General features: G+C 65.3%; 48 protein-coding genes and 2 pseudogenes. 12 read left to right on the top strand and 38 right to left on the bottom strand.

Going from position 1 to position 46,288, the window contains the following annotated elements:
* Positions 1-7: 7 nt before the first annotated feature.
* Positions 8-97 (top strand): annotated as a pseudogene (locus A5625_RS30530) (alpha/beta hydrolase fold domain-containing protein); the annotation flags it as partial.
* Positions 98-139: 42 nt separating this feature from the next.
* Here the strand turns inward: A5625_RS30530 and A5625_RS06060 are convergent.
* The 10 genes and pseudogenes from A5625_RS06060 to A5625_RS06015 form a co-directional block, all read right to left on the bottom strand.
* Positions 140-553, bottom strand: a pseudogene (locus A5625_RS06060) (alpha/beta hydrolase fold domain-containing protein); the annotation flags it as partial.
* The gene (locus A5625_RS06055) at positions 550-1,278 is read right to left on the bottom strand and encodes an SDR family NAD(P)-dependent oxidoreductase (RefSeq protein WP_066990174.1); all 729 of its coding nucleotides are present in this window, start codon (positions 1,276-1,278) and stop codon (positions 550-552) included. The gene A5625_RS06055 and the pseudogene A5625_RS06060, both read right to left, overlap by 4 nt.
* Positions 1,275-1,676 (bottom strand): nuclear transport factor 2 family protein, encoded by a 402-nt coding sequence (locus A5625_RS06050; RefSeq protein ID WP_066990171.1) that lies wholly within the window; start codon positions 1,674-1,676, stop codon positions 1,275-1,277. The genes A5625_RS06055 and A5625_RS06050 overlap by 4 nt, the downstream gene beginning before the upstream one ends.
* Complete coding sequence (locus A5625_RS06045; protein ID WP_066990168.1) at positions 1,673-2,431, bottom strand: HpcH/HpaI aldolase/citrate lyase family protein; 759 nt, start codon at positions 2,429-2,431, stop codon at positions 1,673-1,675. The genes A5625_RS06050 and A5625_RS06045 overlap by 4 nt, the downstream gene beginning before the upstream one ends.
* A gap of 7 nt (positions 2,432-2,438) precedes the next feature.
* Positions 2,439-3,407, bottom strand: a complete 969-nt coding sequence (locus A5625_RS06040; protein ID WP_066990165.1) for a zinc-binding dehydrogenase — start codon at positions 3,405-3,407, stop codon at positions 2,439-2,441.
* Position 3,408: 1 nt separating this feature from the next.
* On the bottom strand, positions 3,409-4,647 hold the full coding sequence (locus A5625_RS06035) for a cytochrome P450 (protein WP_066990162.1): 1,239 nt from the start codon (positions 4,645-4,647) through the stop codon (positions 3,409-3,411).
* On the bottom strand, positions 4,647-5,351 hold the full coding sequence (locus A5625_RS06030) for an NIPSNAP family protein (RefSeq protein ID WP_066990159.1): 705 nt from the start codon (positions 5,349-5,351) through the stop codon (positions 4,647-4,649). Before A5625_RS06030 ends, A5625_RS06035 begins: the two co-directional genes overlap by 1 nt.
* Positions 5,352-5,355: 4 nt before the next feature.
* Positions 5,356-5,919 (bottom strand): hypothetical protein, encoded by a 564-nt coding sequence (locus A5625_RS06025; protein ID WP_066990190.1) that lies wholly within the window; start codon positions 5,917-5,919, stop codon positions 5,356-5,358.
* A 160-nt stretch (positions 5,920-6,079) separates the two neighbouring features.
* Positions 6,080-7,249, bottom strand: coding sequence for a CaiB/BaiF CoA-transferase family protein (locus tag A5625_RS06020; protein WP_066990155.1), 1,170 nt, complete (start codon positions 7,247-7,249; stop codon positions 6,080-6,082).
* A gap of 54 nt (positions 7,250-7,303) precedes the next feature.
* Positions 7,304-8,224 (bottom strand): NAD(P)H-binding protein, encoded by a 921-nt coding sequence (locus A5625_RS06015; RefSeq protein ID WP_066990152.1) that lies wholly within the window; start codon positions 8,222-8,224, stop codon positions 7,304-7,306.
* Positions 8,225-8,313: 89 nt separating this feature from the next.
* On the opposite strand from A5625_RS06015, the gene A5625_RS06010 reads away from it, so the two are divergent.
* Together A5625_RS06010 and A5625_RS06005 are read left to right on the top strand one after the other, a co-directional pair.
* Positions 8,314-8,802, top strand: a complete 489-nt coding sequence (locus A5625_RS06010; RefSeq protein WP_066990149.1) for a helix-turn-helix domain-containing protein — start codon at positions 8,314-8,316, stop codon at positions 8,800-8,802.
* Between the two features lie 34 nt (positions 8,803-8,836).
* Positions 8,837-9,523, top strand: a complete 687-nt coding sequence (locus A5625_RS06005) for a DUF427 domain-containing protein (protein WP_066990146.1) — start codon at positions 8,837-8,839, stop codon at positions 9,521-9,523.
* Here the strand turns inward: A5625_RS06005 and A5625_RS06000 are convergent.
* Genes A5625_RS06000 through A5625_RS05990 form a run of 3 tightly spaced genes read right to left on the bottom strand, consistent with a single transcriptional unit; the run spans position 9,507 to position 12,481 of the window.
* Positions 9,507-10,664 carry an acyl-CoA dehydrogenase family protein gene (locus A5625_RS06000; RefSeq protein WP_066990143.1) on the bottom strand — a complete coding sequence of 386 codons (1,158 nt, stop codon included), beginning with the start codon at positions 10,662-10,664 and terminating at the stop codon, positions 9,507-9,509. The two genes, A5625_RS06005 and A5625_RS06000, sit on opposite strands and share 17 nt — an antisense overlap.
* A complete protein-coding gene (locus tag A5625_RS05995; protein ID WP_066990140.1) occupies positions 10,664-11,584 on the bottom strand; it encodes an LLM class F420-dependent oxidoreductase in 921 nt (306 codons plus the stop codon). Before A5625_RS05995 ends, A5625_RS06000 begins: the two co-directional genes overlap by 1 nt.
* Before the next feature lie 15 nt (positions 11,585-11,599).
* Positions 11,600-12,481 (bottom strand): acyl-CoA thioesterase II, encoded by an 882-nt coding sequence (locus A5625_RS05990; protein WP_066990135.1) that lies wholly within the window; start codon positions 12,479-12,481, stop codon positions 11,600-11,602.
* A 131-nt stretch (positions 12,482-12,612) separates the two neighbouring features.
* Between A5625_RS05990 and A5625_RS05985 the strand changes: the two genes are divergently transcribed.
* From A5625_RS05985 to A5625_RS05970, 4 genes are all read left to right on the top strand, one after another.
* Complete coding sequence (locus A5625_RS05985) at positions 12,613-13,089, top strand: polyketide cyclase (RefSeq protein ID WP_066990132.1); 477 nt, start codon at positions 12,613-12,615, stop codon at positions 13,087-13,089.
* 73 nt (positions 13,090-13,162) lie between these two features.
* Entirely contained in the window at positions 13,163-13,999 is an 837-nt protein-coding gene (locus tag A5625_RS05980; protein WP_066990129.1) for an SMP-30/gluconolactonase/LRE family protein, read from the top strand.
* On the top strand, positions 13,996-14,826 hold the full coding sequence (locus A5625_RS05975; RefSeq protein ID WP_066990126.1) for a thioesterase family protein: 831 nt from the start codon (positions 13,996-13,998) through the stop codon (positions 14,824-14,826). Before A5625_RS05980 ends, A5625_RS05975 begins: the two co-directional genes overlap by 4 nt.
* Positions 14,827-14,878: 52 nt before the next feature.
* Positions 14,879-15,424, top strand: a complete 546-nt coding sequence (locus A5625_RS05970) for a TetR/AcrR family transcriptional regulator (protein WP_066990188.1) — start codon at positions 14,879-14,881, stop codon at positions 15,422-15,424.
* A gap of 583 nt (positions 15,425-16,007) precedes the next feature.
* Here the strand turns inward: A5625_RS05970 and A5625_RS05965 are convergent.
* Genes A5625_RS05965 through A5625_RS05955 form a run of 3 tightly spaced genes read right to left on the bottom strand, consistent with a single transcriptional unit; the run spans position 16,008 to position 18,026 of the window.
* Complete coding sequence (locus A5625_RS05965; protein ID WP_156747984.1) at positions 16,008-16,343, bottom strand: hypothetical protein; 336 nt, start codon at positions 16,341-16,343, stop codon at positions 16,008-16,010.
* Positions 16,344-16,399: 56 nt separating this feature from the next.
* Positions 16,400-17,005, bottom strand: a complete 606-nt coding sequence (locus tag A5625_RS05960; RefSeq protein WP_066990119.1) for a GTP pyrophosphokinase family protein — start codon at positions 17,003-17,005, stop codon at positions 16,400-16,402.
* Positions 16,998-18,026 (bottom strand): hypothetical protein, encoded by a 1,029-nt coding sequence (locus tag A5625_RS05955; RefSeq protein WP_156747982.1) that lies wholly within the window; start codon positions 18,024-18,026, stop codon positions 16,998-17,000. The genes A5625_RS05960 and A5625_RS05955 overlap by 8 nt, the downstream gene beginning before the upstream one ends.
* A gap of 643 nt (positions 18,027-18,669) precedes the next feature.
* On the opposite strand from A5625_RS05955, the gene A5625_RS05950 reads away from it, so the two are divergent.
* The gene (locus tag A5625_RS05950; protein WP_066990113.1) at positions 18,670-19,779 is read left to right on the top strand and encodes a patatin-like phospholipase family protein; all 1,110 of its coding nucleotides are present in this window, start codon (positions 18,670-18,672) and stop codon (positions 19,777-19,779) included.
* 416 nt (positions 19,780-20,195) lie between these two features.
* Here the strand turns inward: A5625_RS05950 and A5625_RS05945 are convergent, their stop codons facing one another.
* From A5625_RS05945 to A5625_RS05915, 7 genes are all read right to left on the bottom strand, one after another.
* The gene (locus A5625_RS05945) at positions 20,196-21,254 is read right to left on the bottom strand and encodes a ComEC/Rec2 family competence protein (RefSeq protein ID WP_066990108.1); all 1,059 of its coding nucleotides are present in this window, start codon (positions 21,252-21,254) and stop codon (positions 20,196-20,198) included.
* Positions 21,251-22,552 carry a hypothetical protein gene (locus A5625_RS05940; protein ID WP_066990105.1) on the bottom strand — a complete coding sequence of 434 codons (1,302 nt, stop codon included), beginning with the start codon at positions 22,550-22,552 and terminating at the stop codon, positions 21,251-21,253. The genes A5625_RS05945 and A5625_RS05940 overlap by 4 nt, the downstream gene beginning before the upstream one ends.
* Entirely contained in the window at positions 22,549-23,700 is a 1,152-nt protein-coding gene (locus A5625_RS05935; RefSeq protein WP_066990185.1) for a caspase family protein, read from the bottom strand. Before A5625_RS05935 ends, A5625_RS05940 begins: the two co-directional genes overlap by 4 nt.
* 781 nt (positions 23,701-24,481) lie before the next feature.
* The gene (locus A5625_RS05930; protein WP_066990103.1) at positions 24,482-25,822 is read right to left on the bottom strand and encodes an FAD-binding oxidoreductase; all 1,341 of its coding nucleotides are present in this window, start codon (positions 25,820-25,822) and stop codon (positions 24,482-24,484) included.
* A 59-nt stretch (positions 25,823-25,881) separates the two neighbouring features.
* Positions 25,882-26,487: a DNA-3-methyladenine glycosylase I gene (locus tag A5625_RS05925; protein ID WP_066990183.1), complete on the bottom strand. Its 606-nt coding sequence runs from the start codon at positions 26,485-26,487 to the stop codon at positions 25,882-25,884.
* A gap of 290 nt (positions 26,488-26,777) precedes the next feature.
* Positions 26,778-27,518: a glucose 1-dehydrogenase gene (locus tag A5625_RS05920; RefSeq protein WP_066990101.1), complete on the bottom strand. Its 741-nt coding sequence runs from the start codon at positions 27,516-27,518 to the stop codon at positions 26,778-26,780.
* 16 nt (positions 27,519-27,534) lie between these two features.
* Positions 27,535-28,635: a diacylglycerol kinase gene (locus A5625_RS05915; protein WP_066990098.1), complete on the bottom strand. Its 1,101-nt coding sequence runs from the start codon at positions 28,633-28,635 to the stop codon at positions 27,535-27,537.
* A gap of 102 nt (positions 28,636-28,737) precedes the next feature.
* Here A5625_RS05915 and A5625_RS05910 point away from each other — a divergent pair, with 102 nt between their 5' ends.
* A complete protein-coding gene (locus tag A5625_RS05910; protein ID WP_066990095.1) occupies positions 28,738-29,637 on the top strand; it encodes an alpha/beta hydrolase in 900 nt (299 codons plus the stop codon).
* On the opposite strand, the gene A5625_RS05905 is transcribed toward A5625_RS05910, so the two are convergent.
* Entirely contained in the window at positions 29,634-30,269 is a 636-nt protein-coding gene (locus A5625_RS05905; protein ID WP_066990092.1) for a TetR/AcrR family transcriptional regulator, read from the bottom strand. The genes A5625_RS05910 and A5625_RS05905 overlap by 4 nt on opposite strands.
* A gap of 160 nt (positions 30,270-30,429) precedes the next feature.
* Here A5625_RS05905 and A5625_RS28985 point away from each other — a divergent pair, with 160 nt between their 5' ends.
* Entirely contained in the window at positions 30,430-30,555 is a 126-nt protein-coding gene (locus A5625_RS28985) for a hypothetical protein (protein WP_003874194.1), read from the top strand.
* A gap of 28 nt (positions 30,556-30,583) precedes the next feature.
* Here A5625_RS28985 and A5625_RS05900 read toward each other — a convergent pair whose 3' ends face one another.
* From A5625_RS05900 to A5625_RS05885, 4 genes are all read right to left on the bottom strand, one after another.
* Positions 30,584-32,008, bottom strand: a complete 1,425-nt coding sequence (locus A5625_RS05900; protein ID WP_066990088.1) for an NAD(P)(+) transhydrogenase (Re/Si-specific) subunit beta — start codon at positions 32,006-32,008, stop codon at positions 30,584-30,586.
* The gene (locus tag A5625_RS05895) at positions 32,005-32,334 is read right to left on the bottom strand and encodes an NAD(P) transhydrogenase subunit alpha (RefSeq protein WP_064950966.1); all 330 of its coding nucleotides are present in this window, start codon (positions 32,332-32,334) and stop codon (positions 32,005-32,007) included. Before A5625_RS05895 ends, A5625_RS05900 begins: the two co-directional genes overlap by 4 nt.
* Positions 32,335-33,423 (bottom strand): Re/Si-specific NAD(P)(+) transhydrogenase subunit alpha, encoded by a 1,089-nt coding sequence (locus tag A5625_RS05890; RefSeq protein ID WP_066990085.1) that lies wholly within the window; start codon positions 33,421-33,423, stop codon positions 32,335-32,337.
* A 230-nt stretch (positions 33,424-33,653) separates the two neighbouring features.
* Positions 33,654-34,115, bottom strand: coding sequence for a nuclear transport factor 2 family protein (locus A5625_RS05885; RefSeq protein WP_066990180.1), 462 nt, complete (start codon positions 34,113-34,115; stop codon positions 33,654-33,656).
* Between the two features lie 115 nt (positions 34,116-34,230).
* Between A5625_RS05885 and A5625_RS05880 the strand changes: the two genes are divergently transcribed.
* On the top strand, positions 34,231-35,451 hold the full coding sequence (locus A5625_RS05880; RefSeq protein WP_066990177.1) for an acyl-CoA dehydrogenase family protein: 1,221 nt from the start codon (positions 34,231-34,233) through the stop codon (positions 35,449-35,451).
* The gene (locus tag A5625_RS05875) at positions 35,444-36,268 is read left to right on the top strand and encodes a tyrosine-protein phosphatase (RefSeq protein ID WP_066990082.1); all 825 of its coding nucleotides are present in this window, start codon (positions 35,444-35,446) and stop codon (positions 36,266-36,268) included. The genes A5625_RS05880 and A5625_RS05875 overlap by 8 nt, the downstream gene beginning before the upstream one ends.
* A 12-nt stretch (positions 36,269-36,280) precedes the next feature.
* Here the strand turns inward: A5625_RS05875 and A5625_RS05870 are convergent, their stop codons facing one another.
* The 10 genes from A5625_RS05870 to A5625_RS05825 form a co-directional block, all read right to left on the bottom strand.
* Positions 36,281-37,144, bottom strand: a complete 864-nt coding sequence (locus A5625_RS05870) for an SDR family oxidoreductase (RefSeq protein WP_066990079.1) — start codon at positions 37,142-37,144, stop codon at positions 36,281-36,283.
* Between the two features lie 58 nt (positions 37,145-37,202).
* Entirely contained in the window at positions 37,203-38,636 is a 1,434-nt protein-coding gene (locus A5625_RS05865; RefSeq protein WP_066990075.1) for an aldehyde dehydrogenase family protein, read from the bottom strand.
* A gap of 157 nt (positions 38,637-38,793) precedes the next feature.
* A complete protein-coding gene (locus tag A5625_RS05860; RefSeq protein ID WP_066990071.1) occupies positions 38,794-40,362 on the bottom strand; it encodes an LCP family protein in 1,569 nt (522 codons plus the stop codon).
* A gap of 109 nt (positions 40,363-40,471) precedes the next feature.
* Positions 40,472-41,398, bottom strand: a complete 927-nt coding sequence (locus A5625_RS05855) for a class I SAM-dependent methyltransferase (RefSeq protein ID WP_066990068.1) — start codon at positions 41,396-41,398, stop codon at positions 40,472-40,474.
* The gene (locus A5625_RS05850) at positions 41,398-42,339 is read right to left on the bottom strand and encodes a class I SAM-dependent methyltransferase (protein WP_066990065.1); all 942 of its coding nucleotides are present in this window, start codon (positions 42,337-42,339) and stop codon (positions 41,398-41,400) included. Before A5625_RS05850 ends, A5625_RS05855 begins: the two co-directional genes overlap by 1 nt.
* Before the next feature lie 27 nt (positions 42,340-42,366).
* A complete protein-coding gene (locus tag A5625_RS05845) occupies positions 42,367-43,308 on the bottom strand; it encodes a class I SAM-dependent methyltransferase (RefSeq protein WP_066990062.1) in 942 nt (313 codons plus the stop codon).
* A gap of 55 nt (positions 43,309-43,363) precedes the next feature.
* Positions 43,364-44,017 (bottom strand): TetR/AcrR family transcriptional regulator, encoded by a 654-nt coding sequence (locus tag A5625_RS05840; protein ID WP_066990060.1) that lies wholly within the window; start codon positions 44,015-44,017, stop codon positions 43,364-43,366.
* Between the two features lie 2 nt (positions 44,018-44,019).
* A complete protein-coding gene (locus A5625_RS05835) occupies positions 44,020-45,012 on the bottom strand; it encodes a pirin family protein (protein WP_066990056.1) in 993 nt (330 codons plus the stop codon).
* A gap of 145 nt (positions 45,013-45,157) precedes the next feature.
* Entirely contained in the window at positions 45,158-45,706 is a 549-nt protein-coding gene (locus A5625_RS05830) for a Dps family protein (protein ID WP_066990053.1), read from the bottom strand.
* Positions 45,707-45,794: 88 nt separating this feature from the next.
* Positions 45,795-46,288, bottom strand: a 494-nt coding sequence (locus tag A5625_RS05825) for a DNA-3-methyladenine glycosylase 2 family protein (RefSeq protein ID WP_197515989.1), incomplete at its 5' end; no start/stop codon positions are given.

Here is a 46,288-nt window from a genome sequence, read left to right as displayed (position 1 = left end):
CTGCACGGTGGTTTCGGTGGACTATCGGCTGGCTCCCGAGCATCCCTGTCCCGCCGCGCTCGAGGACGCCGGCGCTGTGCTGCGGTGGGTGGCGGCGAATGGGGGTGAACTCGCAGTCGATCCGGCACGCGTGGCCGTCGCGGGCAGCAGCGCCGGCGTCCTCGAGCGCGGCGGGACAGGGATGCTCGGGAGCCAGCCGATAGTCCACCGAAACCACCGTGCAGCGCCCGCGGCGCGCGAGCTCCACGCACTGGCGGTGATCGGTGTCGAGGTTGCCCAGCGCGAAACCGCCGGCGTGGCAATACACCACCACCGGTGCCCGGTCTTTCGGCCCGCCACGGTAGATCCGCACATTGACGCCGCCCCATTCGGTCGGCACGCTGTCCTCGACGATTCCGACGCCGTGTGCATCGGTCTGTTCGACACCCAGCCGGCGACGTTCGTTGAACGGCTCGCGGGTGAGTTGGATTGCAGCCAACGAGAATTCAGTTCGGGCGGTCGCGACGGCGCGCAGCGCGGGGTCAAGCCGGTCGGCGCCGTCCAGCTCGGTCATCGGATTTGCAGGCATTGCCCACCGTCGATGACGAGCTCGGATCCGGTGATGAACGAAGCTTCGTCGGAGACCAGAAAGGCCACCGCGTCGGCGACTTCACCGGCCTCGCCGATCCGGCCGAACATCGACGCGGCGGCCAGCCGGGTCTGGGTGGGCTCGTCGAGCATCGTCGTCGCGATCGGGCCGGGGAAGACTGCGTTCACCCGGATACCGGCGGGAGCGAGTTCGGCCGCGGCCGTCTGGGTCAGGCCGCGCAGTCCCCATTTCGACGAGCCGTAGGCGCTGTGCTGCGGAAAGGGCCGGATCGCCCCCGTGCTGCAGATGTTGACGATGGACGCGTTGGGCACCTTCCGTAGCTGCTGCAGCACCGCGCGCATGCCGAGGAATGGGCCCAGACAGTTGACCCGCCAAGAGTTTTCGAAGCCCTCGGCGGTCTCGTCGGTCAGGGATGCCCGATGCAGCACGCCGGCGCAGTTGACCAGCGTGCTCAACGACCCGAAGCGGTCGACGACGTGTTCGACGACCGAGTCCCACTGCTGTGGCGAGGTGACGTCGAGCCCGACCGCGATCAGCCCCTCGTCACCTGCTTGGCCGACCGCGGAGACGAGTTCGTCGGTCCGCCGATCGCACGCGGCCACCGAAAAACCCTTGGCGCGCAATCTTTCGGCGATCGCCCAGCCTTGCCCGCCGGCGGCGCCGGTCACGAGTGCGACACGTCGGTTCATGCTGGGCTCACCTCGGGGGTGTCGGCCAATCCGGTGCTGGTGATGAAGCGGCAGCGGCGCCGCGCGAAGCGCCACTGCCCGGCGATACGGGTCAACCGGTCGTCGTAGAGCGCTGGCCGCAGTTGCAGATCACCGGCACGGACGAACAACACTTGCGACCTGGCCGTGGCGCACACTCCGTCGACTTCGATCTGCGCGCTGCCGGTCAGGTGCAGGCCACGCGCGGCATCCCGGAACATACCGGCGATAGCATCATGTCCGGCGAACGTCTTTCCATAGACCAGGAATTCGCCGTCGGGTGCGAACAGCTGCGCGCACTCGTCGACGTCGCCGGCGTCAAGCGCCAAGGCGTAACCGGCGAGCAGCTCACGGATCCGCGCCTCGTCGTCGCCTGTCATTCCGTCGCCTCGCGTAGGTGCTCGGCGGCACCACGTCGCAGCGCCTGCGACTCGGCGGCCAGGGTGATCATGCCAAATCCCAGCTGCGCCATGGCCTTACCCGTCTGGCCGTCGCCGGCGTGGATGCCGGTGACCAGCCCGGCGTCCGACGCCGCGCGGTGGATGCGCACGATCGCGTCGAGCACTTCCGGATGACGGGTGGCTCCGATGACGTCCGCGCCCAGCGAGAGGGCCAAATCGGCAGGGCCGACGTACATTCCAGTCAGGCCGTCGACGGCGCAGATCTCGTGGATGCCGGACAGCGCGGCCGCGGTCTCGATCATCGCGAACACGCTGACCCGGGACTCGTGGGCGGCGGGGTCGTGCCCCAGACTGGCCCGCAGCGGACCGAAGCTGCGCACGCCCCTCGGCGGGTAGCGGGTGGCGGCCACCGCCGCGGCCGCCTGGTCCGCCGATTCAATCATCGCGATGACGACGGCATCGGCGCCGGCGTCCAGCACCCGCCCGATCGGTGCCGCGTCGGCGTTGGGCAACCGCACCACGGTGCCGACGGGCACGTGCTCGATACGACGCAACATGCCGGCGGTGTCTGCGTCGTCGAGATAGCCGTGCTGCGCATCAAAGCCTACGTAATCGTAACCGGCGCGGGCGAACTCGTCGGGGCCTAGCACCGTCGGGCCGGTGACCCAGCCGCCGAAGATCGGGGTCTTGCGGCTCAGCGCCAGCTGCAGATCGCTCGGTGACACCTCTGTCATGGCCGACTCATTCGGCGATCGCGATCTTGATGCGTTCGGGAACCGGTCGGCAGGCCAGCTCGAAGGCGTCTTGCACCTCGTCGATACCAAAGGTGTGGGTGAGGTAGGCGCCCAGTAGCCAGGGATGCTCGGCGGCGAACTTGCTCGCCAGCTCCAGCATCCGCCGTCGGTCAAGCGTCACACCGGATTTCAGGGTCAGGTTGTTGCGCAACATGGCGCGCATGTTGATCGGGTACATGTCGTCGTCGGCGACGCCGAAATAGAACACGGTGCCGCCGGGCGCGGCGGCGTCGATGGCGTGGCTAAGGGTGGCGACCTGGTGTCCGACGGCCTCGATGACGACGTCGGCGCGGTCGGAAGACCCGAGCTGACTCGCCCAGCGGTCGCTGGTGGCGCGCACCGGGTCGTCGACCCCGAATGCCCTTGCCACATCACGGCGGTCGATCGGGTCGACCCCGGTGACGTGCCGCGCGCCGGCCGCCTTGGCGACATACGCGAACAGCAGGCCGATCGACCCCTGGCCGATGATCGCCACATGCCGGCCGGCCAGGTCGCCAAGCTGCTCGCAGGCGTACAGGACGCAGGCCAGTGGCTGCAGCCCAACCGCCTGCGCGGGGGTCAGCGCCGGATCGTACGGCGCCAGCCCGTCGCCGCTGCTGACAACGCGCTCCATCAGACCGTCGAACCCGGACGCCCAGCCGACCACGGGATCCCCGCGACGGTGTGCGGGATGCCGGCTGGCGATCACCTCGCCGGCGACCTCGTGGATGGGAAAGCCGTCCTTCTCGGGCCCGCTGCGGCCGTCGTCACCGGGGATCCGGCCTTTCGCGCCGCGGAAAGCGGGCAGGTCGCTGCCGCAGACACCCGCGGCCATGAACCGCAGCAACACCTGCCCGTCGGTCAGGCACTCGGGAGTCTTGTCGTCGATGATGGTCCGCTCGAACTGATACGGGGCGATGAGCCGGTAGGACCACACGTCAGACCTCCACCGGGATGTTGTTCCATCCCCATTGAAAACTGGATGGCAGCCGGGTGGCGGCTTCGTGTTGGATCGCGTAATCGGGCACCCGGCGGAGCCATTCGGCCAGCAGCACAGCCACTTCCAGCCGCGCCAAGTGGTATCCGATGCAGAAGTGCTGGCCGCGCCCGAACGCCAGCGACCGGCGAATGGGCCGGTCCCAGATGAATTCGTCGGGTTCGGGGTATTCGCGCTCGTCGCGGTTGGCCGACGCGAGCAGGGTGATGACGCGCTGGCCCGGGCGCAGGGTTTCACCGTGAATCTCAAAGGGCTTACGCACCGTTCGCGCGAACCACTGCGCCGGAGCGCAGAATCGGATCATCTCCTCACGCGCGACCAGTACGTTGTTCTCGACATCGGCGCGCACGGCGGCCAACTGGTCGGGCCGCTGGCGCAGCTCCCAGAGACCGTGGGCGACGATTTTCGGCACCGTCTCGGTGCCGCCGATGAAGATGCACAGCATCTGGGTGGCGACTTCCATGTCGTCGAGCGCGCTGCCGTCAGGCAGGTGATAACCGAGCAGGCCGTCGACCACGTCGAGCGGCCCACCGGATGAATCGGCGCGGCGACGCTGAACCGCGGGCAGCAGATACTCGAAATAGTTGGGACGCGCTTGTCCGGTGTCCACACCGACGCCAGGCTGCGCGAGACTGCCCGCATTGACCGTGGCAAGAACCTGCGGCGCGAGATCTGTTGGGATGCCTAGAAGTTCGCAGACGATGGCGGCCACCACGATGCCACCGTAGTCCTGGGTCAGGTCGAATGAACCGCCCGGTAGCAGGGCGTCGAGCCGCTCGTTGGCCAGCGTGCGGATCCTGGCCTCCAGGTCCGCGACCGCCCGGGGCCGGAACGGCCGGGAGTGGGTGCGACGGATCTCGCCGTAGAGGTCCGCGTCGAACATGGCATGAAACGGCAGCGGGTGCAGCGGCGGGTCATCGACCGGGCCGCTGTTGTGTTGTGCCAGAACCGATGCCGGCGGCAGCGTGCCTTCCGAGGCGACGAACGTGCCGTTGTTGACTTCCAGCACATTCCAGATGTCTTCGAAGCGTGACAGTGCGAAGGTGTCCCACTGCGGCATGTAGTACACCGGGTGCTGGTCGCGCAGGGTTCGGTAGTACGGCAACGGGTTCGCCATGACCGCCGCGTCGAAGGGGTCGTAGCTGAAGTCGCCGGCGCCCACGGGGTTTCGCTGCTCCATCACTGCAGCGGCGACGGCGGCAGGGCCTGCAGGATGGAATCCTCCCAGCCGTCACGCAGTGCGGGCGCCACGCTCATCCAGGTGACGATCTCGGCCGGTGGACTCTCTTTCCACGACGGATAGTGTTCGGCGAAGCAGTCCCAGCCGCCGTCCAGCGCCCAGTAGTGGATCACTTCGTTGTAGCGGAAGGTCGTGGTGAACGAGCCGAGCCAGCGCTTGCCGGTGCGCTCCGACCACGGTACATAGAGGCGCTCGAGTTCGCGGATGTAGTCGTCCTGGCGCCCCGGTTTGGTCTGCATGATCTCTTGAATCACCAGCGGCGCGGTGAAATTCGCCTCTTGCAGCTGGGTGAGCGTCCTGTTGCTGGGCCCGGGGTACATGATGCGGCCCTCCCCCGAGGCGCCGCTATCGGCCAGAAACGCGGCCCATTTGCCGGACGCGGCCTCGTGGCTGCCGCCGCGGGCCTGCGCGGCGCCGATCCTGGCGTAATCGGCGAACCCGTCGATCTCCCAGATCACCGTCACCTGTGGCCAGTGACCGTTGTAGGGCGTGGATTCCCAGATCGCGAACAACCGCGCCCCCAGTTGCTCCATCATCGGCTGGTAGGTGTCGGCGAAGATCTCGGTGAACCGGTCGCTGCGCCCGGATCCCAGCGAGATGGTCTCGTGTAAATAGAGCAGGGTGTGTCGGTAGTACTTCTTCATCGGGCTAGTCGAGCCGGATCAGCTCTGAGTCGGCCCCCGAACCCACGTCGCACAGCAGCGTCTCGGTGGCGCCGACCGTCGTGCCCGGAATGCCCGCAGCCGCAAGCGCATAGCCCTTGAACATCCGGGCCGCACCGCTGAGTAGGTGCTGCGCACGGGTGGTCACACGGTTCACGCCCAGCGGCCAACCCTCACCCCACAAGGCGACCTCGGTCAGCCGGTTGTCCAGCGACTCGAGCACCGCGTCACGCACCCGGGCGTCGGCGTTGAATGCGTCCGCGCTGACGGCCAGGCTCGTCGGGCCGGCCCCCAGCGCGACGAGCGCCGACTCGAGGTCTGCTGCCCGCACCCCCAGGATTCGCAACGGCCGAGTATCGCAGCCTTGCGGGAGCAGCACGGTCACTTCCCAACCGGCCATCGCCCGGTCATACAGCCAACCGCCGGCCGATTGCACCACATCGACGGCGCTGGCCGCGACGACGTCGAGTCGATAACGAAGGCCCTCGCCGTTCGCGCGGGTTTTTTCCGCGGCACCATTCTTGCTGATCTCGAACGTTGGAGCGACCATCGATTCATTCCTCACCACCACCCGCCACGAGTTCGCGGGCGGGTCTCAAGCGCTTGTCATGGGCTTTCCCACGGGCTGCAGCCGCGTCACGCGTCGGGCGATGCGACTCACCCGACAGCGTGACACTTCAGGTGAAATTTGTAAAGCTTCTCAGCGCCCGTCAGGAACCGCGCCGCGCCTCGAGGTCGGCCAGCACTTCGGCGGTGTGCTGCCCGAGTTCCGGTGCCGCAGAACGCGGTGCCCACGGCGTCCCATGGAAGTCCGCCGGAGTCGCCACCATCGGCACGGCGGCTTTGCCGTCGGGCACGTCGACGATGCCGCCCGCCGCATGGAACTGCTCGTCGGCGACGACGTCCTCGAGGGAATTGACCGGTGACCAGAAGAAATCCGGTTCGCCCGCGAAGACGTGCGCCCACTCGTCGAGCGGGCGCGTCGCAAAGATGTCATCCAGCGCGGCGATCAGTGCGGCCGAGTTGACGGCGCGGGCACGGGCGTCGGCGAACCGCGGGTCGTCACGCCACTCGGGTCGCCCCACCGCACGACACAGCGCCGGCCAATGCCGCTCGGGCTCCAGGCCGACTATCCAGAACCGCCGCCCGTCGGAGGCGGTGTAGTTGTTCATGCACGGGTTGCCCATCGTTTCGCGTTGGCCGATCGCGATCGGCTGGCCGCTCATCAGATAGGTGTTGAGATCGAAACTCACCGTGTAGGCGCCCTGCCGGTAGAGCGAGGTGGTCACCAGTTGACCCGTCCCGGTGCGCTCGCGCGCGAGCAGTGCCGCGCACACGGCCGCGGCCATCGTCATGCCGGCGGAGTGGTCGCCCATGCCGCCGCGCTGAAACGGGGGCGTGTCGCCGGGCCGGGTGAGCAGGTGGGCCACCCCGGCCCGCGACCAGAACGCGGCGACGTCGAAGGCGGCACGGTCGGCGTCGGGCCCGGTTTCGCCGTAGCCGGTGATGAGCCCATAGACCAGGCGGGGGTTGGCCGCAGACACCGGCTCGAAGTCCAGACCGAGACGTTGCAGCGCACCGGGTCGCACGTTGGTCAGGAAAACGTCTGCGTCAGCGAGCAATTCGAACGCGGTATCGCGACCCTGTTGGGTGCCCAGGTCCAACACCACGCTGCGCTTGGACCGGTTGTCCATCTCGAACGGCGGGTTGAGCCCCAGGTCGCAGCCCAGCATCCGGCCGAACATGCGGGCCGGATCACCCGTGGGCGGTTCGATCTTGATCACGTCGGCGCCCCAGTCCGCCAGGATGCCGCCGGCGGCCGGGCCGGCCACCCAGACTCCGAGTTCGACGACTTTGACGCCTGCTACCGGTCCCGCCATGGATAAGTTCCTACCCTGTCGGCGAGTAGAGGCGCGCGCATCCCCCCGATTTCGTCAGCTCGCCACGCGCTGGTCGCGCACCGCGAACCTGCCGTCGTGGTCGAAGGCGGCGCGGTTGGCGTCGACGTAGTCGCCGACGGTCATCGGCCGGTGCCCGCTGATCACCTCCACAAGGTTGTTCTCACCCGCGAAGACGCCGTCCTGGTAGTCCTGCGCGACGCTACTGATGTGCTGGACGAAGAAGTCCGGCCGACCCTGCGCCGTCAGCGCCGCGGCGAAGGCGGGGATGCCGATCGGCTCGTAGCGGACCGCGATGCCGAGCGCATCCGACATCTGCTCGGCGATGCCGTAGTGGTCGAGTTCCTCGGCGCCCACCAGCGGATAGATCTGGCGACGGTGCGGGGCCGGGTTCTGCAGGATGGCGGCGATGACGCCGGCCTGATCGCGCCCGGCGATCGGAGCGTGCCGCCCATTGCCGAACGGCAGCCGCAGGAAGCCCTCGTCGCCGCTGCGGGCCCACTGCCATTTGAGCCACTCGGCGAAGAACGTCGGACGCAGATGCGTGGTGCCGAAGGCGAACCGGTCCAGCAGTCGCTCGGCAATCCAGTGTTGCTGTGCAGCATGGCTTTTCGCCTCGCGACGCGCCGAGATCTGCGACATGTTGACCACCGCCCGCACGCCCGCCTCGCTGGCGGCCTGGGCGAAGATGGCCGTGGCCGGCAGCAGGTTGCCCGGGGCGATCGGGTAGCAGAAGTAGGCGGCGTCGACCCCCGGCATCGCCGCGCTGACCGCGTGGAAGTCGAGCAGATCGCCCACGACCACCTCGGCGCCCAGGGCGGCCAGTGCCTCGGAGCGCTGGTCGCTGCGGTGCACGAACGCGCGCACCCGGTGTCCGGCTTTCAATAGCAGCTCGACGGTTGGCGCCCCGGTGTTGCCGGTCGCCGCGGTGATGAGGAAAAGCTGATTCGATGACATTTTCCGACTCCTTGCTGAGTAACGATGCCGTTAGTAAGATGCAACCACGATATGCTGGATAATGCAAGCGTTAGCCAAAGGGGACCGTGATGGAGTTCGAGAACCGGCTGCAGGACCGCCGGCAGTGGTCGATCGGCGAGGGCTGTTCGATGTCGAAGGTCCTCGAACTGCTCAGCACCAAGACCGCCTTTCAGGTTGTCCGTGAATTATTCTTCGGCACAACGCGTTTCGAGGATTTCATGGAACGCATCGCGACGTCGGCGCCGGCGGTGTCGCGGGCGCTCAAGCAGCTCGAGGCGGCGGGCATCGTCGCGCGCGTTCCCTATCAGGAGCCCGGACAGCGCGCCCGCGACGAGTACCGGCTAACCGTGGCCGGGGAGGACTTCCTGCCGGTGTTCATGTCACTGGTGCAGTGGGGGGACGCCCATCTGCAGGACGGCTCGGCACCCCTGTCGTTCGTCGACGCCGACACCGGGCGGCCCGTCAAAGTGCGGGTGACCGCGGATACCAAGACACCCGGGAAGCGGTCGACCGACATTCGGATACAGCGTGCCGCCACCCGACGGCGTCCCTCGTGATTGGGTAGAGCGGGCTAACCAACCGGGAGGAAAAATGAGTCTGGTGGCCGGGCGTGGTCCGCTCAGCAGCGATCCGGCGGGGCACTTCTCACCCGCAATACCCGACGACGTCGTGTACGTCGAACCACATCCGCGGCGCGTGCAGGCCGTCAAGGACGGGCGTCTGGTGATCGACACCGAGGGCGCGCTGATGGTGCACCGGCGGGGTCGGCCGTTGAGCTACGTCTTCGCCGCCGACGAGGTGGGCGACCTACCGAGTGAACCGGAACCCGCGGCGCCAGGTTTCGTCCAGGTGCCCTGGGACGCCGTCGATACCTGGCTGGAAGAGGGGCGCAAACTCGTGCACTACCCGCCCAATCCGTATCACCGCGTCGACTGCCGCCCGACACAACGCCGGCTGCGCGTCCGCGTCGCCGGCACCACGCTGGTGGACACCGACGACACGGTGATTCTTTTCGAGACCTCGCTGGCCCCGCGGCTGTATGTCGATCCCGCACACGTGCGCACCGATCTGCTGCGGCGCTCCGAGACCACCAGTTACTGCAATTACAAAGGCTTTGCGACGTATTGGTCGTTCGTATCGGGCGAGCATGTCGTCGAGGACGTCGCCTGGAGCTATCCCGGTCCGCCGCCGGAAAGCGTGCCGATCAAGGGATTCCTCAGTTTCGACGACACCCGCGTCGACGTGCTGGCCGAACTTCCGGTCAGCGGCCGTAGCTAGGACGCCCGAGCCCCAGCTCGTGCTGCGCGATCATGTTGCGGAACACCTCCATGGTGCCGCCGTAGATCCCGGCGGGAACCGCATGCCGAAAGATGAATTCGATCGCGCCGTCGTCCGCGGAACCCGGTGTGTCGGTGGGCAATGCCGACGCGGCCCCGAGGATATCCATCAAATCCGGTGAGATGTCACGCATGGTCTGGATGATCGCGACGCGCCCGTACATGCCCGGGGTCGACAACGCCGCCTCGATGCGGGCGAGGCTGCGCCCGAGCCGGTATTTCACCGAGTCATCGTCGATCCCCGCGACGCGCGCCGCCACCCCGTCGGCCGCTTCGGCCATCAGGTGGCCGTGCTCGGACAACATCGAAATGTTTTGCAAGCCATGGTCTGCGGGGTCAGTGATGCCATGTTCGGCGTCGAGGGCGAACCGCATCACCGTCCAGCCGCCGTTGACCTCGCCGATGCGGTAGAGGTCGTCGACGCGGACATCGCTGTAGTAGACGATGTTGGTGCGGTCACCGTCGATCGTGCGGATGCCCTGGATCTCGATTCCGGGTGAATCCAGCGGCACCAGAAACATGGTCAGGTTCTTGTGTTTCGGCCCCTGGGGATCGGTGTTGGTGAGCAAGAAGACGTACTTGGCGTTCTGCGCGTTCGAGGTGAACATCTTCGAACCGTTGATGACCCAACTCGATCCATCCGCTTCGCGCACCGCGCGGGTCTTGCAGGTGGCCACGTCCGAGCCGCCCTCGGGCTCGGTATATCCCAGACACAGCCGGATCTCGCCGGACAGCACGCCGGGCAGCAACGACTCGACGAGTTCGGGCGCCCCGAATTGCTGCACCAAGCGCGCCACGACCGCGGTGGTGCCCCAGTGGAACCACGGCGTATGGGCACGACCGATCTCGAGGTGGAAGATTCGCCGGCGTACCGGGTCGAATCCCCCTTCGGACTCCTGCTTCCAATCCGATGTCAGATATCCGGCTTCGCCCAGCGCCAAATGCACCGGCTCACTGAAGTTTTCGCCGGTCTCGCGATCACGGCGGCGCACCTCGTCCGTGACGTGTTCGGCAAGGAACGCCCGGGTTTCATCGAAGAATTTCTGATCCTCGGGCGAAAGCTCGACGCGGGAGAAGTCCATCAGGCCGCGTCGATCACCAGGGTACGAAAACGATCGAGGGTCTCCAGCGCGTGCGCCATGCTGTCGCCGGGCAGGTGGACGCTGACCCACGTCACGCCGAGCTTCGCCAGCTTGTCCAGTCCCTCGAGATACGCCTCGGCATTGAAGTCGTCACTGGCGGGGCTGCCACCCTCGAAGGAGGTGAACGTGATGTCGATCGCCGACCAATCCCGGCCCGCCGCATCGCATCTGCGCCGTAGATCGTCGATGCCCTCGGCGAGCTTCGGCACCGAGTCGATCACGGCGGTGCCGGCCGTCTGGGCCAGCTGCGGTGGCGCGGGGAATGGGCACCAGCCGTCGCCATACTGAGCCACCCGTTGGCGCGATGACGACGTGTTGCCACCGATCCAGATCGGCGGATGCGGATCGCTGACCGGCCGCGGGTGCGCGGTGATGCCACGTGCGCTGAAGTGCTTGCCCTCAAAGGAGATATCGTCACCGGTCCAGATGGCCCGGATCACCTGAAGGGATTCCTCGAACAGCTCAGCCCGCTCGTCGTAGCTCACACCGAGTGCCGCGAACTCACGCTTGAGGTAGCCCACGCCTACCGCGAGCGTGAATCGGCCACCGGAAAGCAGGTCTAGGGTCGCGCCGCACTTGGCCACCACGAACGGGTTTCGATACGGCAGCACCACGATGTTCGGGATCAGCCGCAGCGTGGATGTCGTCGCCGCCGCGAAACCCAATGCGACGAACGGATCTAACGCATCGTGTCCGCCGGCCTCCAGCCACCGCTGGGAGGGCGCCGGGTGATCGGTGAAGCCGAAGCCGTGGATCCCGGCCGCCTCGCTCGCCGCGGCCACCTTCCCGATACCGTCGCCACTCACCAACTCCCGGTTGTAGGGATGGCTGTGCATCGGGTGGGTGATGGTGAACCGCATCGCTGCCCCCGGCGCTTAGAACCGTGCGCGGGCGTCGATCGACGTGTCGCTGGTACGCAGCGGACGGATCAGCGCCTCCTGGGCGAACGAGGCCAGCAGCTCGCCCTCTTCCGAGTGCACGGTGCCGCGCACATACGACATTCCCGCGCCGACCTGGGTGCTCTCGTGCGTGTAGAGCAGCCACCCGGTCCAGTCCACCGGCTCGTGGAAGGCAACCGAGATGCTCATCGGCGCGGTCGACACGGTCAGGTGCGCCTGGGCGGTGCCGATTCCCTCGTGCGCGCGCATGGTGGTGGAGATTCCGAGATGGCCGGTGAAGTACGCCAGCAGCGCCTTGGCCAACTCGTCGCGGGTCGGGATCGGGTCGTAGTGCAGCCACGCGTAGAGCTCCGGCGGGCCGACCTCGTCGGGGCTGTTGACGTCGACGACGTCGACCAGGCGCAGCTCGCGGCCGACCATCGGCATCGGCGAATGGTGCGCATCGGCGGGGGCGGCTACCTCGGGGCGCGGCAGGTGGTGACGGATGACGTCGTCGGTCGGGACGTCGGCCAACACGGTGATGCTCAGGCAGCGCCGGCCGTTCTGGTGCACGGCGACGACCGCGGTGGCGGTGGAGCGGCCTTCGGACACCACGTCGAGGACGAGTTCGATGGGCGGGCCGACGATGACCGCGCGCGAGAAGACCGCATGTGCCGAGCGCACCGACTTGTCCGCGAACCGCTTGGCCACGGCGACGATCGCCTGCGCGAGCACCTGGGTGCCCTCTACCACCTGACGTTCGTCGCCCACCGCGATGCCAGTCTCACCAATGAATCGGTCGTCTCCGTCGGCCTGCACGTCGAACAAATCCAGCAGGCCCTGCACCGTCCATTCAGTCTGCTCAGATTCCGTGGTCAATCCACTCCACCTCTCGCGCTCGCAGCTCAGCGCTCAGCGTGACACTTTGAGTAGGATTTGTAAAGCTTGGCTAACAAGACGCCGGCCCATTCGATCGATGGGTTAGCGGAACCTGCAGGGAGGCAACCCAATTGGGCATCGTGACCAGCACTTCAGAGACCGCGTTCACGCAGTCCGCCGAGACGGTGTACGACTTCGTCACCAACCCGCAGAACTGGACCAAGACCTATCCCGGCAGCGTGCACATCGGTAACTTGCCGCAGCTCCCGTTGAAAGTCGGTGACACCTGGGAGGAAGCCGGTGAAGACGGTGACCGGATCTTCAGCTGGCAGCTGGCCGCCGCGGTGCGGCCGACGCTGTTCGTGTTCACCTCGATCGGTCGGCTGGGCCATGACCGCGACGGCAATGGCGGGATGGAGGGCCGCATCGCGGTCTCCTACCGCTTCACCAGACCCGGGCAGGACATCACGCTGTTCTCCCGAACCATGACGATCGAGGCGTACAAACACGCCCCGCTTCCCGACCAGCTGTTCCTCCAGGCCAATCCGGCCAAGATCGACGCCTATCACGAGGCCGTCGCGCGGGAGCTCGCCCGATCGGCAGATTGACACCAGCACCCGCGGTGCATGACACTTTTTCGGTGTTTTGTAAAGCAGACCGATTTGCCGAAGGCTGGGGCGGATGATCCCCGAGCCTCTGGCCAACGGCTTCTGCTTCGGTGAGGGCCCGCGCTGGTTTGAAGGCCTGTTGTGGTTCTCCGACATGCTGGGCGAAGCGGTCCACACCACAACCATGGGCGGATCGCTCACCACGCTGCCGTTGCCTGGTCACTCGCCGTCCGGTTTGGGTTTCCGCCCCGACGGGTCGCTGCTGATCGCTTCAACCGAGCAGCGGCAGGTACTGTGCTATGACGGCGAAACCGTGGTCACCATCGCCGATCTCGCTGACCTGGCGCCGGCCGATCTCGGCGACATGGTCATCGACGACGCCGGCCGCGCCTACATCGGGTGCCAGGCGTTGCGCGGCGGAGTCATCATTCGTCTCGACCGCGACGGCAGCGCCAGCGTGGTGGCCGAAGACCTTGACTTCCCCAACGGCATGGCGATCACACGGGACCGCGCGACGCTGATCGTCGCCGAATCCACCGGCCGGCGGTTGAGCGCGTTTTCCATCGGTGACGACGGCGGATTGTCCGACCGCCGGATTTTCGCCGACGGCCTGGACGGGCCGCCGGACGGCATCGCGTTGGATGCCGAAGGTGCGGTGTGGGCGTCGATGACGCTGGCCCATCAATTCGAGCGGATCGTGGCTGGCGGCGCCGTGACCGACCGCATCGACATGGGCGACCGGGTCGCCATCGCCTGTGCCCTCGGCGGTCCGCAGGGCCGGACGCTGTTCCTGTTGTCCAGCACCGAGGCCTATCCCCGGCGACTGGTCGGCACCCGGCTCTCCCGGCTGGATGCCGTCACGGTCACCACTCCCGCTCCGGCCTGCCCTGATCCGAGAGGTTGCCGATGACCGACGCCTATTACGAACTGATCGACGCGGCCGACGACGTCGGCGTGCTGGGCGAGAAGTTCCGGGCGACGGACCTCGCGCGGGGCACCTGGTCGGCGGCGATCCAGCACGGCGGGCCGGTGTCGGCGCTGCTGGTCCGGGCGCTGGAGCGGTGTGCACAGCGCGACGACACCCGGCTGTCCCGGGTGGTCATCGACCTGTTGGGCGGGGTGCCGGCCGAGGGTGATCTGTGGGTGTGTGCAGGGGTCCAACGCCCCGGCAAGCAAATCGAATTGCTCAGCGCCGAAATGCTGGCCCCGGGCCCCGACGGCACACCGCGGCCGGTGGCACGCGCCACCGGTTGGCGGTTGCAGCAGCAGGACACGCAGTCGCTGTCGCATGCCGCGGCGCCGCTGCCGGGGCCGCGAGCCGAGGCCTTCAACCGCAACCTGCGGGCGCGCGACTGGGACCGCAATTACGTGCACAGCCTGGAGTGGTTGTGGCTGACCGAACCGCTGAGCCCGGGCCCCGGCGAATCCTGGATCAACCCCACGGTCGACCTGGTCAACGGCGAGTCGATGACCCAGCTGGAACGGCTGTTCGCGGTGGCCGATTGCGCCAACGGCATCGGCAGCAAGTTGGACATCACCAAATGGACGTTCCTCAACACCGATCTGGCAGTGCATGTCTTTCGTGTTCCCGACGGCGACTGGATCGGCATTCGGGCCGAGACCAGCTACGGGCCGGACGGCATCGGCACGACGATCGGCACCTTGTTCGACGAGCAGGGCGCGGTCGGCGCCATCCAACAGTCGGTGCTGGTGCGCCGGCGCCCTCCGCGGGCCTAACGTGGGAGCGAATGACCATGACACCTCGGCGATACTGCGAAAAGTTCGAATCATGAGCCAGCCGGCCCGGGCGACAACGATCGCCGACAACGACACCTCGACCCGTCAGCGGATCCTGGCGGCCACCGCCGAGGTGCTCGGCCGCAACGGCAAGACCAAGCTCAGCCTGTCCGACGTCGCGAACCAGGCGGGAGTGTCGCGCCCGACGCTGTACCGCTGGTTCGCGTCCAAAGAGGAACTGCTGTCGGCGTTTTCGGCCTACGAGCGGCAGATCTTCGAAAGCGGTCTGGTGAAGGCCACCGCGGGCCTGAAAGGCGTGGACAAGCTCGACGCCGTGCTGCGGTTCATCGTCGAATACCAGCATTCGTACTCCGGTGTGCGCATGGTCGACGTCGAGCCCGAGCACACCATCGCCCAGTTCTCCTGGGTCATCCCGCAGATGCGCGAAGGTCTGCAGCGGCACCTGCCCGGGCCCAACGCGGCGGTCAAAGCGGCGACGGTGATCCGGATTGCGATATCGCACTACATCGTGCGAAGCGATGACGCCGATCAGTTCTTGGCGCAGCTGCGCCACGCCGTCGGGATCAAGGGCAGTTGAATCACTCGATGTTTCGCGTTCGACACAACGTGGCGGCGGCAAAAGCGTCTCCCCCATGCGACCCATGCACAGCCTCGGACTGCCGCCGGCCTCCGTCCTCGCGCAGGACCGCTCGTAGCGGTGGATCTGCAGTTTCGTCCAGGCGAGTCGACGATCTTCAGACCGTACGTGCGGCTGTCATTCGAGCGGGAAGCCTTGGCCGAGGTGGTTACGCGACCAGCTGTGAAGCACCAGCTCGTTGAGGCCGCGGTGAGGCGGATCCCGATCGGAACGGATTCCGCAACAACACAATCGAGGCTTCCCTCTCACCCTTTGGTCTGTTTGGGAACGATGAGCTTCTCCGCCTCTACTTTGCCTCTTTCGTGTCCTTTAACTCAACCAACTAACCACTAGCGGTAACGCCAGCCGACATCGCACCAAAGTGGTTGAGACGCCGACTGATGCGGCGCGGCCAATACGAAACGCGGTACCTACGACATGTTCACTATCCGAACCACCGGCTTAAGGTCACTGCCGTTAGCTCACAGGCTTCTGCCTTCAGCCGGACTGTTCTGCGTTGTAGGTCGGACGATGTCCCGTCACGTCATTTGGCTTCGCCCATCAGGCGAATGTAGTCGGCTTCATCCATGATCCGTACGGGTACGACTTTGCCCAGCGCGTGGTACATCGCCACCCGGTGGTGCCCGTCGACGACGTGCAACTTAGCGTCCTGATCACGCCAAAGCTTGATCACGTAGCCCTCACGAAACGGTTCGACGCCGTTGACAACTTTGTCGATGCTCCGCTTTTTGAGGGTGTCCTCGTTGGCCTCGAGAGTTGTTCGGGCGGGGAGGTTTACGACCGGCAGTTGCTTCCATTTTTCGTCGGGTACGGCGCGCGCGGCTTCGACGATCTTTTCGTTGCGCGGGTCGTAGTGCATTCCGTAATTCTCGGACTTGACGCGATCGTCAGGGATCCGGCCGGTGTTCTCAGGCACTAGTTTTTGAAGGAGCCGAGGCGGTTCGCTACTTCGTTGAGCTTGTGGTCTGCACCCCAGGCGGACGCTGCGATCCATGCGAGTTCTCTTTTGGATTCCCGAGAAATGCCCTCGGCGGCTTTGTAATTGACGTTGTGTTGGGGCTCGGCCCAGGCGTGCATGAAAAGGGTGCGCAGTTGGAGTTCGAAAGTCGTGGGCATGTCGTCGTGTTGGTCCCAGCCGGCGGGCATGAGATGCTGTGGTATCACGCAAATGTAGTGGTCAGACTCGTAGCCGAACTCGTCCGGTTCTTCCGGCTCTTTTGCGACGTATTCCACGGGGCCAAAGGATCTTTCTATGCGTTCCCGAACGATCGGTAGGTCGTCACGGAAAAAGGTGATGATGCGTCCTGCGACCTGGTCTTCGATTTCGCTCAGTGGGGCAGTATATTTGGGCTTGAGTGCCTTCTTAGTGAAGGACGCCGGATCCTTCGCTCTGAAGACTACTCTGTCGATATGCTTGACCCCGACAATCGCAGCTTGGGTTTTCTTTTCGAGCTTTTCGGCAAGTTCCGAGAGAAGCCCCGATCGTGCCGCGTAGGTCTCTGCAATAGTTTTTTCATCCACGTGTGGTCACCCGTTCCTGCATGATGAAGCCTTCAAGTCTTAGTCCGCGTCTGCCATTCAGTTCAGTGATTTCGATTCCGGCACGGTTCATTTCAAAAAAGGGGGCCGACACGATCGCGCCGCCTTCAAGCATGAACCGCCGGTATTGGATCAGGGAGTCGAAGGCTTGAGCGTCGAGTTGGAATAGCGCAGCACTCTCTTCGTCGGATATGCCCGTCGTCAAGGCGCTCCCGGATAGGGGGCTCAGTCGGCGGGCCACTTCATTGATCGACAGTCGCCGTTGGCGCCCAACCCTGACTGCTGCGATCACCGCGTTGAGCTCTTCTTGCCTTTGCTCGTCGCCTGCAGCTGCGTTATAGACCGACCGCAGTGCTTGGGCCAGCAGACGGGTCCCCTCGGTGCTGTCCATTTGGAGTCGGGCGTGAAGGAATTTCTCGATCCAGAAGTCGGCGGCGGCGCGCTCGGTGGCTGACGTTTGGAAGTCGCGTACCCGTGCTTTGAGCATTCCGGCTGGGACGTTTTTGCCTTCGAGAAAGGCAACTTTGCGGAGATTGGACTCCCGGGCGAACGCGTTCGCCACCTCTAATCGTGTTGTGCTGCCTCTCATCGAGAAGCTGAACACCTCTTGTTGAGGAAATGTCCAAATGATGAATCGGCGATCTCCCCTCGTTGTGCCCTCATGAGCGGATAGGAGAAGCAGGGCCGGGCTTGATCGATGGTCCATGATTTCGCAAAGTCGCGCGGCGAGCTTGGCTGCGGACGAAACGACCGACGCTTTCTGCGGGTCGACTGCGAACGCGATTGTCAGAGCGACGTCTCGAATGGCATGTGCACGTGTTGGGCTGGTCGGATCGATGCGTAACGTCACCATCGGTCCGGTAGCCACCTGTGTTGTGTCGAATGTCGCGTTCAACGCGTTCTCCAAGGCGGCTGTCGGGGCGATAGCTCCGCCCGCGGTCGACGTCTGTTCCTGCGGAAACACGTGGTATGCGAACACCGAGAGTAGCGGGCCTGCCGGCACCTAGCTCTCCCTTCTACGCGAAGACTATGAACTTGGCACCGATAATCTCAAAGTGCGGCGGATCTTCGTGCCTAATACGTATGACAAATCTTTCAAATTTTCAATTCGTATCGTCCGCGTTCCAGATTAAGCGGTGCACGGCGGAAGTAAACTGCCTGGGGGTCTTGTTCCCGACAGTGCGGTTGGCGTTGCGCGTCGCATGGTTTCTGGCCGCGGCGAGCCCCGCTATCCGAGGTGCACACCACCGACTGCGCCACTTCCGGAACGTACAAAATCACTGAAATCTACGATCCCAGGCGTCAGAGAATGTGTACCTTGCGCGAAGCACCGCACGATCGGAATTACTTCGGCGCGCGCATGATTTTGATTCCGGCACAGTCTATTCCAACGCTGACCGGTGCCTTGTGGGCTCGACCGTGCGCGGTAACCGGTCCGTTGCGGATTTGCGATCGCCCGGACAAGCACCTCCGCGGCCCAGCAGCTGGGTCGCCGACAACTTGCCCGACAGCCACCCTCACGAAAACTGCCGCCAGTACATAAGGCTCTCGCGCGGCCAAAGACTGAGTGTTCCCGTATTCGCTGCCACTTCTTCAGTTGAAATGAGAAAATATACTAGCAGTGCATACAGAACGCCGGGGAAGCGATGTCTGAGGGCGATGCCAACGTCATCGACGAGGTCGATCCGCGCGAAACTGCGCCGTCAGGTGGAGTAGGTCTGTGCCTTTCCGGCGGCGGCTACCGGGCGATGCTGTTCCATCTTGGAGCATTGCGGCGCCTGAACGAAGTTGGCCGGTTGGCGACGTTGACCAGGGTCGCATCGGTGTCAGGGGGCTCCATTATCGCGGGCCTGCTGGGGCGGCAGTGGACCGAACTCGCCTTCGCTGAAACCGATTCGGGGCGCGTGGCACAACGGTTCGGTGAGCTCATCGAGAAGCCGATCCTGGATCTCGCCGGACGCGGTATCGATGTGCGGGCGGTCCTGACCGGTCTGCGACCCGGCGGGGCCTCCCGCAGGGTCCAGAAATTCTATGATCGGCACTTATTCAAGGGCGCGACTCTGCAGGATCTGCCCACCGATGCAAGCGGACCCCGGTTCATCATCTTGGCGACCAACCTCACCAACGGTAGTTTGTGGCGTTTTTCCCGCCCTTACATGCGCGATTGGCGCACCGAAGAGATCAGGAACCCGACGTTGGCGCTTGCGCACGCGGTCGCGGCGAGTTCGGCGTTCCCGCCGGTGCTTTCGCCGTCATTCCTGGATATCCCCGGACGCCCGAGGATCACGCTCACCGACGGCGGCGTGTATGACAACCTCGGGCTAGAGCCCGTGATGAAGAATTGCGCGTCGATCTTTGTCAGCGATGGCGGAGGCAGCTACCCCGAATCAACACGGCCACACACTGATTGGCTTCGCGGCACGACACGTGTGTTGAGCACCGTCGATGTACAGGTCCGACGGCTGCGCCGTCGCCAGATCATGAGTGCGCTGGCCAGCGGCCAACGGACGGGAGCGTTCTGGGCGATAAACACTAATCCTTCCGACTTTCCGCTGCGCGCGGCGACGCTGCCGATCAGCACGGCCCAGGCAGGCCAGCTGGCGATGGTCAGTACCCGGCTGGCCAAGTTGAAACCCACGCCCCGGTTCCAGATCGCCAACTGGGGCTACGCCGTTGCGGACTCCGCGCTGCGCAGCTACGTCGACACGCACTTGGCCGAACCTGCGGGCTTCCCCTACCCGGCGGCGATGACCTAGCCATGGGTTCGGGAGCACATCGTGGAACAGAGCCGCTCGACGCGTATGTCTCCATGCCTGCGAGAGCCCGCTGTCAGCGACCACGAACTTATCGACTTCGGGCTTGGTCCGCAGGTCAGGCGTCTTCAGTCAGCTCCGCCACGGCGGCACTACCCCTCCCGACACCAGCAAAGCGCCGCTCCCTATTCACCAAGCCACCAGGATTCGTGAAACAAGGACCCAGAAACACGCACGAGTTGGGCCAGTTATGTACACACCGGATCTACCAATGCCGCGGCCAGACGACCTGCACTCAGCAGCTCCGCGGCAGCCACACTCGAGTAAGCCGCAGAAATGTCGTTGGGAAAACAAGCTGAGCCGGAAGGCCCGCCATGCGGCTACTTTGGGTGTCGCCGGCTTAACCTTCCTGCGAACTACTATCCGAATGCGCAGAGCACGAACCCGTCAACATCATCTGGCCCTGTCACGGTGTAATCAAACTCAGTCTGTAGTTTCTGGTCGCGCCATAGGGACGCGCGGGATTCATAGTTGAAGATCAACTCTTTGCTGGGACCGCCGAACTCCAGTATCCGCGCCATCGCGACGTCATCCGGGTGATGATGACGAGCACCGCTTGTGGAGATCAAATATCGCCGACAGTCGATAATTTCTAATAACTCCCGCGAGATATTGCGATGGCTACCATGATGGGGGACCTTCAGGGCGTCGATACGTAGGCGTCCGCCCACCTCGCGGTCTGCCAATGGTTGCAGCGATTCGATTAGCCGCGGCGCATCACTGTCGCCGGTGAAAAGAATCCGGGTGTCGTCGTATTCGAAGAGAAAGGCGATGCTGGTCATATTCGTTGCAGAGTCGTCACGGTCGAATTTCGTTGCCGCGAGTTGTTTGACCTTTGCAACACTCATCGCCCCGAAGCGTTCAAACCCGTCGTCCGCTTCCGGTTCCTCCGCGGCGATGCCGGGCAGCAGCCCGTGCTTTCGGCACTTCTCGACCCATATAGGCACCAGTCTTTCCAAGGCCTCTCGGTCCGGAGCCAGGATCTGAAGTTGCGCTTCGTTGTCAAACGCCCGGTACTCGCGTCCTACCTCTATTGCACGGCCTCCGAACGCGGTGTTCCACGGCAAATCACGCTTGACCAGGATGGCGGTGAGGCGTTCGCCATCAACGGGCCCGAAGCTCTCGAACGGGTTGTCTCTTAGCTGGTCATATCCGTTGAACCAGATGTCCGCGAATGTCACGGGAGCGTCCGGATCGTTGAAAAGCTCAAGCACACCCAGGATGTGGTCCTGGTCAACATGGGTTACCACCAGCACGTCGATCGGCCCACCGCCTAGCCCGGCCAGAGTTTGCTTGATCGATGAGTATGTCGTTGCGCGCCCACCATCGATCAGCATTCGACGTGTACGTGCCTGATCTCCGTAGGTCATCAGCAAGCAGTCGCCGTCTTCGGCGGGCAGCATATGCAGCTTGATCATCTCGACGGTCCGACCCTGACGACCACGAAAGCTTCGCGCATATCGACGCGCCAGGAAAGCCGGCGAACCTGCAACAAAGCCTGGTTACATTCGGGATCGGACGTGAATTCGGATAAGCCGTCGATGAGCCAGCTGATGCCTAGCGTAAATATCGGCACACCACGCCCAGCGGCGTATAGCAAGCTTCTGCGGGCATGCTGTAGATCGTCTTTCGTCCGCGCCCTTCGGAGGCGCCGAACGGCGCGAAGGATGGCTCCATCACTCATGAACGGAAACCATTTATCAAGGTTGTCGATCCAGTCATCCCAGCGCATTTGCTCCTGGCTGAGCTCCGTACCCACCAGTACGTATGCACCTGCAGCGGCGGCCAGGGGGTTCTGCATTTTGAGGAACACCATGTGCTCCACGTCGCCAAACAAAACCGCTGCGCGAGACAAAGCACCGTTAGCCAAATAACCGAGCCCGGCCCCTAGACTCGAGTCGCGCACCGCTACAGCAATGGGGTTGCCGAATGGACTTTGACGCCCATTGACCAGCACCTCAACGACCGATTCCCGGCCCCTTCGTACATCACCCCACGGCACAGGCAATGTCACTATGAATCGACCGACCTCAGTACCGACCAGCAAGAACCTCCGGCCGCCGGTCGCGTATGGCGCCAGGCCCGGGAACTTCTCACTGGTGAACTCGAACAATGCTGATGCCGGGTGGTTCCCGCTCGATGGCCAGATCTCCCCCCTTTTATCCACCCACGGCGCCGAGGTAAAGCGGTAGAACGCCGACTCGGGTTTATCCTCGGCAATGGTGAGCAGCTCCGCGAAACCGATCCCGTTGCCGGCTTCCCCGGAACACCACACGCCCGGCAGGCTTAGGTGATCGGCGACCTGTCTTCTGGTGAGACCGGGTAACGCCGTTCGGGCACTCCGGGAGTTTGGCACCGGGACTGAGGCGTCGCTGTGGTAGACACCGGCGCTCTCAACGTTGCCGAGGATGTACTGCCACGATAGATCGGGGTCCGGCGAATCGGTGGCGTCAAGTTCCACGGGCACCGTTTGGCCTGCTTCGACAGCTACCTCGTGCGAAAGCAACCGGCCGGATGGCAGCGCGGCCTCCACCACGTAGCACCCTGGCTCCACGCCGTACGTGACGGGTTCGACGTTATCGCCGATCGGCAGGACGACATCCCGGCGCGACCCCCCGGTGTTGTGAACGGAATAGATGTTACCGGCGAGCTGCGCACTCTGCCCAAGGTCGTTGTAGTTAGTCTCCGTATTGACCCTGATTTCTAGGAAGCTCATGATTCCGCCCCCATAACGAGTCGTCTAGACACTGGGCGTATTGTCAGCGTCTTGGTGCGGATGTCCTCGGCGGCCAAAGTCGCCATAAAGAGGTATTCGTCAGCGGGGAGTTCGAAGACCTTTTCGCCGTCTTTTCCGTCCGGTTCCCGTCTCGCTTTCTCCTCTAAGTTGAGCTTGAGCAGGCAAACATACTGGGCACGCTTAGTTTCGTCTGGCGTCGGGCATCGGACGTACACCGGCACCGTTGGCTGTCCGGAAAGACTGTGCAGGTCATAGGTTATCAGTTCGGTCGCCACCGGAATCTGGACCTTGGCCATCTGTCCGGCGAAGGTGGGTTCGCCGAGGAAGTGGTTGAGCGCATCTTGCAGTCGTGTGGTAGTGACACACCAGCCGCTACCGTCGTCTGTGTTGTCGCTGCCCGCGCCGCGCAGGCCTTTGATCAACGCGTCCGTAAACAGGCTGGCTTGGTTCGGGCGTGCGTGCGAGTCGGATCCGGCCAAAGTCGCGAAGTAGGTGATGGGAACCATCGGAGGAAGTTCCGGCGGCTTCGGCCTGCCTCGCGGCAGTAATGGGACTACGCCGGCGGAACCTCCGGAGCCCGCGATCATCGTGTCCGTGCTGGCGCGGCATGCATCGACGAAGAACAGTTGCTGACTGGCTGCGCAGGGTTTTAGGCCACTGACGAGCTGTCGGAAATCCAGTGCGCCGTCGAGTGGATTGTCGACGCTGGCGCCGAAATCCGACAGCAGCAGGGCCATGTCTTCGCCTTGGGATATCCCGTGTCCACAGAAGTAGAAGATCAGCCTATTGTTCGGGTTTGAGGTAGCCCGCGCTTTCCACTCTCGGACGGCTTGGACGACGTTGCTCGAGTTCGCCAGTTTGGCGTCTGGCCCTGGGACTTGCTCACTCAATAGCAGCGCAAGGCTGGCCAACGGCTTGTCAGGGAATCGGTACTCGTTGCGCAACCAATCAGCGAACGCCCGCGCGGAAATTGGAGGTGAACTTAGTTGTCTCATTCCCTCGGCATCCGGACTGGTCCGTTCACCTCCGCCGAGCAGATGCGGGTATTTGCCAACCCCGATTACAAGAGCGTGGGTGCCAGGATCGACACTGTGATCTTCGAAGATCAGATCACGGGCCTTCGCCATATTCCTCTCCTTCCCCACGGGGTCGGCATCTAGGAGCATACGCGCTGGTAACCGAGCTCAAGGGCTGAATTGCAAGCTGCCACCCGTGTTCATAGATGGCGATTGGTTCACACCGAGAGTCGCGCTGGGACATCGGATGCTGAACGCAGTGGGGCGTTCATCGGGCCGGCATTTTCGAATGCCCATCAGCGACGTCGGTGATCGTCGCCCACAGCGGGCTGTGATCCGATTGCGGTCGGACCAAACCCGCCGCAGGGTTCGGAAGGGCACCCCTGTACTGGACACCTAGTCCTCTCGGCGCGTGGCCATTCGCGGCGTTGCGCGCCGGGGCGCACGGCCGAAACCGGAAAAGTTCTATTTCACAGTGGTTCGAGTCACCGGAAATGGGCGGCCATTGCGCAGCTCCTGGTGCCCTCAGCCTTGCCCCAAACAAACAGACGGTTCTTCGTTGACCCGGGTGCCGTATTCCAACCCGCCACGCAACTTCGGAGACCGAACAACGATTGTTCGGCTTCATTGACCACCGGCGGGAAGAACCGATAATTGGGGGATTATCGGCGCTATCTGAGGGCACGGCCCGTCAACGTAGTACCGCCGACCTAGCCTCTCCCGCCAATTTCTCTCGCTCGTCTGATCTTTGCTGTCTGCCGACCCACCTGAACATATCCGTCCAATGGATGGCGGACGCATGCTGCAAAAATTTGCCGGTATGAAGGTCTGCCAGCGGCCCAAGTGCGTCGACGGGCAGGCACGGTGTGCCTTGGTCCGCTTTCATGCTCGCCTAATCGAAAAGCACCGCGGCGTTGAGGTAGCCGGTCGGGTCCAAAGCGGCTTTGACCGTGCGCATCGCGGCGATGTCGGCGGCCTCTCGTGTCATCCCCAGATACGGCCGTTTGCGGCTGCCGACGCCGTGTTCGGAGCTGACGTTGCCCCCGCACCTCGCAATGAGGTCCATCATCGGCTCGTACAGCGCCTGCTCGCGGTCGGCCGGGCAGCGCAAGACGTTGAGGTGCAGGTTGCCCTCGCCGATGTGGCCGAACAACACCGGCAGCGCATCGGGAGCATGTGTGTGCACCAATTCGACTGCGTGGCTTTCGAATTCGCTGATCGATGACAGCGGCAACGAGACATCGAACTTCAGCGGCGGCCCGTACACGCCGAGCACCTCGGAAAGTGATTCGCGGATCTGCCATAACCGTTGCTGCGCAACAAGATCCACGCCGACCGCGGGTTCACCACAAATCGGCACGCTATCGATCAGCTCGGCGAGTCGCTCGGTCTGGTCGTGATCGGCAGCCAGTTCCACCAGCAGGAGCCAGTCGCCCTCGACTGGTGAACCGACCCCGAGGTGCTCTCCGGTCAACGCGGCGGCCCGGCCGTCGATCAATTCCAGGGCCGCTATGCCGTCCACGTCGCGGAACACCCGGCCGGCTGCCACCAGTGTGTCGAGATCGGCGAACCCGCAGATCGCCGTCACCCGGTGCGACGGGGTGGCGTGCAGCCTCAGGTCCAACTCGGTGATGATGCCCAGCGTGCCTTCGGCGCCCACGAACAGCGCCGGCAGGTCGTAGCCGGTGTTGTCCCGGCGCACCCTGCTGTACCGGCGCAGCAGCGTGCCGTCGGGCAGCGCCACCTGCACGCCGAGCACCTGCTCACCCATGTTGCCGTAGCGGACGGTGCGCAGGCCGCCGGCGTTGGTCGAGGCCATGCCGCCGACGGTCGCGGTGTCGCGGGCGGCCAGATCCACACCGAACACCAGGCCGGCCGCGGCCGCCGCCCGTTGCACCGCGGCCAGAGTGGCGCCGGCCCCGACCTCGATGCGGCGTTCGACGGTGTCGACGTCACCGACGGCGTGCAGTCGCTCGGTGGACAACAACACGTCGTCGTGCTCGGGAACGGTGCCGGCTACCAGCGAGGTGCGGCCGCCTTGCACCGTCACGTGCGCGCCGGCGTCGCGGCACACCCGCAGCACCTCCGCGACCTGCTCGGCTGTGCCAGGGCGGACCAGCGCGCTGGCCTTCCCGCGATAGCGTCCGGTGTGGTCGACGCTGCGCGCCGCCAGCACGTCGGGATCGGTGACGACGTGATTCGAGCCGACCAGATCAGCCAGACTGCGCAGCATGCTCGCGGTTATAGCACCGCGGGCACGCGGCAATCACACCGGCCGTGTTTTGCACAGGCTCAGGAGGCGGGCGCCGGCGGTGCGCGAAAGCATCCTTCGAAATGGCCGTTCTCGATCCCGACGGTCTGCATGAACGAGTGGGCGACAATCGGTCCGACATGCCGAAACCCCGCCTCCCGCAATGCCATTGAGAGCAGGTCCGACTCCGGGCTGGTCATCCGGCCATCGGCCCAGCTGCGCAGGCAGTGGTGACGGCGGGGTCGGTGCTGCCATGCCAGCTGCGCCAATGAATGGTCGGACAGCAGACGAGCGTTGTGCACCGTGGCTTCGATCTTTCGCCGATTACGAATGATGGAGGTATCGGCCATCAATCGCTCGACATCTCCGGTGGTCATCGCGGCCACCGCCGCCGGGTCGAATCCGTGAAACGCGGCGCGCAAGTTGTCTCGCTTGTCGAAGACAGTCACCCAGGACAGGCCGTTCTCGAAGTAGGTCAACACCAGCGCCTCGAACAGCTCGGCCTCGTCGCGAGTCGGCCTACCCCACTCGTCGTCGTGATAGGCGATCAGATCGCGGCCGGTCTCGCTGGCCCAGCGACACCGCACGACGCCGTCGGCACCGCACACCACGGTCGGCAGGTGTGACGGCACGTCGACACCCGCCATGGCCTTCACCGCGCTGATCCCTCCGGCCCTTCGGCGAATCCCGGTTCTCCGCCGTCCACAATGGAATGGTCGCCCATCTTCCACTGCCGCGACACATGGGGCATGTGCATCATTGCCCGCCTCTGAGCGACAACCGGTGGTGCTGCTAGTCCCTGCCGGTCGCTGCCGGTCGCTGCCGGTCGCTTTGGTTGCCCCCGACCGCTCCCGCGTGTGATCGGTTGTCGCTCAGAGGCGGGCAACAGCAGCATTCCCTCCCGCGCGCCAAACAGCCCGCCTACAGCGCGACGCCCCTAGAAGTCCTTGTGATTCACGTCGGTGATCAGCCCGCCGTCCATGATGAACTCACTGCCGGTGGAGTAGGACGACTCGTCGCTGGCCAGGAAAAGCACGAACGTCGCGACTTCCCGGACCTCGCCCGGACGCCCGAGCGGGATCGTCACCATGTCCGAGGGCAGGTGGGCGGTCATCGGGGTGCGGATGAACCCCGGGTGCACCGAGTTCACCCGGATGTTGTGCGGCGCCAGCTCCAATGCCGCCGACTTCGCCAGCCCCCGCACGCCCCACTTGGACGCGACGTAGGGGTGCACCATGGGCGCGCCGCGCAGCCCCTCGATGGAGGACACGTTGATGATCGAGCCGCCACCCGCCGCGATCATCGGCTCGACGGACGCCCGCATGCCCAGGAACGTACCGGTCAGGTTGACGTCAATCACCTTCTGCCACTTGGCCAGATCGAAGCTCTTCAGCGGGCCGAGCGCGACAGTTCCGGCGTTGTTGACCAACACGTTGAGCTTCCCGAATTCGCCGACCGCGGTGGCCACGGCGGCGTCCCATTGATCGGGTTGGGTGACGTCGAGGTGCACGTAGCGTGCGGAGTCGCCGATCTCGTCGGCCAACGCCTTGCCCTGGTCGTCCAGAATGTCGCCGATGACGACCTTGGCGCCTTCCTCGACCAGCAGGCGCGCATCTTCGGCGCCCATACCGCCGGCGGCGCCACTGATCAGCGCTACCTTGCCGTCTACCCGACCCACTGGGTCTCCTTCCGATTTAGGTGGTCACCAAAGTGCTTGGTGCGTAAAGGCCTTTGCCCGTAACCAGCGGCAAATCAAGCGTGGACCGGATGCCCGGAGGCGCCGCGATCACCGCGGGAATGGCGTTGACGACGCGGCCCGCAGCACCCGCGATCGCCGCATGGTTGTGGTCGCCCCTGCGGCTGCTCGGGATGATGTCGACGGCGTAGGAGGGCTCACCGGTGATCTCGACGCGGTACGAGCCGTCGCCGGACGCCGGCCGGGGCAAGTCGGGGCGCAGGTCCGGGCGCAGTCGGGTGACGTGTTCGATGACGATGGCGGGGTGGCCCTTGACCATGCCGCGAATCTCGAACTGCAGCACCGCCACGGTGCCCTTGGCCACGTGGCCGACCGCGATGTCGAAATCCTCGGGCGCCGGCTCGCGCTGATAGGACTCGCTGATCTCGTCGACCTCGATGCCCAGACCGGCCGCGAGCTGGCGGATGGCCGTACCCCAGGCGATGCTGAGGATGCCCGGCTGCAGCAGCATCGGGATTTCGTCCATCGGGCGGGCGAATCCCATGTAGTTCATGACTTCCGCGCCGTCGTAACTGGCGTAGTCGTGAATCTCCATGCAGCGCACCTGCTCGATGCGCTGACACGTCCCGGCGAGCGCGAACGGAATCAGGTCGTTCGCGAAGCCGGGATCGACTCCACTGATGAAGATGCTCGAATTGCCTTGCTTGGCAGCGTCTTCCACGCGGGCGATGTACTTGTCCGGCATCACGCCCCACGGGAATTGCAGCAGCCCCGGCGACGAACCGACGACATTGATGCCGGCGGCCAGAATCCGCATGACGTCGGCCATCGCCTCGGGCAGCCGGGTATCCCCCATCGCGCAGTACACCACGCACTCGGGCTTGGCGGCGATGATGCTGTCCAGGTCATGGACAGCATTGACGCCGGTGACCACACCGGGCTCCAGGCCGACGCCGCACAGCTCACCTGCGTCCTTGCCCACCTTCTCGAGCGTGGAGACACACACCCCGGTCAGTTCGTACTGCGGATTCGTGATGAGTTCGGCGAGGGCCAGCCCTCCGACATTTCCGGTTCCGACATGCGCGACGCGGATCGCCATCAGAGTCTCCTTGAGCGCTCAAAAACTTTTCTAGACACTAGTCCATAACTTCCGGGCCGCCTACAGTGCCGGAATAAACCGGCCACGCAGAATGGAACACCGATGACGCAGCGCGAAGATGTCCAATTCCGCTCCGGCGACGACCTGATCAGCGCCTGGCTTTACCGTCCGGCGGGCAGCGGACCCACGCCGCTGCTGGTGATGGCGCACGGCCTGGCCGGGGTGCGCACCATGCGACTGGACGCCTACGCCGAGCGCTTCAGCGCGGCCGGCTACGCCTGCCTGGTGTTCGACTACCGCAACTTCGGCGACAGCGAAGGCCGGCCGCGTCAGGTCCTCGACGTCGGCATGCAACTCGCCGACTGGGCGGCGGCCGTCGCCTACGCCCACACCCTCCCGGGGATCGATCCCGACCGGATCGGGTTGTGGGGCACCTCCTTTGCCGGCGGTCACGTGATCACTACGGCGGCGCGGCTTCCGGGCATCGCCGCGGCCGTCGCCCAATGCCCCTTCACCGACGGCCTGGCCTCGGTGCGCACCATCACCAACCCGTTGATCAGCGCGCGCATCGGCGTGCGGGCGGTACGCGACATCCTGGCAAGCCGGCTGGGCAAGCCGCCGGTGATGGTGGCGCCGGTCGGCAAGCCCGGCGAGCTCGCGTTGATGACCACCCCCGACGCGTATCCGGGCTATCTGCGGCTGGTGCCCGACGAGGTCGAACTACCCAATGAGGTCGCCGCCCGAATCGCGTTGCAGATCTTCACCTATCGCCCCGGGCGCTACACACCGAACATCCCCTGCCCGATCCTGTTCTGCGTGTGCGAAGCGGACTCGGTGGCTCCCGCGGCGGCGACGCTGCGCCACGCCGCCAAAGCGCCCCGCGGCGAAATCAAGCTCTACCCCGAAGGCCATTTCGCCATCTACGTCGACGATGCGTTCGACCGGGTGGTCGCCGACCAGCTCGCGTTCCTCGACAAGCACCTGAAAGGTGCGCCCGGCTAAGGTCCCAGCGGCGACGTAGTGCGGATGGCTTCGTCGCGGATCAGCCCGCGCAGCAGAGCCGTGCTGAACTCAGCGGCAATCTCCTTGGCCGATCGCCGTCCGCTGGGCCGCAGCCAGCGATAGCTACCCAGCGTCATGCCGATGTAGCCCAGCGCCAGCACATGCGAATCGCAATCGTAGAACTCGCCGCTGGCAATCCCGCGGTCGATCAGCCCGTGCACGTGGTGGTACACCTGAGCTTCCTTCTCGCGGACCTCGGCCACCTGTTCTTCGGTGAACCATTCGGTGATGTAGGGCGCCTCTTGGAAGTACACCGCGGCCCGCTCCGGATCGCTGGCGATGCCGGTCAGCAACCGGACCGTGTATTGGTAGAGCGCCTCGCGCGCCGTCCAGGACGGGTCGTCGTGCACCGCGGCCAGCGTGCCCTCGGCGGCCTGGCGGTAAATGTCGAACAGGATCAGCGACTTGCTTGCGTAGTAGTGGTAGACAGTCGCCTTGTTCAGGCCGATCACGTCGGCCACATCGTCCATCCGGGTGCCGTGATAGCCGCGCGCCGCAAACAGCTTGGTGGCGACCGCCAGCAGCTCTTCGCGGCGGGTCAGCCCATTCGGGGTGATGCTGTCGGTGGGCATCTGTTCTCACTATCGTCGGTACGGGCAGGCCAGGCCCGCGTTCGGCCCAGAATATCTATCAATCAACTGGTTGGACAGTTTATGCAAAACGCCGGGTGTCCCGCTCACGCGGATGGGACTAGACTCCTCATCGAACGAGATGAGTCGAGAGGTGGGGCCGATGGATCCGAGTCCGGATTACGACGGAAGCGACGAGATCGAGTTCTTCATGCGGTACCTGACCTGGGGCTTGCGTGGGGTCACCGACGGAAACGGATACCCGCCGCCGGCCTACCCGCCCGTCTAAAACTCCCAGCGCACAGCGCCTTTGCGCGTTACAGCGCCTTGAGCTCCTCAGCGACCTCGGTCACCGATTTCTTTGCGTCACCGAACAGCATGCTGGTGCCCTCGCCATAGAACAGCGGGTTGTCGATGCCGGCGAACCCCGAGTTCATCGACCGCTTGAGCACAATCACCGACTTAGCCTTGTCCACATTGAGGATCGGCATGCCGTAAATCGGGCTGGAGGCGTCATTGCGGGCCGCCGGGTTGGTGACGTCGTTGGCGCCGATGACGATCGCGACATCGGTGCGCGAGAACTCGTCGTTGATATCGTCCATGTCCTTCATGGCGTCGTAGTCGACCTCGGCCTCGGCCAGCAACACGTTCATGTGCCCGGGCATCCGTCCTGCCACCGGGTGGATCGCGTACTTGACCTCCACGCCCTTGTCCTCCAGCAGGGCCGCCATGTCCTTGACGGCGTGCTGGGCCTGCGCGACGGCCAGGCCGTAGCCCGGCACCACGATCACCTGGTTGGCGTAGGCCATCTGGATCGCAGCATCCGCGGCCGAGGTGGCCTTGACGGTCTTGTCGCCCGCGTCGCCGCCGCTTGGTGCGACCCCGCCACCGCCGAAGCCGCCGGCGACGATCGCCGGAATCGAGCGGTTCATCGCCTTGGCCATCAGGTTGGTCAGGATCGAGCCGGACGCGCCGACGATCATGCCGGCCACGATCATCGCGGTGTTGTTCAGTGCCAACCCCGCGGCCGCGGCCGAGAGCCCGGTCATGGCGTTGAGCAGTGAGATGACCACCGGCATGTCGGCGCCGCCGATGGGCAGCACCACCATCAGGCCCAGCACACCCGCGGCGGCGAGCAGCCCGATCATCCACCACAGCGGCGCACCACCGCTGCCGGGATGGGCGTGCAGGCCGATCACCACCGCGGCGGCCACGGCGGCGGCCAGCAGCAGCAGGTTGATCGGTTGCTGCGCCCTGCCGAATCCGATCGGCGATCCGGAGATGATCTCCTGCAGCTTGCCGAACGCGATGATCGATCCCCAGAACGAGATCGAGCCGATGATCGCGGCGAACAGCGAGGCCACCACGATGTGCACGGTCGGCGATTCGCCGTGCTGGAAGGCCGAGAAGCCCTTGGTCTCAATGAATTCCGACAACGCGATCAGCGCGACCGTGCCACCGCCGACGCCGTTGAAGAAGGCCACCAGCTGCGGCATGGCGGTCATTTTGGTGTAACGGGCCGGCGGCACGCCGAGCACCACGCCCACCACCAGGCCGGCGATGATCAGCACCCATTGGTCGGTGTGGCGGATCTTGATCAAGGTCGCCGTCACCGCCAGCGCCATTCCGACCGCGGCGATCAGGTTGCCCCGGACCGCCGTCTTGGGCCCGGTCAGGCCCATCAAGCCATAGATGAAGAGGGCGAAGGAAATGATGTAGAGGCCGATTACCAAGTAATTCATTTGGCCGCCGGCTCCTCACTTTTCGCGGGCACGGGTTTCTTCTTGCCCTTGAACATGCCCAACATCCGGTCGGTGACGATGAACCCGCCAATGACGTTCAGGGTTCCGAACACCACCGCGACGAACAGAATGATCTGCACCGCCAGCGAGGGATGCTCTACCGAGCCGAACACCACCAGTGCACCCAGCACCACGATGCCGTGGATGGCGTTGGTGCCCGACATCAGCGGCGTGTGCAGCGTGTTGGGCACCTTCGAAATGACCGCGAACCCGACGAATCCGGACAGCACCAGGATCGCCAGGTTGGCCAATAGCTCGTCGTACATCTAGCCCTCCCCACGGGTCACGCATGAATCCGCGATGACCTCGTCGTCGAAGTCCGGCGCCAGCTTGCCGTCGGTGAGCAGCAAGTCCAGCAGCGCGGTGATGTTCTTGCTGTAGAGCTCGCTGGCGTGCTCGGGCATGGTCGCCGGCAGGTTCAGCGGCGAGGCGATGGTGACGTCGTGCTTGACGACGACCTGCCCGGGCTCGGTGAGCTCGCAGTTGCCGCCGGTCTCGCCGGCCAGGTCCACCACCACGCTGCCTGGCTTCATGGCTTCCACCGCCGCCGCGGTGACCAGGCGCGGCGCCGGGCGGCCCGGTACCAGTGCGGTGGTGATCACCACGTCGAATCCGGCGATCGCGTCTTCCAAGGCCTTCTGCTGTTGGGCGCGTTCCTCGTCGGTGAGCTCGCGGGCGTAGCCGCCCTCACCGGAGGCGTCGATGCCGATGTCCAGCCACTGCGCACCCACCGAGCGCACCTGGTCGGCCACCTCGGGGCGGACGTCGTAGCCGGTGGTGCGGGCGCCCAGCCGCTTGGCCGTCGCCAGTGCCTGCAGCCCGGCCACGCCCACGCCGAGCACCAGCACGGTGGCCGGCTTCACCGTCCCGGCCGCTGTGGTCAGCATCGGGAAGAACCGGGTGGACTCCGAAGCCGCCAGCAGCACGGCCTTGTAACCGGCCACGTTGCCCTGCGACGACAGCGCATCCATCGCCTGCGCGCGGGAGATCCGCGGGATGGCTTCCAGCGCGAACGCCTGCACCCCGGCCTGCTTCAGCGCACCGATCGAGTTGTCGGCGTTGCGCGGAGCCAGGAAGCCGATCAGCGTCTGGCCGCTGTGCAGCTTGGCGACCTCGTCCTGGGTTGGCGGCGCCACCTTGACCACCACATCGGCCGCCCACGCGTCCCCGATGGTGGCGCCGGCGTCGGTGTAGAGCGCATCGGGCAGCAGGGCGCGCTCGCCCGCACCGGACTCGACCACCACCGCAACGCCGCTGCCGACCAGCGACGCCACCGCCTTCGGCACCAGCGCGACTCGCCGCTCGTCGGCGCCGGATTCGGCGACCACTCCTACCGTCGTCTGCGCATTTGTCATGGCGCGTACATCTACTTTCCGTACTTTTCCGTACTGTCTGCCGATCGGCGTGGCGCTGGCTCGACCGCGCGCTTCGCTACCTTAACCAGCTTTCGCCATGGACGTGTTATCGCCCACGGCGGGATACCCGACCGTCGGTGGTCGACTCCCGGTCGATGGTTCGCTGCCCCGGGGCGCTGCAGTAGCGCCCGCGCCGTTGTGACGCCACAAGAGGGCGTTGTTCCCTGCGCCTACCAGAGCGGGATCTCCTGCCCGTGTTCGGACTCCGGGCGGGGCCCGAAGTAGCGCCGCTGCGCTTCGTCGATCGGCACGTCGTTGATGCTGGCTTCGCGGCGCGCCATCAGCCCCGACTCGGTGAACTCCCACAGTTCGTTGCCGTAGCTGCGATACCACTGGCCGGATTGGTCGTGGCACTCGTACTGGAATCGCACCGCGATGCGGTTGCCGGTGAAACTCCACAGGCTCTTGCGCAGCGAGTAGTCGAGTTCGCGCTCCCATTTGCGGGTCAGAAACGCGACGATCTCGTTGCGGCCGACGACATGTTCATCTCGATTTCGCCAGTGCGAATCGACTGTGTAAGCAAGGCTGACGCGCTGCGGATCGCAGCTGTTCCAGGCGTCCTCGGCCGCCTGCACCTTCTGCATCGCGGTTTCGTGGGTGAACGGAGGCAACGGGGGGCGGGATTCACTCATGCCGTCTATCGTGCGCTCCCGCCGGCGCGTTTTCACCGCGGCGTAAGCGTCGCGCTGACGACCGGAAACGCAGCCACTCGACAGGTGTCCTATCGTGACGGGCATGGACTTCGCGATGTCGGCCAAAGCCAGCGATTACCACAAGCGACTGTCCGACTTCATGACCGAGTACGTCTTCCCGGCCGAGGCCGAATACGACAAATATCGCGACGAAGCCGGCCCGCACGACCACACGGTCCCGCCCATCGTCGAGGAGCTCAAAGTCAAGGCCCGGGCGCAGGGCCTGTGGAACCTCTTCCTGCCGGCAGAGTCGGGCCTGACCAACTTGGAATACGCGCCGCTGGCCGAGATCACCGGCTGGAGCCTGGAGATCGCCCCCGAGGCGCTCAACTGCGCGGCACCCGATACCGGCAACATGGAGACGCTGCATCTGTTCGCCACCGAGGAACAGCGCAAGCAATGGCTGGAACCGTTGCTGGCCGGCGAGATCCGCAGCGGCTTCTCGATGACCGAGCCCGCGGTCGCCAGCAGCGACGCCCGCAACATCGAGACCTCCATCGTCCGCGACGGCGGCGACTACGTGATCAATGGCCGCAAATGGTGGACCTCCGGAGCGGCGGACCCGCGCTGCAAGATCCTGATCGTGATGGGCCGCACCAACCCCGAGGCGGCCAGCCACCAGCAGCAGTCGATGGTGCTGGTACCCATCGATACGCCGGGCGTGACGGTGGTCCGCTCGACGTCGGTGTTCGGCTTCCAGGACCAGCCCGGACACTGCGAGATCATCTACGACAACGTCCGGGTGCCCGTCACCAACCTGCTCGGCGAGGAGGGCGGGGGCTTCGCGATCGCCCAGGCACGGCTGGGCCCGGGCCGGATCCACCACTGCATGCGAGCGCTCGGCGGATCCGAACGGGCGCTGGCACTGATGGTGGACCGGGCCTCCAAGCGGGTGGCGTTCGGCCGCCCGCTGGCCGAACAGGGCGTGGTGCGCGAGCAGATTGCCAAGTCCCGCAACGAGATCGATCAGGCCCGGCTGCTCTGCGAGAAGGCCGCATGGACCATCGACCAACACGGCAACAAGGCCGCCCACACGCTGGTCTCACAGATCAAGGCGGTCGCCCCGCAGGTGGCGTGCAACGTCATCGACCGCGCCATCCAGGTGCACGGGGCGGCCGGCGTCAGCGAGGACACGGCGCTGGCCCGGTTATACGCCTGGCACCGAGCCATGCGGCTGTTCGACGGGCCCGACGAGGTGCACATGCGGACCATCGCGCGCGCCGAGCTCGGCAAAGAGAAATCTGCGCTCGCCGCGGCGGTCACCGCACATGACTGAGGCCCTGCGAGAACTGTCCGGCGCGTGGAACTTTCGCGATGTCGCCGACGGTACGCCCGGCCTGCGGCCCGGACGGCTGTTCCGATCTGGCGAGTTGAGCCGGCTGGACGACCAGGGCCGGGATACGTTGCGCGCGTTAAGGATTACCGATGTAGCCGACCTACGCGCGGCAAGGGAGGTCGCCCGCCGCGGCCCGGGAGCGGTGCCCGAGGGCGTCGACATCCATCTGCTGCCCTTCCCCGACCTGGGCGACGAAGCGCCGATCGACGACGACGCTCCGCACGAGACCGCCTTTCGGCGGTTGTTCGAGGGTGATCCCGACCAGTCCGACGAAGAAGTCAACGAGGCCGCCGTCCGGCACATGACCGACGAATACCGGCAGTTCCCCACCCGCAACGGCGCCCAACACGCTGTGCAGCAAGTCTTTTCGTTACTGGCGGCCGGGCGCCCAGTGCTCACGCACTGTTTCGCCGGCAAGGACCGCACCGGCTTCGTGATCGCCACGGTGCTGGAGACGATCGGCGTCGACCGGGACACCATCGTCGCCGACTACCTGCGTAGCAATGCCGCCGTACCGCAGCTACGCGACCACATCTACGAGATGATCCAGCAGCGCTCCGACGTCGACTTGACCCCCGAGGTCGTTACTTTCACCAAAGCCCGGCTGGCCGACGGTGTGCTCGGCGTGCGCCCGGAGTACCTTTCGGCCGCGCGCCAGGCGATCGACGAGCAATTCGGATCGCTGGACGGCTACCTGCGCGATGCAGGCGTCACGCAGGCGGATGTGAACCGCCTGCGCAACGAGCTGCTCGCGTAATCTGCCGGGACCTCAGCCCAGCTTGAAATCGGCCTGCTTTGCCGCGGACAGGTCGGTGATCTCGCCCCACTGCGCGGCGATGTCCTCCACCGTCGGCGGCTTGTCGTAGTTGACGCCCTTGTTCTGGAACAACGCGACGCGCTGCACCTTGCCGCCACCGACCACGAAAACCGAAGCGCTGTTCGGGTTTTCCTCGGTGCACAGGTAGGCCACCACCGGAGCGACGTACTCGGGAGTCAGCTTCTCCAGCACTTCCTTGGGCAGGATGTCTTCAGTCATCCGGGTCGCTGCGATCGGCGCGACCGCGTTGGCGTGGATGTTGTACTTCGCGCCCTCCAGCGCCAGGCTGTTGATCAACCCGACCAGGCCGAGTTTCGCTGCGCCGTAGTTCGTTTGGCCGAAGTTACCGAACAGCCCGCTGGTCGAGGTGGCGACGACGACCCGGCCGAAGCTCTGCTCACGGAAGTGCGGCCATGCGGCACGGATGACGTTGTAGCCGCCGTACAGGTGCACCTTGAGCACCGCGTCCCAGTTCTCGAACGACATCTTGTGGAAGGTGCCGTCGCGCAGGATGCCGGCGTTGCTGACCACGCCATGCACGGCGCCGAATTCGTCCAGTGCGGTCTTGATGATGTTCTCGCCGCCCTGCGGCTCGGCAACGCTGTCGTAGTTGGCGACGGCTTGTCCGCCGGCGTCTTTGATCTCCTTGACCACCTGATCGGCCATGTTGTGGCCGGCGCCGGTGCCGTCGCGGGAACCTCCGAGGTCGTTGACGACGACGCTGGCGCCCTCTTTGGCGAGGGTCAAGGCGTACTCACGGCCCAGTCCTCCACCGGCTCCGGTGACGATGATGACGCGATCCTGCACTCCGGGCATTGGGTTCCTCTCTGCTGTGAAAAACTCGGTCTGGCAACGGTTTCGGCGAAACCAGGGGTCAGAACATCCGGCGGGCCATCTTGAAGGCCCGCTCGGTGTACGGAGGGTAGATGAAGCTCGACAGGTCGGGCCGAGTGGGTTTGGTCAAGACCGACTTGCGGTGACTGAACTCGTCGAAGCCCCACTTGCCGTGATAGGCACCCATTCCCGAAGCGCCCACGCCACCGAACGGCAGCTTGGCCGTGGACACCTGGAAGGCGATGTGGTTGACCAGCATGCCGCCGGCCGGCACCTCCCTGATCACCCGCTCCCGGGTCTCACGGCGCTTGGTGAACAGGTAGGCCGACAGCGGCTTGGGCCGTGAATTCACGAAACTTATTGCCTCGTCCAGGTTTTGGACGGTGATCACCGGAAGGACGGGACCGAAGATCTCGTTTTGCATCAGCGGCCCGTTCGGGTCCGGGTCCACCACGACGGCGGGCTGGATGCGCAAGTTCGACGCGTCGAACGCCCCGCCGACGGTGACCTTGCCGTCGGCGCCGGACAGGTAACCGCTGATCCGGTCGAACTGGCGCTGGTTGACCACCCGCATGCCGTCCGGCTTGTCGGCGGTGAACTTCGTGATGGCGGCACCGATCTTGTCGACGAGTTCATCGCGAATCGTGGCGTCGGCCAACACATAATCGGGTGCGACGCAAGTCTGGCCGGCGTTGAGCAGTTTCATCCACGCGATCCGCTTGGCCGCCACCTCCACGTCGGCGTCGGCCGCGACGATGACCGGGCTCTTGCCGCCGAGTTCCAGCGTGCAGGGAGTCAGGTGCGGCGCCGCGCCCTCGTAGACCTTGCGGCCGATCTCGGTGCCGCCGGTGAACAGCACGCGGTCCAGGCCCTGCGCGATGAGCTCCTGGCTCGTCGCGCCGTCGCCCTCGATCACCGCGACGGCGTCGTTGTCGAGGTATTTCGGAACCAGCTCGGCCATCAAGTGAGCGGACGCCGCGGCGATCTCGGATGGTTTGAGGATGACGGCGTTTCCGGCGGCGAGCGCTCCGACCGCGGGGCCCAGCGTGAGGTAGAAGGGGTAGTTCCACGCGCCGATGATCAGCACGGTGCCGTAGGGCTCGTACTGGATCCAGCCGCGGCCGGGCAGCTGCGGCATCTCCAGCAGTTGATACTTGCGACGCGTCCACCTGCGCACCCGCTTGGCGGCGTACTTGGCTTCGCCGGCGGTGGTGGCGATGTCGGCGATATAGGCCTCAAACGGGCTGCGGTCCAGGTCTTCGGCGAGAGCTGCGGCAATCGCGGCCTCGTTCTCTTCCATCAGCTTCTGCAGTTGCAGCAGTTGCCGCTTGCGCCATTCGATGTCGCGGGTGCGTCCGGTGGCGAAGGTCTGACGCAGCCGGGCGACGGTGGCAGGGATGTCGGCCGTTGCGGTCCCGTTCTTGGGGTCCTTGGAAAGCGATGTCTTCGATGCAACCGATTCGGTGGTCATCATTGTCCTTCCCGAGCAGAGTCCCGCTGCGTGGCGGGCGGCGGCTCATCGGTGATAACCGCGATACTAACCATCCGGTTGGGAGAGCAGTCGAAAGGATCCGGCTCAGCGCCGTCCCCCGACGAGTCGCGGCGTCCCGGACCCGGGCACGCCTGCGCGGTTACTTGACGCAGGGAACGTTGCCCGCCGTCATCTGGCTGAGGTCGGTTGGCGCCGGAGCGCGATCTCCGGTGCCGGTGGCGGCCACCGCATTCACCTCGCCGGACCCAGACGGATCGGTCGTGGCGCCGGGATGGGCGAGGTAGTCCGCCGCGGGAAACCGCGTTCCCACGGTCAGCCGCACCGTGCCGGACGCCAGCGTGCTGTTCGCCGTCGCCGGCACGTGCAGTTGGTCGGACAGGAACTGCGCGCCCTGCTCGGCCCCTTGGCCGTATTCGATGCTGCTGTCGTCGGCGGAGACCGCCGCGGTGGTGGCGCTGCCGCGGGTGAAGCCGCGGCCGGCGAAGGCTTCCTCGAGGGCGGCGGCGAGTCCGTCACGTGAGGTGGCGTTGACGACGTCGAGGATCACCGGTTCGGTCAGCGGAGGCGGCGGTGACTCGGTGGTCGGTGCTGCGGCCCCGACCGCGGCCGGGGTGTCCGACATGAAGCGCTCGTTGACGATGCGCCGGATGGTCGGGAGATCGACCTGGTTGATGTCGGATCCGTTGGCGTCTTTGCCGAAGCCGGCGATCGGCAACGTGTAGAGCGACAGCCGCCGCTCGCTCAATTGCGAAGCCCGCGAGGCGAATTCCATGATGTCCAGCCCGTCGTCGACGGCGACGTTGTCGCGGGCGACCTGCAGCAGTTTGCGCAGCCCGCTCACGCTGGACACCACCCCGCCGCTGCGCGCCGCGTTGACCAGGGACACCAGGAAGGCCTGCTGTCGCCTGGTGCGGTCGAAATCGGTGAAGGATCCATCGTTTTCATCGCGCCGCTGCCGCACGAAGGCCATCGCGTCCGCGGCGTCGATGCGCTGCACCCCCTGGTGGAAGTCCGCACCCGAATAGCTGTCCCGGGTATCGGCGGCCAGACACACCGTGATCGGCTCGACGGCCTTGGCGATTTGGTAGAACGCGCCCAGCGTGACCTCGACGAAGTGGTCGATCGAGATACCCAGAAAGTCCTTCACGGCATCGATTTCGGCCTTGCGGCCGGCCTCGCGGGCGGTCTGCTCGCGAGCCGCCAAGTTGGTGGCGCCCGCCCCGACCGAATTTCCCGCTGCCTGCGAATTCAGCGACTGCTGATAGGCCAGCCCGTACGCCTCCTTGATCTTTCCCGCACAGACCGATCCCGGGCAGCCCGGCAATTCCGCGTAGTCGTCCCGCGGAATCGAGATCGCGGTAAGCGGCCCGTCACCGTCCGAAATATGCACGACGATAAGCACATTGGCGTTGTAGCCGCCCGAACTTTCGTCACCGGCGTGCAACGCCTCATACATCTCCTGCGGTAGCGGCTGACCGTTTTGATCCAACCGGCTGTCCAGTCCCATCAGCAGGATGTTCTGATTGCCGTCTAGCGTCGTCGCCGCATTCGGTAGCGCGTGGGAGATGATGATCCTGCCCAGGGCGGTGTGGTAACCCGTCCAGCCGACACCAGTGATGGCCATGACGAACGCCGAAGCGATGCTGGCGACCGCCCGTCCTTTCAACAGCACCCAGCGGTGCGATCGATCGGCTCCACCGCTGCCCATAATGAGTGCACATTGTCCCCGATGACCTGGCGAATTCCCGGTAACCGCAACCGCGAGCCAGCGCGCAACGTGCCGGGTTAGGACACTGGGCGACGTGGGCCGGGAGTGCTCAGGGCTTGGTTGCCGTCACGAAGCTGTTGGTGAACGGCCGGGCATCCGGTTCCAGGGCACGGCCCACTCGTAGCCCCTCATCCCGCGCACTCACCGTGGTCGTGGTCCAGCCATGCGCGTTGAACCACTCGGCACAGTCGGGGCGGCCTTCGTCTTCGAACCAGAGGTCAAACGGGTTGAACGAGGTGTCCAGCCCGCGCGCTTCGCGCTTGGCCCGCCGTTGCTGCCATTTCTGCTCGGCCTCGCGGCGCTGTTCCGCGTCAATCCCGAAGTTCTCGACGGCCACCCGGCTGCCCGGCCCGCTCAGCTCGTCGATCGAGACGAACAAAGCTTCCTGCGCCGACGCCGGCAGGAACGGCAGTAGTCCTTCGGCGAGCCACGCCGTCGGCCGTCCGGTGTCAAAGCCGGCGGCGCGCAACGCCTGCGGCCAGTCATCGCGCAGATCGATGGGCACCGGGCGGCGGTCAGCGGTGGGTGTGGCGCCGTGGCCGGCGAGCGTCTCGCCCTTGTACTCGAGCACCTTCGGCAGATCGATCTCGTATACGACGGTGCCGGCCGGCCAGTCCAGCCGGTAGGCGCGTGAATCCAGGCCGGCGGCCACGATCACGACCTGGCGCACACCCGCGTCCGCGGCGCCGGTGAAGTACGCATCGAAGAAGTGGGTACGCACCGCCTGGTAATTGATCATGTGGCGGGCGTCGGGGGCGCCATCCTCGGGGTCGTCGTCCGGCTCGCCGGCCCACCACGCGGCCACCTGCTCGCGAACTCCTTCGAGTTCGGGCGTGGAAACCAGCGGCTCGGCGAACTGATCCCGGATGAGCGGATCGGCGCTGGCCGTCTCGGCGGCTCGGGCCAGCGCGACCATCACCGCGGTCGCCCCGACGCTGGTGGCGATATCCCAGGAGTCGTCCGCGGTGCGTGCCATTACAACCGCTCGGCGACGACGAAGTCGGAGAATGCGTCCTTGTCGTCGGCCAGCGGGACGTTCTCGATCCAGCGTCCCAGCCGGCGCATCGCGGCCGTCGAGTGCTCGGCCGTGGCACGCCAACCGTGCTGGTTGAGCCACTCGGTGACGTCGGCGCGATGGTCGTCGCGATACATCAGCTCACCAACGTCGACGGTCTGCTCCATGCCGATCTCGTCGGCCACCTTCTTGAACCGTTCCCGCATCTGCTGGCGCCGCTCGTCGGCGTGGTTGGGTGCGGTCTCCGCCGAGACCCGGCTTCCGGCCGGACTCAGCTCGCCGATCAAGGTGAACAGCCGGTCCTGAGCCTCGGCCGGCAGGTACATCAGCAAGCCCTCGGCCAGCCAGGCGGTGCGCTGTGTCGGGTCGAAGCCGGCGGCACGCAGCGCGGCCGGCCAGTCCTGGCGCAGGTCGATTGCCACCTCGCGGCGATCGGCCGTAGGTTTCACGCCGTTTTCCGCCAACGTGGTCGATTTGTAGGCCAGCACCTCAGGCTGGTCGATTTCGTAGACGGTGGTGCCAGCCGGCCAGTCCAGCCGGTACGCGCGCGAATCCAAACCGGACGCCAGGATCACGATCTGGCGGATACCGGCGGCGACGGCGTCGGTGAAAAAGGTATCGAAGAAGTGCGTCCGCACCGCTTGGTAGCCGCGCATGTGGTGCAGGTGCGCCGCGGAATCTTCGTCGAGGGCTTCGACCTTGGCCGCGACCTCCGGGTCGAGCATGGCCTCCCACAAGACGCCGGCGCCGGCGTTGCTCACCAGCAGCCGGGCGTACGGGTCGCGGATCAGCGGGTCGGGCCGCTCGGTCTCGACGGCGCGGGCAGCGGCCACCATCACCGCGGTGGTGCCGACGCTGCTCTTGATGTCCCAGGTGTCATCGTGGGTGCGCAGTGAACTCATGGCAATGCTCCTCGGCTCGATCCTTGGTCAGGCAGTGGGCTGGCCCAGACGCGCCCGCAACAGTGTGCTGCGGACCGCCTCGTCGGACAGATCGTCGGGTACCGGACGGCCCAACCGGGCCATCTCGTCGCGGTTGCTCACGCTGCGCACCTGCCAGCCGTGGTCGGCCAGCCACGCCGCGGCATCCGAACGATCCGGCTCGTGGTAGGTCAGCGCCTGGACGTTGACATCCAGGCCGAGCCGTTCCCGCATCCGCAACCAGCGCTGCGAATTGCTCCGGGAGTTCATGCCGAACATCTCGATCGCGACCTGGCTGTCGGGCGCGCTGAGCGCGGTGAACATCTCGAAAAGCCGGTCCTGGGCGTCACTGGGCAGGTACGGGAGCAGTCCTTCGGCCAGCCAGGCGGTGGGTTGGGCGCGGTTGAATCCGGCGGCGGTCAGGGTTGCGGGCCAGTCGTCGCGCAGGTCCACCGGGACGGGGTGCCGGATCGCCGACGGCACGGCCCCGTGCTGCTGCAGGAGTCCGGTCTTGTACTCGAGCACTTGAGGCTGATCGATCTCGTAGACCGTGGTGCCGGCCGGCCAGGCCAACCGGTAAGCCCGGGAGTCGAGCCCGGCGGCCAAAATCACCACCTGGCGAATCCCGGCGCCGACGGCGTCCGCGAAATACTCGTCGAAAAAATGTGTGCGCACGGCCTGGTAGTCGATGCCGCATCGGTGCGCGCGCTGTCCGTGCTGATCGCCGTCCAGCCAGCCGAGTTCCGGGTCGGCCAGTCGTGCCCACGCCGGACCGGCCGAGGACACCAGCAACCGCGCGAAGTCGTCACGGATCAGCGGATCGGGCCCGGCGGTTTCCGCCGCACGCGACGCGGCGACGCCCAGCGCGGTGGCGCCGACAAGTTCAGTGATGGTCCAGCTGTCGCCGGCAGACCGTACGGAAGGCGGTAACGAGGCATCCAGATCAGTCATATCCCGTCCATGGTACCGGGATAAGTTAGTTAGCCTATACGCTTTGTGTGCAACTTCACTGCCGCTGTTTGTCCTGGATCTCGGGCTGTTGGAGCGCTCCTTCCAGAAGTTGGCGCATCACTCCGACGAGCGCTAACAGGCCCTCCGGGCTCTGGACGTAGCCCGCATAGAGCCCCACCCCGCAGACCAACACGAGCAGCGATTCGGCTAATGCCGACGCCTCGAACCCGGCGATGATTTCACCGCGCTCAATCGCGGCGTTGATGATGCGCAGCAGAAAATCCCGACTGAGCCGTATGGAATCGTTTTCGGTTCCGGCCAAATCCGGATGGCGCTGCGATTCGAGCACGCCGCTGATTAAAAAAGCGGATCCGGCGGGGTTCTTGGAATTGGCTTTCGTGGCTTCGGAGATGAATGCCGTCAACTGCCCCGCCAGGGTGGTCTCGCGTTCTGCCTGTTTGATACCGGCCCCGATGACGGTTTCGTTGGTGTCGGCCAGAACTTCCCGATAAAGCGTCCGCTTGCTCGAGAAGTAGTGATTGATCGCAGGACGGGTCAGGTCGGCGCGCGCCGCGATGGCCTGAAACGTCGCGCCGTCGTAGCCACGTTCGCTGAAGACCAGACGGGCAGCCTGGATGATCCTCTGCCGTGTCTCGTCGGCCTTCGCCGCAGGTGGACGCCCCGGCCTGCGGTTCCCCCGTGGAAGCATTGCTAAAGTGTGCCACCGCCGTGGTGCGGCATTAGCGCATTCGGCGGAATGCTGCCAAATTTTCCGGCTTGGTAGTCCTCTAGCGCCTCGATCAATTCCGCCCGGCTGTTCATCACGAAAGGCCCGTAGTGGAATACCGGTTCGCGAATCGGCCGGCCGCCCAGCAACAGCACATCAATGGCTTCGCGAACCGGGGTGTGGTCCGAATCGTGCAACCGTCCGGCTCCCACGGTGATCCGATCGCCGGGCCCCAGTACGGCCAGCTGTCCCTGGTGGATCGGGTGGGCGACCGGCCCGATGTAGCCACTGCCGGACAACACGTAGACCAGGGCGTTGAAGTCGCGCTGCCAGGGGATGTTGAGCCGCGCCCCGTTCTCGATCGTCGCGTGGGCGAGGGTGATCGGGGTGTGGGTGACACCGGGCCCCCGGTGGCCGTCGATCTCGCCGGCGATGATGCGTATCAGCGCTCCGCCGTCATCGGATGCCAGTAACGCGGCGTCGCCGCCTGCGATGGCCTGATAGCGCGGGGGTGCGAACTTGTCTTTCTTCGGCAGGTTCACCCACAACTGGACGCCGTGAAAGAGTCCACCGCTGTCGACCAGTTCGGCCGGCGGCGTCTCGATGTGCAAAATGCCCGAACCGGCAGTCATCCATTGCGTCGCGCCGTCGGTGATCAGGCCGCCACCGCCATGTGAGTCTTGATGTTCGAACTTGCCGTCCAGCATGTAGGTCACGGTTTCGAAGCCGCGATGCGGGTGCCAGTCGGTGCCCCGCGGCTCTCCGGGCTGGTAGTCGACCTCGCCCATCTGGTCCATGTGCACGAAGGGATCCAGCGCGGCCGTGCTGACTCCCGCGAAGGCGCGCACGACGGGGAAACCTTCGCCCTCGTAGCCACGAGGGCCGGTGGTGATTGACCGGACCGGTCGCTCGGTGTCGGCTGGCCCGGGATTGCCGACTCGCGGCAACGTCAGCGTGTTAGCGGTAACCGCAGGCATCTGACCTCCTTATATGGTCGAATGCCTATATAACCGGACTGAAGTCCAGTTATTCCCCCTCGCCGGCGCGGTGTGACAGCAGCGCATTCGCCCCCGGCACGAAGACGGCGGGGGCGAATGCGTCAAATGGACGGAGCCTGGTTCCTCAGGAATTGGTGCGTGCGGTCTTGGCGGCACTCTTTTCGGTGCTCTTGCCCGAGTGGGCCAGTTTCCCGCCGGCGCTTTCCAGATGGGCCCGGACGAACCACTGGAACTTTTCCAGCTGCCCGGCCTGGCCGATCAACATGTCCTGTGTCACCTGATCGAGTTCATCTGTTTCGTCGATGTATTGGCGGATGTCCTCGATGACGCCGGTGTACACAAGGTCCAGCGCTGCCAGGTGCGCCTGGACCGTGTCCCGGCCAACCGAGTAGTCATCCCACGAGCGATCCTTGATGATGGCGCCTGGCGTGCCCTGCGGCGACGAACCAAGGGCCGCAATGCGTTCGGCCACGTCGTCGGCAAATCCGCGAACCGCGTCGACTTGCGGGTCGATCATCTCGTGCACACCAATGAAGTTCGGGCCCACCACGTTCCAGTGAATGTGCTTGAGCGTCAGGTGAAGATCGTTGTAGGTGCTCAGTTGCTTTTGCAGCAACTCGGTTAGCCGCGACGCCTGCTTATCCGTCAATCCCGGAATTGTGAACTGAGTCATCGCTTTTTTCCTAGCTTCCTTCCATGGGGTTCGCACACGGTTACTGCTTCGTGGGGTACCCGATGACCAAGCTGAAAAACGCGGCGGATCAAAGCGAGTGGATTTGCTGTACCGGAAGGCGGGGTCCGCGGCGAGGCTCGTACGCAAGTCCGCTGGCTTCGAGCAGCCGGACCACACGCTGGCGGTGCGGGCGCATCGGCTCGAGCAATTCGAGCATGCCCGCGTCATCCACGGGCCGACCCAGCAACGTCCAGCCGACCATCTTGGGAATGTGGTAGTCGCCGAGTGACACCGCGTCGGCGTCGCCGAAGGCTCGTTGCGCCGTCTCGGCGGCGGTCCACTCCCCCACGCCGGGCAAGGACATCAGCGCCTCACGCGCCCGCGAAGCCGGCCATGAAACCAGCCGCTCCAGTGAGGAGGCCCGGCGCGCGCAGGTCACCACCGCCTGTGCCCGTCTCGGGTCGACGTTGGCGCGATGGAACTCCCACGACGGGATGTTGCGCCAGACCTGCGCGGCCGGCATGACCCGCATCCCATCCGGTGCCGGTCCCGGTGCCGGTGTCCCGTACTTCGTCACCAGCA

This window comes from Mycobacterium sp. 1465703.0, assembly GCF_001672975.1.
Classification (GTDB): Bacteria; Actinomycetota; Actinomycetes; order Mycobacteriales; family Mycobacteriaceae; genus Mycobacterium.
Note: the sequence above shows the minus strand (reverse complement) of the source record. Positions and strands in the feature narration are given on the sequence as shown.

What these genes read in the sequence shown, in the direction of transcription:
- A5625_RS06005 (WP_066990146.1), top strand. Translation starts at nt 8,837, where the DNA reads ATGAGTCTGGTGGCCGGGCGTGGTCCGCTCAGCAGCGATCCGGCGGGG.
- A5625_RS05840 (WP_066990060.1), bottom strand. Translation starts at nt 44,017, where the DNA reads ATGCTTCCACGGGGGAACCGCAGGCCGGGGCGTCCACCTGCGGCGAAG.
- A5625_RS28985 (WP_003874194.1), top strand. Translation starts at nt 30,430, where the DNA reads ATGGATCCGAGTCCGGATTACGACGGAAGCGACGAGATCGAGTTCTTC.
- A5625_RS06015 (WP_066990152.1), bottom strand. Translation starts at nt 8,224, where the DNA reads ATGTCATCGAATCAGCTTTTCCTCATCACCGCGGCGACCGGCAACACC.
- A5625_RS05895 (WP_064950966.1), bottom strand. Translation starts at nt 32,334, where the DNA reads ATGTACGACGAGCTATTGGCCAACCTGGCGATCCTGGTGCTGTCCGGA.
- A5625_RS06000 (WP_066990143.1), bottom strand. Translation starts at nt 10,664, where the DNA reads ATGGACTTCTCCCGCGTCGAGCTTTCGCCCGAGGATCAGAAATTCTTC.
- A5625_RS06020 (WP_066990155.1), bottom strand. Translation starts at nt 7,249, where the DNA reads ATGGCGGGACCGGTAGCAGGCGTCAAAGTCGTCGAACTCGGAGTCTGG.
- A5625_RS05845 (WP_066990062.1), bottom strand. Translation starts at nt 43,308, where the DNA reads ATGACTGATCTGGATGCCTCGTTACCGCCTTCCGTACGGTCTGCCGGC.
- A5625_RS05925 (WP_066990183.1), bottom strand. Translation starts at nt 26,487, where the DNA reads ATGGCGGGTGTCGACGTGCCGTCACACCTGCCGACCGTGGTGTGCGGT.
- A5625_RS06050 (WP_066990171.1), bottom strand. Translation starts at nt 1,676, where the DNA reads ATGACAGGCGACGACGAGGCGCGGATCCGTGAGCTGCTCGCCGGTTAC.
- A5625_RS05950 (WP_066990113.1), top strand. Translation starts at nt 18,670, where the DNA reads ATGTCTGAGGGCGATGCCAACGTCATCGACGAGGTCGATCCGCGCGAA.
- A5625_RS06010 (WP_066990149.1), top strand. Translation starts at nt 8,314, where the DNA reads ATGGAGTTCGAGAACCGGCTGCAGGACCGCCGGCAGTGGTCGATCGGC.
- A5625_RS05965 (WP_156747984.1), bottom strand. Translation starts at nt 16,343, where the DNA reads ATGCACTACGACCCGCGCAACGAAAAGATCGTCGAAGCCGCGCGCGCC.
- A5625_RS05850 (WP_066990065.1), bottom strand. Translation starts at nt 42,339, where the DNA reads ATGAGTTCACTGCGCACCCACGATGACACCTGGGACATCAAGAGCAGC.
- A5625_RS05880 (WP_066990177.1), top strand. Translation starts at nt 34,231, where the DNA reads ATGTCGGCCAAAGCCAGCGATTACCACAAGCGACTGTCCGACTTCATG.
- A5625_RS05940 (WP_066990105.1), bottom strand. Translation starts at nt 22,552, where the DNA reads ATGAGCTTCCTAGAAATCAGGGTCAATACGGAGACTAACTACAACGAC.
- A5625_RS05910 (WP_066990095.1), top strand. Translation starts at nt 28,738, where the DNA reads ATGACGCAGCGCGAAGATGTCCAATTCCGCTCCGGCGACGACCTGATC.
- A5625_RS05875 (WP_066990082.1), top strand. Translation starts at nt 35,444, where the DNA reads ATGACTGAGGCCCTGCGAGAACTGTCCGGCGCGTGGAACTTTCGCGAT.
- A5625_RS06025 (WP_066990190.1), bottom strand. Translation starts at nt 5,919, where the DNA reads ATGGTCGCTCCAACGTTCGAGATCAGCAAGAATGGTGCCGCGGAAAAA.
- A5625_RS05935 (WP_066990185.1), bottom strand. Translation starts at nt 23,700, where the DNA reads ATGGCGAAGGCCCGTGATCTGATCTTCGAAGATCACAGTGTCGATCCT.
- A5625_RS05835 (WP_066990056.1), bottom strand. Translation starts at nt 45,012, where the DNA reads ATGCCTGCGGTTACCGCTAACACGCTGACGTTGCCGCGAGTCGGCAAT.
- A5625_RS05980 (WP_066990129.1), top strand. Translation starts at nt 13,163, where the DNA reads ATGATCCCCGAGCCTCTGGCCAACGGCTTCTGCTTCGGTGAGGGCCCG.
- A5625_RS05865 (WP_066990075.1), bottom strand. Translation starts at nt 38,636, where the DNA reads ATGATGACCACCGAATCGGTTGCATCGAAGACATCGCTTTCCAAGGAC.
- A5625_RS06055 (WP_066990174.1), bottom strand. Translation starts at nt 1,278, where the DNA reads ATGAACCGACGTGTCGCACTCGTGACCGGCGCCGCCGGCGGGCAAGGC.
- A5625_RS05830 (WP_066990053.1), bottom strand. Translation starts at nt 45,706, where the DNA reads ATGACTCAGTTCACAATTCCGGGATTGACGGATAAGCAGGCGTCGCGG.
- A5625_RS05975 (WP_066990126.1), top strand. Translation starts at nt 13,996, where the DNA reads ATGACCGACGCCTATTACGAACTGATCGACGCGGCCGACGACGTCGGC.
- A5625_RS05970 (WP_066990188.1), top strand. Translation starts at nt 14,879, where the DNA reads ATGAGCCAGCCGGCCCGGGCGACAACGATCGCCGACAACGACACCTCG.
- A5625_RS05995 (WP_066990140.1), bottom strand. Translation starts at nt 11,584, where the DNA reads ATGCGGTTCACCATCACCCACCCGATGCACAGCCATCCCTACAACCGG.
- A5625_RS05945 (WP_066990108.1), bottom strand. Translation starts at nt 21,254, where the DNA reads ATGATCAAGCTGCATATGCTGCCCGCCGAAGACGGCGACTGCTTGCTG.
- A5625_RS05860 (WP_066990071.1), bottom strand. Translation starts at nt 40,362, where the DNA reads ATGGGCAGCGGTGGAGCCGATCGATCGCACCGCTGGGTGCTGTTGAAA.
- A5625_RS05890 (WP_066990085.1), bottom strand. Translation starts at nt 33,423, where the DNA reads ATGACAAATGCGCAGACGACGGTAGGAGTGGTCGCCGAATCCGGCGCC.
- A5625_RS06035 (WP_066990162.1), bottom strand. Translation starts at nt 4,647, where the DNA reads ATGGAGCAGCGAAACCCCGTGGGCGCCGGCGACTTCAGCTACGACCCC.
- A5625_RS05885 (WP_066990180.1), bottom strand. Translation starts at nt 34,115, where the DNA reads ATGAGTGAATCCCGCCCCCCGTTGCCTCCGTTCACCCACGAAACCGCG.
- A5625_RS05855 (WP_066990068.1), bottom strand. Translation starts at nt 41,398, where the DNA reads ATGGCACGCACCGCGGACGACTCCTGGGATATCGCCACCAGCGTCGGG.
- A5625_RS05905 (WP_066990092.1), bottom strand. Translation starts at nt 30,269, where the DNA reads ATGCCCACCGACAGCATCACCCCGAATGGGCTGACCCGCCGCGAAGAG.
- A5625_RS05915 (WP_066990098.1), bottom strand. Translation starts at nt 28,635, where the DNA reads ATGGCGATCCGCGTCGCGCATGTCGGAACCGGAAATGTCGGAGGGCTG.
- A5625_RS05930 (WP_066990103.1), bottom strand. Translation starts at nt 25,822, where the DNA reads ATGCTGCGCAGTCTGGCTGATCTGGTCGGCTCGAATCACGTCGTCACC.
- A5625_RS05870 (WP_066990079.1), bottom strand. Translation starts at nt 37,144, where the DNA reads ATGCCCGGAGTGCAGGATCGCGTCATCATCGTCACCGGAGCCGGTGGA.
- A5625_RS05900 (WP_066990088.1), bottom strand. Translation starts at nt 32,008, where the DNA reads ATGAATTACTTGGTAATCGGCCTCTACATCATTTCCTTCGCCCTCTTC.
- A5625_RS06045 (WP_066990168.1), bottom strand. Translation starts at nt 2,431, where the DNA reads ATGACAGAGGTGTCACCGAGCGATCTGCAGCTGGCGCTGAGCCGCAAG.
- A5625_RS06030 (WP_066990159.1), bottom strand. Translation starts at nt 5,351, where the DNA reads ATGAAGAAGTACTACCGACACACCCTGCTCTATTTACACGAGACCATC.